At 46.2% G+C, this 48,295-nt stretch carries 49 protein-coding genes; 10 read left to right on the top strand and 39 right to left on the bottom strand.

The window, feature by feature from the left end; all coding sequences use genetic code 11:
• The first annotated feature begins 337 nt into the window (after window positions 1-337).
• Together BMY62_RS12075 and BMY62_RS12070 are read left to right on the top strand one after the other, a co-directional pair.
• Entirely contained in the window at window positions 338-529 is a 192-nt protein-coding gene (locus BMY62_RS12075) for a hypothetical protein (RefSeq protein ID WP_090660276.1), read from the top strand.
• Between the two features lie 390 nt (window positions 530-919).
• Complete coding sequence (locus BMY62_RS12070; protein ID WP_090660273.1) at window positions 920-2,146, top strand: tyrosine-type recombinase/integrase; 1,227 nt, start codon at window positions 920-922, stop codon at window positions 2,144-2,146.
• A gap of 11 nt (window positions 2,147-2,157) precedes the next feature.
• Here the strand turns inward: BMY62_RS12070 and BMY62_RS12065 are convergent, their stop codons facing one another.
• The 26 genes from BMY62_RS12065 to BMY62_RS11940 all read right to left on the bottom strand — a co-directional run bounded on the left by BMY62_RS12065 (window position 2,158) and on the right by BMY62_RS11940 (window position 29,524).
• A complete protein-coding gene (locus BMY62_RS12065) occupies window positions 2,158-2,649 on the bottom strand; it encodes a DUF1353 domain-containing protein (RefSeq protein WP_090660269.1) in 492 nt (163 codons plus the stop codon).
• 9 nt (window positions 2,650-2,658) lie between these two features.
• Entirely contained in the window at window positions 2,659-2,853 is a 195-nt protein-coding gene (locus tag BMY62_RS12060; protein WP_090660266.1) for a hypothetical protein, read from the bottom strand.
• Between the two features lie 31 nt (window positions 2,854-2,884).
• Window positions 2,885-3,295: a hypothetical protein gene (locus tag BMY62_RS12055; RefSeq protein ID WP_090660263.1), complete on the bottom strand. Its 411-nt coding sequence runs from the start codon at window positions 3,293-3,295 to the stop codon at window positions 2,885-2,887.
• The gene (locus BMY62_RS12050) at window positions 3,292-4,893 is read right to left on the bottom strand and encodes a hypothetical protein (RefSeq protein WP_090660260.1); all 1,602 of its coding nucleotides are present in this window, start codon (window positions 4,891-4,893) and stop codon (window positions 3,292-3,294) included. Before BMY62_RS12050 ends, BMY62_RS12055 begins: the two co-directional genes overlap by 4 nt.
• A gap of 2 nt (window positions 4,894-4,895) precedes the next feature.
• Entirely contained in the window at window positions 4,896-5,216 is a 321-nt protein-coding gene (locus BMY62_RS12045) for a hypothetical protein (RefSeq protein ID WP_177170379.1), read from the bottom strand.
• Window positions 5,217-5,226: 10 nt separating this feature from the next.
• On the bottom strand, window positions 5,227-5,799 hold the full coding sequence (locus BMY62_RS12040) for a phage tail protein (RefSeq protein ID WP_090660254.1): 573 nt from the start codon (window positions 5,797-5,799) through the stop codon (window positions 5,227-5,229).
• A gap of 57 nt (window positions 5,800-5,856) precedes the next feature.
• A complete protein-coding gene (locus tag BMY62_RS12035) occupies window positions 5,857-7,395 on the bottom strand; it encodes a hypothetical protein (RefSeq protein ID WP_090660251.1) in 1,539 nt (512 codons plus the stop codon).
• Between the two features lie 6 nt (window positions 7,396-7,401).
• Window positions 7,402-8,892 (bottom strand): baseplate J/gp47 family protein, encoded by a 1,491-nt coding sequence (locus BMY62_RS12030; RefSeq protein ID WP_090660249.1) that lies wholly within the window; start codon window positions 8,890-8,892, stop codon window positions 7,402-7,404.
• Window positions 8,892-9,194 (bottom strand): hypothetical protein, encoded by a 303-nt coding sequence (locus BMY62_RS12025; RefSeq protein ID WP_090660246.1) that lies wholly within the window; start codon window positions 9,192-9,194, stop codon window positions 8,892-8,894. Before BMY62_RS12025 ends, BMY62_RS12030 begins: the two co-directional genes overlap by 1 nt.
• A 49-nt stretch (window positions 9,195-9,243) precedes the next feature.
• The gene (locus BMY62_RS12020; RefSeq protein ID WP_090660243.1) at window positions 9,244-9,723 is read right to left on the bottom strand and encodes a hypothetical protein; all 480 of its coding nucleotides are present in this window, start codon (window positions 9,721-9,723) and stop codon (window positions 9,244-9,246) included.
• A 2-nt stretch (window positions 9,724-9,725) separates the two neighbouring features.
• Window positions 9,726-10,091 (bottom strand): hypothetical protein, encoded by a 366-nt coding sequence (locus tag BMY62_RS12015; protein WP_090660240.1) that lies wholly within the window; start codon window positions 10,089-10,091, stop codon window positions 9,726-9,728.
• A gap of 21 nt (window positions 10,092-10,112) precedes the next feature.
• A complete protein-coding gene (locus tag BMY62_RS12010; protein ID WP_090660237.1) occupies window positions 10,113-10,439 on the bottom strand; it encodes a hypothetical protein in 327 nt (108 codons plus the stop codon).
• A gap of 2 nt (window positions 10,440-10,441) precedes the next feature.
• A complete protein-coding gene (locus BMY62_RS12005) occupies window positions 10,442-12,499 on the bottom strand; it encodes a hypothetical protein (RefSeq protein ID WP_090660235.1) in 2,058 nt (685 codons plus the stop codon).
• A 3-nt stretch (window positions 12,500-12,502) separates the two neighbouring features.
• Window positions 12,503-13,456, bottom strand: coding sequence for a hypothetical protein (locus BMY62_RS12000; protein WP_090660232.1), 954 nt, complete (start codon window positions 13,454-13,456; stop codon window positions 12,503-12,505).
• On the bottom strand, window positions 13,453-13,956 hold the full coding sequence (locus BMY62_RS11995; protein ID WP_090660230.1) for a hypothetical protein: 504 nt from the start codon (window positions 13,954-13,956) through the stop codon (window positions 13,453-13,455). The genes BMY62_RS12000 and BMY62_RS11995 overlap by 4 nt, the downstream gene beginning before the upstream one ends.
• Window position 13,957: 1 nt before the next feature.
• Complete coding sequence (locus BMY62_RS11990; protein ID WP_090660227.1) at window positions 13,958-14,818, bottom strand: hypothetical protein; 861 nt, start codon at window positions 14,816-14,818, stop codon at window positions 13,958-13,960.
• Window positions 14,819-14,869: 51 nt separating this feature from the next.
• Window positions 14,870-15,280: a hypothetical protein gene (locus BMY62_RS11985; RefSeq protein WP_090660224.1), complete on the bottom strand. Its 411-nt coding sequence runs from the start codon at window positions 15,278-15,280 to the stop codon at window positions 14,870-14,872.
• Between the two features lie 11 nt (window positions 15,281-15,291).
• Window positions 15,292-21,723, bottom strand: a complete 6,432-nt coding sequence (locus BMY62_RS11980) for an SNF2-related protein (protein WP_090660221.1) — start codon at window positions 21,721-21,723, stop codon at window positions 15,292-15,294.
• 14 nt (window positions 21,724-21,737) lie between these two features.
• Window positions 21,738-23,537, bottom strand: coding sequence for a DUF2958 domain-containing protein (locus BMY62_RS11975; RefSeq protein WP_090660218.1), 1,800 nt, complete (start codon window positions 23,535-23,537; stop codon window positions 21,738-21,740).
• A gap of 79 nt (window positions 23,538-23,616) precedes the next feature.
• Window positions 23,617-26,166, bottom strand: a complete 2,550-nt coding sequence (locus BMY62_RS11970) for a defense against restriction DarA-related protein (protein WP_090660216.1) — start codon at window positions 26,164-26,166, stop codon at window positions 23,617-23,619.
• A gap of 136 nt (window positions 26,167-26,302) precedes the next feature.
• Window positions 26,303-26,788: a defense against restriction DarA-related protein gene (locus tag BMY62_RS11965; RefSeq protein WP_090660213.1), complete on the bottom strand. Its 486-nt coding sequence runs from the start codon at window positions 26,786-26,788 to the stop codon at window positions 26,303-26,305.
• 10 nt (window positions 26,789-26,798) lie between these two features.
• The gene (locus tag BMY62_RS11960; RefSeq protein ID WP_090660210.1) at window positions 26,799-27,197 is read right to left on the bottom strand and encodes a hypothetical protein; all 399 of its coding nucleotides are present in this window, start codon (window positions 27,195-27,197) and stop codon (window positions 26,799-26,801) included.
• Window positions 27,194-27,742, bottom strand: coding sequence for a hypothetical protein (locus tag BMY62_RS11955; protein ID WP_143058809.1), 549 nt, complete (start codon window positions 27,740-27,742; stop codon window positions 27,194-27,196). Before BMY62_RS11955 ends, BMY62_RS11960 begins: the two co-directional genes overlap by 4 nt.
• Complete coding sequence (locus BMY62_RS11950) at window positions 27,739-28,635, bottom strand: hypothetical protein (RefSeq protein ID WP_143058808.1); 897 nt, start codon at window positions 28,633-28,635, stop codon at window positions 27,739-27,741. Before BMY62_RS11950 ends, BMY62_RS11955 begins: the two co-directional genes overlap by 4 nt.
• A gap of 5 nt (window positions 28,636-28,640) precedes the next feature.
• Window positions 28,641-29,024, bottom strand: coding sequence for a hypothetical protein (locus BMY62_RS11945; RefSeq protein WP_090660202.1), 384 nt, complete (start codon window positions 29,022-29,024; stop codon window positions 28,641-28,643).
• Complete coding sequence (locus tag BMY62_RS11940) at window positions 29,024-29,524, bottom strand: hypothetical protein (protein WP_090660199.1); 501 nt, start codon at window positions 29,522-29,524, stop codon at window positions 29,024-29,026. Before BMY62_RS11940 ends, BMY62_RS11945 begins: the two co-directional genes overlap by 1 nt.
• Window positions 29,525-29,993: 469 nt before the next feature.
• Between BMY62_RS11940 and BMY62_RS11935 the strand changes: the two genes are divergently transcribed.
• Entirely contained in the window at window positions 29,994-30,554 is a 561-nt protein-coding gene (locus BMY62_RS11935; RefSeq protein WP_090660196.1) for a hypothetical protein, read from the top strand.
• Between the two features lie 299 nt (window positions 30,555-30,853).
• Here the strand turns inward: BMY62_RS11935 and BMY62_RS11930 are convergent, their stop codons facing one another.
• The 3 genes from BMY62_RS11930 to BMY62_RS11920 are packed head-to-tail and all read right to left on the bottom strand — an operon-like array spanning window position 30,854 to window position 32,509.
• The gene (locus BMY62_RS11930) at window positions 30,854-31,636 is read right to left on the bottom strand and encodes an antA/AntB antirepressor family protein (RefSeq protein ID WP_090660192.1); all 783 of its coding nucleotides are present in this window, start codon (window positions 31,634-31,636) and stop codon (window positions 30,854-30,856) included.
• On the bottom strand, window positions 31,633-31,950 hold the full coding sequence (locus tag BMY62_RS11925) for a hypothetical protein (RefSeq protein WP_090660189.1): 318 nt from the start codon (window positions 31,948-31,950) through the stop codon (window positions 31,633-31,635). Before BMY62_RS11925 ends, BMY62_RS11930 begins: the two co-directional genes overlap by 4 nt.
• Complete coding sequence (locus tag BMY62_RS11920; RefSeq protein WP_090660185.1) at window positions 31,943-32,509, bottom strand: SH3 beta-barrel fold-containing protein; 567 nt, start codon at window positions 32,507-32,509, stop codon at window positions 31,943-31,945. Before BMY62_RS11920 ends, BMY62_RS11925 begins: the two co-directional genes overlap by 8 nt.
• 149 nt (window positions 32,510-32,658) lie before the next feature.
• Here BMY62_RS11920 and BMY62_RS11915 point away from each other — a divergent pair, with 149 nt between their 5' ends.
• On the top strand, window positions 32,659-32,874 hold the full coding sequence (locus BMY62_RS11915; RefSeq protein WP_090660182.1) for a helix-turn-helix domain-containing protein: 216 nt from the start codon (window positions 32,659-32,661) through the stop codon (window positions 32,872-32,874).
• Window positions 32,875-33,118: 244 nt separating this feature from the next.
• Complete coding sequence (locus tag BMY62_RS11910; RefSeq protein WP_090660179.1) at window positions 33,119-34,756, top strand: diguanylate cyclase domain-containing protein; 1,638 nt, start codon at window positions 33,119-33,121, stop codon at window positions 34,754-34,756.
• Window positions 34,757-35,016: 260 nt separating this feature from the next.
• Here the strand turns inward: BMY62_RS11910 and BMY62_RS11905 are convergent, their stop codons facing one another.
• From BMY62_RS11905 to BMY62_RS11895, 3 genes are all read right to left on the bottom strand, one after another.
• Window positions 35,017-35,709 carry a PEP-CTERM sorting domain-containing protein gene (locus tag BMY62_RS11905; protein WP_090660176.1) on the bottom strand — a complete coding sequence of 231 codons (693 nt, stop codon included), beginning with the start codon at window positions 35,707-35,709 and terminating at the stop codon, window positions 35,017-35,019.
• A 200-nt stretch (window positions 35,710-35,909) separates the two neighbouring features.
• Complete coding sequence (locus BMY62_RS11900; RefSeq protein ID WP_090660174.1) at window positions 35,910-36,620, bottom strand: peptidoglycan-binding protein; 711 nt, start codon at window positions 36,618-36,620, stop codon at window positions 35,910-35,912.
• A 172-nt stretch (window positions 36,621-36,792) separates the two neighbouring features.
• Window positions 36,793-37,806, bottom strand: a complete 1,014-nt coding sequence (locus BMY62_RS11895) for a GmrSD restriction endonuclease domain-containing protein (protein ID WP_090660171.1) — start codon at window positions 37,804-37,806, stop codon at window positions 36,793-36,795.
• 511 nt (window positions 37,807-38,317) lie between these two features.
• Here BMY62_RS11895 and BMY62_RS11890 point away from each other — a divergent pair.
• Window positions 38,318-39,211, top strand: coding sequence for a DUF2971 domain-containing protein (locus tag BMY62_RS11890; RefSeq protein WP_090660168.1), 894 nt, complete (start codon window positions 38,318-38,320; stop codon window positions 39,209-39,211).
• Between the two features lie 73 nt (window positions 39,212-39,284).
• On the opposite strand, the gene BMY62_RS11885 is transcribed toward BMY62_RS11890, so the two are convergent.
• The 7 genes from BMY62_RS11885 to BMY62_RS11855 all read right to left on the bottom strand — a co-directional run bounded on the left by BMY62_RS11885 (window position 39,285) and on the right by BMY62_RS11855 (window position 46,020).
• Window positions 39,285-39,641, bottom strand: coding sequence for a hypothetical protein (locus tag BMY62_RS11885; protein ID WP_090660165.1), 357 nt, complete (start codon window positions 39,639-39,641; stop codon window positions 39,285-39,287).
• A gap of 231 nt (window positions 39,642-39,872) precedes the next feature.
• Complete coding sequence (locus BMY62_RS16545) at window positions 39,873-40,406, bottom strand: hypothetical protein (protein ID WP_090660162.1); 534 nt, start codon at window positions 40,404-40,406, stop codon at window positions 39,873-39,875.
• The gene (locus tag BMY62_RS11875; protein WP_090660159.1) at window positions 40,407-40,661 is read right to left on the bottom strand and encodes a hypothetical protein; all 255 of its coding nucleotides are present in this window, start codon (window positions 40,659-40,661) and stop codon (window positions 40,407-40,409) included.
• Between the two features lie 13 nt (window positions 40,662-40,674).
• On the bottom strand, window positions 40,675-44,721 hold the full coding sequence (locus BMY62_RS11870; protein ID WP_090660156.1) for an HzsA-related protein: 4,047 nt from the start codon (window positions 44,719-44,721) through the stop codon (window positions 40,675-40,677).
• Window positions 44,722-44,732: 11 nt separating this feature from the next.
• Window positions 44,733-45,014 carry a hypothetical protein gene (locus tag BMY62_RS11865; protein ID WP_218142978.1) on the bottom strand — a complete coding sequence of 94 codons (282 nt, stop codon included), beginning with the start codon at window positions 45,012-45,014 and terminating at the stop codon, window positions 44,733-44,735.
• Window positions 45,015-45,017: 3 nt separating this feature from the next.
• A complete protein-coding gene (locus BMY62_RS11860; RefSeq protein WP_256207590.1) occupies window positions 45,018-45,197 on the bottom strand; it encodes a hypothetical protein in 180 nt (59 codons plus the stop codon).
• Window positions 45,190-46,020 (bottom strand): hypothetical protein, encoded by an 831-nt coding sequence (locus BMY62_RS11855; RefSeq protein ID WP_090660150.1) that lies wholly within the window; start codon window positions 46,018-46,020, stop codon window positions 45,190-45,192. The genes BMY62_RS11860 and BMY62_RS11855 overlap by 8 nt, the downstream gene beginning before the upstream one ends.
• Window positions 46,021-46,165: 145 nt before the next feature.
• Here BMY62_RS11855 and BMY62_RS11850 point away from each other — a divergent pair, with 145 nt between their 5' ends.
• The 4 genes from BMY62_RS11850 (at window position 46,166) to BMY62_RS11835 (ending at window position 48,178) form a co-directional block, all read left to right on the top strand.
• Entirely contained in the window at window positions 46,166-46,564 is a 399-nt protein-coding gene (locus tag BMY62_RS11850) for a hypothetical protein (RefSeq protein ID WP_143058807.1), read from the top strand.
• Window positions 46,565-46,607: 43 nt separating this feature from the next.
• Window positions 46,608-47,225: a hypothetical protein gene (locus BMY62_RS11845; protein ID WP_090660145.1), complete on the top strand. Its 618-nt coding sequence runs from the start codon at window positions 46,608-46,610 to the stop codon at window positions 47,223-47,225.
• Between the two features lie 375 nt (window positions 47,226-47,600).
• Window positions 47,601-47,882, top strand: a complete 282-nt coding sequence (locus BMY62_RS11840) for a type II toxin-antitoxin system RelE/ParE family toxin (protein WP_090660141.1) — start codon at window positions 47,601-47,603, stop codon at window positions 47,880-47,882.
• Between the two features lie 11 nt (window positions 47,883-47,893).
• Entirely contained in the window at window positions 47,894-48,178 is a 285-nt protein-coding gene (locus BMY62_RS11835) for a HigA family addiction module antitoxin (RefSeq protein WP_090660138.1), read from the top strand.
• The last annotated feature ends 117 nt before the right edge of the window (window positions 48,179-48,295 follow it).

The raw sequence follows: 48,295 nt of genomic DNA, 5'->3' as shown, positions 1-48,295 counted from the left end.
CGTGTAATGTTCATCTCGGACTCCTCTCTTCTTTGACTAGTTGATAGTTACTCTAGTCTGGCACATTGATGCCGATTAAGGGTGGAGGAGTCCATCCCATTGGGTTAGCTAAAACAGGCTAAAAAATATTAGCCTGGAGGAGTAAGCTCGCTCTAAACTCTAGTTAATTCATATATCTGTCAATACCTTACAAATATTAGAATTAATTCTAAAAAATGTGTAAAAAATTTCGACATTAGAAGTTTCATTGTAGAACTTATGTATATATTTTTAAGGAGTAAGTAGTCGAGTTAGTCCAGCGTATTGGAGCACGGAAGGTTATTGCGTTGATTCTGGATTGGAAGAGTATGACCGCCTGACCGAACTGGCCAGAATTATTAAAGGCAGGATGATTATTTCAGTTAACGATATCCCGGAAATGCGCAGAGCTTTTAATGGGTTGACTATGGATGTGGTGTCGATCAACCATACGGTAGGCGGTCTGCACGGCCGCGACAAACGCAACGAATTAGTGATAAGAAACTTCTAAATTGCCAGTACCAAATAATAAAGCGGAAAATAGTACCAAACAGCGCGGCGCATTACATTTAAATGTGACTACTAGCGGATCATACAAAGAAAGATTGATTATTGCGATTTGTTTTTTGAAAGTGCCCCAAGGCTGCCCCACAGAAAACAAAAAAGAGCTAGCGTTTAAGCTAACCCTTTGATTTTTTTGGTAGGCCGTGTGAGACTCGAACTCACGACCAACGGATTAAAAGTCCGTGTTTTTGTGTATTTATGTGGTTTTACGCTATTTTATACAGTTTCATAAACATTTACAAAATAGCGCGTTACGGGTAAATTAACATTCATAAGAATTGATAAGAATTCGTACAAATGCGTATGAATTGTAACCCCGGCGTAACCCCGAGAAAATATGCAAAAAAAATTCAACTTCACCAAGGCTGAAATTGACTCACTTCCTTTGCCTGAAAGCGGCAAGCGCGATACCTACCATGATGCAAAAACAAATGGCTTAAGTTTGCGAGTATCTTCAACAGGAGTTAAAACGTTCTGCGTTTTCAAACGTATCAAATGCGGCAATCCAGAGCGGGTAACGCTTGGCAGATATCCGGAAATGACAATAGACCAGGCAAGGCGAAAGGCCATGGAAACAAACATAGCCTTGTCTGACGGAAAAAACCCTGCCGAAATCAAGCGTAAACTGAAATCTGAACTATTATTCAAGGACCTGTTTGCTGAGTACATAGAGCGCCACTCGAAGCTAAAGAAAAAAACCTGGGATGAAGATCTGGAAAAGTACAGGAATCATCTTGAAAATACGATCGGCAAGAAAAGGCTGTCTGAAATTGACAGACGCACCATAGCAACAATACATAGCAGTATAACGAAACAAGGATGCTCAAAAAGCAAACAAGGCAGCCCGATCGCCGCAAACCGCACATTAGCATTAATATCTAGCGTGTTTGGATGGGCTATATCATCTGGATTGACAGACACAAATCCAGCATTAGGCATAAGGCGAAACAGAGAAAAGAGCCGCGATCGATTTATTCAGAGCGACGAACTGCCTAGATTCTTCCAGGCACTAGCTGACGAGCCGAATGAAACGGTAAGGGATTATGTGCTGATTTCTTTGCTTACTGGCGCCAGACGATCAAATGTTTGCTCTATGCGGTGGAAAGATATCAGCTTTGACCGTGCGGAGTGGCGTATTGAAGAAACCAAAAACAATACCCCTCAAACGGTAACATTGTCACTGGAGGCCATTGAAGTCCTGAAGAACAGAATTGGCAAAAACGAAAGTGAATTCGTTTTCCCAGGCAGGGGCAAACTAGGTCATCTGGTTGAGCCAAGAAAAGGGTGGGAACGAATCTTGGAAAGGGCTGGAATTGAGAATCTCAGACTTCACGATCTGCGCCGCACACTTGGCAGTTGGCAAGCAAAAACCGGAGCATCGCTGCCGATTATCGGCAAATCACTAAACCATAAAAACCAAAGCACGACTGCTATTTATGCAAGGCTTGATCTCGATCCGGTTAGAGAATCTGTCAGCACTGCCACAAGCGCAATGTTGACGGCTGCAGGACTTTCAAAGCCGGGGAAGGTTATCCAGATTGATAAGAAGAAGGCAAAAGGGTGATGAAACCCTCATCAATGATGATTCCTAATTTTTCTTGCCCAATACACCCAACCAAACACCCTGACTCCCGCATAGAGCAGGTACGCCACCCACCTATCCGTCATTTCTGCCCGGTAGGTGAAATTCTTATTCAGACCGTGATGTTTGATAGCCTCCCTTGCATCTTTTGGCAGCGCATCGAAATATGCCAGCTTGTCCGATAGCATCGCATCCAGATAAAGCTGGTCGCACTCCTTTCGAGTAAAATTTCTACCCTGGGTCACGCCACGCAATTCATACAGCTCATCATGTAACGCGGCGGCTGGCCGGTGCGGTCCATTCGGATTGATTAATTTCCGCAAGAACCATGGGACTGACGAAAGATTATTCAAAGAGAACGGATGCATGCTAACTACGCACCCGAACCTTTCAGATTGGAAATCCAGATAACCATCACTGATCCAGTGACCTGATCCGTCTGGAATCATCCAATACGCGGGAGCGCGTAAAAATCTTCCTTTCATGGTATTTAATTAATAGTAGCCGTCGTGAGGTGCCGGTACGCCCAATTGATCGTACTGGGGCTCTAGTTTCAAAGTGCGCGCGAGATAATCATCTTCAGCCGCCTCCCACTCGGCATCAAGCCTATCCTTTTTTGATTTTGTGATGGCTTCACCACAACCATAAACAAACAACGTGAACGCTACTACGGAAAAGATTATGAACATACAATGACCTCTTGCTTGTTATTAAAACTGTTTAACTAGGCGCTGTACCAGACAGGATTTCAGCAAGACGCGCTTGAACATCAAGCACAACGCCATTTTCCTCGACTTTGGTAAGAATATATCCAATTGCATCCTGCACTTGCTGTATCGACATGTTGACCACAACTGTTCTCGGATCCTCGAGAATTGTCCAGAAATCGTCAATAATCGGGTCGGTAGCACGCAATTCCCTTGCCTTTAACCGTTCATCGGATTTGAATAGCAGGAAAAAGCCTGGAACGTCTATAGAACGCGGGCCCTCTTCTTTGACAACATGATAAGCTCCGCTTGTATCTGTGACTCTTATACCGCCTGCATGCCAAACATTGCCAATCAAAATCGGCTCGCTTACGGATTCGGCAACGACCTCATCCGTTGCGATATCAGTCAACCTGAACATCATTTAAACCCTCCAAGAACAACACTGTTTTTCGTTAATGTGCCAGCATTCCCCTTGATATTGGTTTCAGTCATATCAAAAGCCACTGGCGACGTTCCGCTGATAGCGTTTATACGCTGTGCGCCAGCCCCCTGCCCCACCACAAACACAGCGCCCTTGGCGGCAGATGTCTCGGCGACACCTTGGATTGCTGTGTCTTCGTATTTAACTGAGATTAGGTTTGTCGCCGATGGCGAGACATTTTCATATGCCGCCGCAAATGAAAAGTCATCGCATGGGATTATTGCCATTTTCTCGCCACTGCTTGTTGGCAACGAACCAAATTCTGTTGGCTGCGTTTTTACAAGAAGAGTGTCAGTCTCAACAACCGTATACATACATTTCTTTGGCTGAAGCGCCTCCCTGTAAGCAAAGACAATGCAGTCTCTATGCAAGAATGCATCAGAGTAGATGCCTTCCACTGTATATGCAATCGTAACTTTTCTTTCACTAACCAATACGCCAGCCACATCTAGCATGGCAACGTAAATCGCAGATTGATTTCCTTCGGCTAGAAAAAGATAGAAATTGCTTTGATCTGCTAATATTTTGAATGACATCTGGTAAATGCCGTGCGTGTAAGTGCGTATATGAGTATTTTGCAATGCCCCGGCATTGTTAAACACATAGGTTTTAAGATCGCTTGTGACATATCTATATGCGACTGCAAAATAACCGTTTAATGACGATGTTTCAACAGAATGAAGTCCGCCATCTGTTGTTTCTATGTTAGTCATCGCCAAAACTTGAGCACCAATCTGGTTGTATATTCCAATATACAGCCCCTTTGTAGATACAAATTTTGACAAACACACAACCGCCACATTGCCGTCAGACAACTTCTGCAACTGTGTGCTAACTACGCCCGCTGCGCCAGCCCAAATTTGTTTTGCCTCTGGAGCCAAAACAACGTCACCGACGTTATCATAAACAGCCAATTGTTGATCACCGTCAGATGATAAATAGCAGATCATGAACCCGCCATTTTCTAAATCAGTTACATCGTAACGGTCATTAGATGTTATGGTGCCAATCTGCGTGTCGCTTTTTATGATATCCAGAGTATATGGATCCATGATCATAAATCGCAGCTCAATAAGAGATATGCTCCAAGTAATCAACAAATTACCGTTAGAAAGCTTTCTTATTTTTGGGTTTCGCAAAACTGCTCCGGATGTGGACTTGTCAACTTCATTGAAGTCGATAAGATTGCCACCGGAGTCATATTTATAGATAACAAGACCAGATCCAGATGTCCCCGTTGAATATGAGGTTAAAGTCAGTATATCCCCAGTATCATCTAACTTAATTACCGGCGATCTATCATAAGTATTACTGTGCGTAGCTTTAACTGTCGTTTCCGGGATAATCGTTCCGGTTTTGTTAGCAACCGCCGCATTGTCTGCATTCCTTACCAGATAAGATTTTCCGTCTGGAGTTATTTGAACCAAATCGCTTTTATTGACATTTTCTCCGGCCAACCCAACACCTTTAATGCTATTAGCAGATCCGCCTCCGTAACCCGCAGATGTTGAGCCAAACTCTCCTGACAAGAATCTCATTATTATTCATCCTCTTCAAAAACAGTTACTCTTGCGGCCACATTGCTTGTAGAAGCCTTCAAAACAATACGCTCACCAGCTCCGACTATTTCGCCGGTAAGCTTATATATGCCGTTACCTGGGATCTGCAGATTCGACGGCTCAATACTGTCACTCTCGGACGGCGTAGCGCTTTCTGATATATAAATACGCACATCAACTGGGTCATCATCAAGATTCACCATATTTATGCTTGCCGTGGCAACTTTTCCGACCGGTATTGCGCCAGTATCTTCGAGCACATTAGATGTCAGCATTCCGCTCCATTTCTTTCCTGATGCCATTTATCACCCTTTAAATATTCGCAAAATAAAATCTTCTGGCTTTTCTGTTATTCAGTCTCAACTGCAGCTCGCTCTCGGTAATGTACTGAGGATGTGGATCTGCTTTGGCCTCATGATCAGCTATAGCATTGGCAACATATTGATGCGTGGCCATAACTATACTAGGATCAACAAGGAGATTTATCTCTGCCGCATTTGATGTCTCTACTATAATTTTATATAGCGTCTCTCTGGTTGATCCTTCGGCCAGGATAGGCTTGTACTCTGGCGGGTGGTTTCCGATATATATCGTTTCGCCACTGCTATCATAGACGGCAATTTCCCGTACATGGAATCCGCCTACCTCCGGGGGGACAACAAGTTCGATGACGTACCATGCAGAATTAACAGGGTCCTGAGTAATCGAATTGATGCCGGCTCGATAGACCTCATTAACTAGCCGTGAACTAGGCACTGGCAATGGAACTGAGCCATTACCATCACCCAATGCAACTTCGGATAGATTAATGGGCGTATTATTGACCGCAGCAACAACCATTGCCGAGGCACCAATATCGGTAAGTAAAGTGTAGTAGTTGCTCATATTGATTGAATAGTAAATTGCCCTGCAAACATAAAAAGCGTTTTTTTCCTATAATGATTACCCAACAACAGTGCGTAACGGAGGTGGCAGATTTAATTCAAATTCAGCATGGGTAATTGACCTTTCACCTGCTGGATAATCCAGCGCAGGAGATGGCGGATTTATCGATGCTAGTTGCGCAACCCTTGCCGATATTGTTGACAACTCAAAGCGAGAATTCGCCACCTGTGGTGTAGATGTTTCAGGAGTATAATCAGCCACCACCGTACCAGAGTCTGGCCAATAATCAGCACCGACGTCCACATACAACTTGGCAAGATGCCTGTCATCAACGCCATCCGGATCTTCAAGTACAAGGCGATGCTCAAGACGGGCATAAACACATCTGATATCGTCTCCATCGATCAGATCGAACCGCTGGCATGATCCATGTACAGCGTATGGCGTGCCTGACACATAACCACCATTCTTAACACCTGACATAAAGAAAGAAACCGATCCATCAGCCTCAGTTCTCTGCGCCACCCCGCTTCCTGCTGGCGGCCAGAACGCCTGCGTCTTGCCTGAATTCTCCAGCCGCCATTCGCCGGTAGATTCACGTAACACCCAAAACTCGATGTTCTTAATGTTTACACCGGTATTCGAAGCAGCGTGACTAATCCCAGGCCACACAACAAACCAGCAAGTAGCTGACTCCCACGGGATCAGTGCCTTGAAAGACGGATCATCTGGCTCCCACCAGTTTGGCGTCATATCTCCGCGAGCCTGACTTCCCATGCCGACAACACCCTTCTTTGTCCAGTCCTGAGTAGGTGATCCAAGCAATGATATCCCGGCATCATTAACACCCATGCTGGAATACAGGCCACTGAGACCGCTTCCAAGCAGTTTTGGATAAATGGTAAATAAATTAATTTCGGTAACAGCGATACCTATATAAAGCTCGCTTCTGAATTCGGATGGACGCGAGGCGATCGGATAAACAGTGCTGTAAGCGCCAGAAAAGCAGGCGGCCCCAATGTAATTTTTCTGTCGCCAACTCGTAAGCTTTGCGAAGTACAAAACCAGTCTCGCCGGAACAATAGAACGCAAAATCGGCTCCATCTTGTCGATATCATCCCAGGTTGTTTCCGGAGATTCGATTGATATTCTGACTCGGCTGGTTGAGTATTTCGTATCGTTCGCGTACTTGAGGGGAGACAGCTTCTTTGGATACACCGCCGTTTTTAATTGAGCCATCTGCTCAATATTATGCTGGTTTGGCAGTAGCAGCTGCATATAGGTCTCAAGAAAATAGAAACCGCGACCGTTTTTATTTCGTGACTTCCACGCTTTGTAGAGGTATCTCGTAGCCGTTTCTTCTCGCTCGATATCAAGCAACGAAAGTCCGTCAGCGTTGACCATTCTGCGCACAAGATCGAGCGATCCAAGGTGCGCAACACCGAGCACGTTCTCATCGAATGCCTGTTCTGCCAACATCAATTCAAACAAATCAATGAACAGGTTACGCAGGTCATTTTCAACTTCATCGACCGCAAAACTGTTAGCAAGCGGCTTTAACTGTGGAAGCTCGGCGTTTGGAAAATCAAAACCCATTCCGCTTTACCCTTCCCATGAAGGTGGAAGTACGTTTTCAGTATTAATATTGACCGTCAGACTCGACTCGGACACATACCGCCATAATTCAGGTCGGAAATTACCGACTGGCTGCGCGATTGTGATTTTCACATCAGCATTCGCATCCGATAATGCCTGTATTTTTGATTTCAGCAACGCGTATACAGACTTGTACAAAGGCTTATTAGCGCGTCTTGAGCCAGGTTGAGACTCACCGTATTCAGCCAATATTGCTTCGATTATTTTTGATCGAACATCGCTTGCTATATATGCTGCTGATATTGTTGCCTCCACTGTCATGCCGATCTCTGAACGCACGGGCGTCATGAATTTAACGCGGTAACTGTTATCCGCGTGCAGGATAACGTCACGAATACCTTTTTGGGCGGCTGTAAGGTCAACCTCATCGATAAATGCTGGCGCAACCGGCGTATTCGGATCGGGCTCGGTCAATACCGTTTCATTACCCTCAGCAGACAGGCAAGCCACAAACAGCGTGTTTATGTTATCAACACTGGCAGATCTTGCCGATTCTTCAATCGTCTCGTTCCAGATAGACAGAAATTGCGTGTCGTGATACTTGCGCCTGACTACGAAATCGAATTCCCCCAGGAAAACAGCATTATGATTGTAAACCGTAGGGTACCGAACCATGTCCCGCAATGTCGTTATATCTGGCGGGTTTTTGCCCTTTTCAAGCAGCGAATTAAGTGACAGTTCAACGTTATTCTCAAGCGGTGATATGAGATATTCAAACGAAAACGGCGCGCTCGCATCCAGTGTTATTTCACCGGCTGCACGCGATATGGTCAGCGTTATTTCGTGACCGTCAGGCGGCTGGAAACCGATAATATCCTCTTGGCCGAATCGAACATAAATACGCTGCCTGTCATCAGACTCAACGTGGAAAACACGGTCATCAGGGCTAACGTTTACATATCGTTCCCGATATTCGTATTCTCCGTCAGAATCGCTTACGGACATCCCGCTAAGATACGTCTCATCGATCGATTGAGGCACCTCTATGGCATAGAACGGAACGCTGCCTGATACTGTATGAATAATGGTTTCTTTCTTGACCTGGGTGGCCTCAATTGTCCCCGTGCTGTTTGCAGGAACAACAACCGTTGTTTCGACAATATAAGGCAAACCATTTGAATCTATAACGATTCTGCCAGTATCTACTGCGAATGCAGAATCATTGTTGTTTGTAATAAGTATTTGAACCCTTGCTGGCGTTGCCTTTGCAATCACGCCACGCATAGCGGCATCGGCCATCACCGTAGCATCGCGCACTTTTTCAAATGGCTCGGCCATCGCCGTCTCAACTTGCTGAGAGAACATCGCCAGCATAGCGGCCATGGCGTCCAGGCTTTGCAGTATTCTCGGGTCGCCCGCCTGATAAAGTGCGGCAACAGATGGATGAGACGCTATCGAATCTCTAATTTTCTGCTGAAAATCGGCTTTAGTGAGCATTAAGTTTCAATCCTTGGAACTTCGATCGCCTGCCCCGCTACTTCTATCAACAAGTCGAGTCTGTCAGGCGGCGTCTGCACGCTGTAAATGTTTGTTGAATTCGCTGGAAGTGCTTGAAGAACCGGCACATCAGTTCGCAATTTCTGCAATTGCGCATCAGCAGTGCCACCAGAAAGCGGGCTTTGCAGTATATCTTTGAGGGATTGGCCGTAACTTGAGCCAAGATATCCATTCTCAGGCGTTTTAAGCCAGTGAGACACCATATCCTGTACTTCTGAGCCGTCAATTATGTTGTTTGCCATGTATTGAATCGTAATGACTCAACACATGGCAATTTAGCGGATTTTCCGATTAAGGCGCGTCGGTTGCTTCGTAAAAGCCGTTGGGTGCCGTCATTATGATGTCGGATCCATCTGGCGTTTTACTGAAAGCGTTAATGGTCAACGGAATAATTTCTGCATCAGTACCGCCAGCCGTATCAGGGTCATAGCAGAAAACCAGATTGCTCCAGTTATCTCCAGCAGTGATATTTGCAAATGTCTGATCAGGAACATAGCAAACCATCTTGTCATTCACATGATCAGGCGCCAGCGCAACGATATCGGCATCAGTCAGAACCTTGCGGGCATAATTGGCATTGGTCACTTCGTTGGTCGTGCCAGCCAGCACATCAGACAACGTTTCCTTGTCCTTCAGGACGGCATCGCTCTCGATACCGGTTTGCGCGAGCGCAAGAATGACAATCGCGGCATCAGCCGGGTCGTTGTTGTCGACACGCTCATAGTATGCGGCAACCTTGCCCTTTGCTACATTAAAAACAAACTGAGCCATGATTACTCACCCCCTTTCATCAATTCACAAAGATAGAACGAATCCCGTCTGTATCCAGCAGGATTCTGCGGGTCAGGCGATGTTTGACCTGCAAAATTATCAGCAACATACGCTTTCGCGGCTTGCTCGCCAGCCATTCTCTTGCCATCGAAACAGCAGTAATAGCCTGGCGAACTGATAATATTAAAATTCACGTCGCCCCCTTGCGCGTGTATCGTGACAACGCCCTTACCGATAGACAACAGCCCGTATCCGGTAAATTCATCGATAAATTGCTGGGTAATTTTTTGCGTTCTGCTTGGCTTAGACAAAAGACGTATGCCAACTATCTCCGTCGTTCCAGGCTCATACAAACGTTTTAATTGCATTTCTTCTACTCCGGATAGAAATTAATCGTAGAACCTGATTATTCCATTCTCAACAACCGTCCCTCGGTGCGGTTGTCCGTTTTTGTCTGTCCAGTTTACCCGCACCCGGTAACTGCCGGCTTCAGGTACTTTGCCGGGGTGAATGTACAGCATAAGCCGATCTTTCCCTTCTATCTGAACTTCAGCCGCGCTTTTCGTGAACTGCACCACTACGTCACCATTGGCCGCTTTCTTTGTCATCGTCAGCGTAATTTCTTGAATATCACCAGCATCGTAATCCAGTGAATTATCTATCGTAATCGCGGCCTTATGTGCCGCGCCGATGTATGCTCTGCCTCTGGTGCTCATTTTTAAAGCCTTATCACGATAGGTCCGTCAAATGTGCGGACTCTGATTTTAAAATTAAGTGGAATAAATACATAACCACCCTCAACAACAAGCGCAAGCGCCCTGTTCGCCTCTGTCGCGCTGTGTATTGAGGCAATCTTACGACTACTGATCGACAAAGCTTGCTCAATCTCGGCGGCGCTATCGATAGCCAAATTTGATGCAGCGTCAATCTGTTTGGCCAGATCACACTCAACAACCTGGACAACTTCCACCCTGCCCGCAGCACCCAACAGCGAAGCCGAATTGATCTCTGTCGCAGCAACCAGACCGTATTCGCTGGATGGGATTATCAACACGGCGGCATTCTGTTCTGTAACAGCGTTAATCATTCCAATTTTCTGCGCGGCCAATTGGCTGGCTGAATCTAACTCCATCGCAACAGGTATCACTATCGTCTCTATGACAGTCGCAAATCCAGCGGCATTGCGCTCTACTGCCTGAATGATTTCTGATCGCTTGTATGCAGACAGTAACAAAGCGGAGTCATATTCGATGCAGGCATTAATTGTCCCTACCTTATTCGCGTGCAAAAGACCGGATTTGCTATATTCAACCGACTGAGCTATGTTCAGAGAGGATGACGCGCCAAGGGACGGAGCAACGCTGCTTTCAATGGCAGCATTTATTCCAGCCATTTTTATGCCGAATAACAGATTTGCGCCATTATGTTCTGGTGACGGTGAAATGAAGCCGGAAAATGCGCTAGATAGCATAGGCGCGGAACCAGGTTCCATCACGCTTGGTATCGAACCATATTTGGCGCCAAGTATAGTTGACGCATCATTAAATTCTTTTGTACTGGCAATCGGTATTTCGTTTGCCGATGCCAAAATCAAAGCAATACTCAATTCCGAAGCGCTTTCAATAAATGACTGCTTGCGACCGGTAATTATTAAAGCTGCCGACGCCTCTGTCGACACATCTATATTTCTTATTTGGGATCCCGACAGAACAGAAGACAACCCAATCTCTTGGGACGCATCCACGAAACCGGTCTTGATCGCAGATACGGTCCCGGCCAAATCTATCTCGGATGACGGCTGCATGCTAATGCCGGACATAGCTTCGATGACATTGGCATCATTCAATTCGCCGGATGGCGTTACAGACAACTCAGAAGCGACAGACAAAAATGTTGACGCATTCAATTCAATGGATGAATTTACTGAATTTCGAGAATACTTGACCAGTATAGGCGCAATATTGATCTCGTTGCTTGTCGTTATAACACCCTGTTTGACACCAAATATGCTTGTCGCGCTACCGACCTCGCCAACCTGCTCAATCGGTATCTGATCTGGTGCAGAAAGCATCATTGACACATCAATTTCAGTCGCCCGAACGATAGATGATGATTTGTAACCGGATAACTGTAAAGCAGCATCATCCTCTGACATGACGCTTACCACACCATATAACAAGCTGCTGACCGCGACTGCCAGGCTGCCCTCTGTAGCAACTGTTATTTGCGCAACTTTGTCGCCTTCGATACCCGATGCCTCATCGATCTCTGCTGATGGCGATACTTCTCCAGAAAAAAGTGATGCCAGTATGCCAGATGCATCTGTTTCTACCGTAGTATCAATTGTTTGTGATTTAGCCCCTGTAATAATGCCTGCCGCGTCGCTTTCTGCCGTGGCCTGCACCGCGCCTAGCTTGCCACCATTGATAATGGGCGATTTATCGGTTTCCTGCGTTACACTGATATCAAGTAGTGACAGTGGCGTCAATGCAATAGCTGTATCACTCTCGGTCGCCTGGTTAATTGGTAATTGACTGGAATCGAAAAGCAGGTTTGACCGGTTAAATTCCTGTGCAACAACCAGCGCGGATGACATGGCCGAACCAAGCAAAACCGCGTTATCAATCTCTATGCCCGGATTAATGCTTTGTCTATAAGATGCCGACAGGATGGCAGCCGCATTGTGCTCTATGGCCGGGCTGATCGCTATCGGGGCAGGCCCGTAATCCCAGAAACTGCGAACCGGACCGCCAAGACCAAGCCTTGTTATCTGCATGTATTACACCAATACGGCAACCGCCGTTCCATCGACCGCCGCTGCCACCTCGGTAATCGTAGCGGTGTTGGTGGCAGCATTGTACGACTGAATTAATGCGCGCTGATCTTTCAATGCGGCTGGCGCACTGAATACAAGCGCAGCATTCTTGTAAATTACGTTGCTGGCGCCATTCGGAGCGCCCCCGCCAACAGTCGCAAGTACCGCCGTTGTGGTCGTGCCACCTGCAGCGAAAGTAACCGGCACGGCGCGAAGCGCATGTTCCTTGAGATTGGTTGCAGCACTGGCATTGCCGTCTATCGCCTCGGCATCAGCCGGAACGCGGCCATTTACGAGATTGGTCACGGTTCTTGTATCAATAGAATCAAGCACCGTTTTAATCGCGCTGTCTTCATCCATGAACTGCTGAACAAGCGTTGCCGATGCATCATCAATGCGAACCCTGCCCTCCGCGTCTATTTCATGCAGTTCGGAATTTACCGGGAACTTGTTTTTTATGGTTGTCAGATCAGCAACAATTGACGCGCCGACAGGAGCGCCCAATCTTGTGTAATTGTCGCCTGATTGCGGGTGTGTCGTAAAAACGGTTATTGATGCGGTTATTGCCGACGCATTCAGGAACTGGAATGTTATGCGGTCATAGTTGCTTTCAGCCTGGGAAGGGATGTACTGCCAGCAACCGTCGCCCTCATGTGAGACGGTACCAGTACCGGCTGCAAAAGCGCCGTTATCGCCCTTTACGTTCACGGTAGTCGTGCCGGTCGTAACCGGGTCGCCGTTTATGTCAATGAGTTGAGTTTCTATACCCTGGTTGGCAACGTTTTTTTTCATTCCAAAAATCACCCGTTTAATATTTGATACCCACGCAGCCAGAAAGCCCGGACCTCCTGGCGGAGCGGATTGGCCGCCACTTGTTCCGAGTACGCCAGAGCCGAGTACATTACTGCCGAGACTCATACATTAGGCCAGCCGGTTTTATAGTTGTAACTGACAATGGCGCTGAAATCCTGCATGGCCTCAATCGCATCCTTGTGCATGCCGGCAACACCAGCAATCTGCGCCTCCAGCCCCGTTAATGCCGCTGAATTTGCAATCACCCGGTTGACTATGCTTTGCAATGGAACACCTCTAGCCGTCGCCTCAACGTTTAATGTAGGCGCGTCTGCGGGGTCAAGCGTCAGGTTGTACGATTCCGCTTCCGCTTTTTTGGCCGGCCAACTTGCCATTTCTCCAGGCGAAACGCCATCAACTGCTTTGTTGCGCAACGTGGCCGCATACGCATCAACCTTGCGCTTGAACTCGGCAATAGTCAGCGACAGCGGATAACCGTCAATAATCGACTGTACGGCAACATCGTCATCCGATACCCACTCGCCGTTGATTTGCTTTAGTGAATGCCCTGCCATGCTTATTTCCCTGTGCAGACCGTTACCTTTTTCTGTGTAATTGATAGTCATGTTAATTCAGCCAGAAAGATGGTGATGAATTGTGCTCTGTGAACGTGTTGCCGCTCAGGTCCCCACTAGGCAAGGCACCATACGACGTATCAAGAAAGATTGACAGAATCCTCACACCGGATGAGTCCAGCCCCATGAACAGACCTGCAGGCGCATATTGCGGACCGGCAAGGTCGGCAGATCCGGTATTGGCGATCACAGCCATGTAATAAAATCCGCTTGGCAACCAGAACGGTGCCGCAGGCGTGGCCGTCTTTATACCGGTTGTATCCAGCGCTATTTCTGCAACATCGGTGAATTCCTTGAGCAAATATCCGGGCTTTCCATTCGGCGCGATTGTATAAATGCCGACTCTGGCAACACAGGTCGCAACGGACGTAAAACACCGAACAGATACCTCGGATACCATTTTTGAGCATCCCCACCAAAATGGAACGCAAATAAGGTCGTTATTCCACAGTGTATGTGATGAACTGGCCTCGGCACCTTGCCCCATGGAACACATGCCCTGCACACCGCTTGCCGGGTAGAAATTACCGTAGTGAGGTGCGATCATGGTTTGTGAAGCCGCAACGATGGAAATTGTTGCTGAAGTTGACAGGTCAAGGGCTGCTGGCGACGTTCTGTCTAATGTCCCGCCGTTAAGGGTTTCATGGACTTGATCACGCACCAGCGTTGTGGCTGCCGACAAATGCCCGACGCCTATTTCACGGTCATTGCCGTCCTCAGCGAGATACCAGAACGGATTATTCTGCCCGATGGCAGTATTTAGTGATATGTGCGCGGCATCAACAGCGCCCGACAGAGTGAGATTGCCCGTACCGCCTGCACTGATTGTTTCTTTTGCAAAATTTGCCAGCATTTAATTACGATCCAGTTTGTTTTCTGTATCGTAGTCAATGCCAGAGCCTTTTTATGTCGGGTTTTCCATATCCGGGTCAAATAACTCCCAAAATTCGCCGCTATCGCCGTCAAGCATGAATTTGTTTGTACCTATGACGTTCTGGCCGAGATTCATCGTTCTGAATTCATCGGCCATAATAAGCGTTTCTTCATCCGTTCCGCCCCGGTAAGAATCCGACACGATGGGGTCGGACTGGTCGCCCATGCTATACCCGTTCGCGTTCATCAGTTCTTTGAGAGCCCACCAGTACGGACCGTAATCCCGGTAACGAGACCGGTCATTACGCAATCTGTCTGCCACAACACCAAGGCCGAATGCCAGCAGGTTATTAATGCCTCGATTCGTAATTAGATTCGCTTTTTTCTCTTCAACCAGGGCTGAAATTTTGTTTTTGTCGAAACGGTATTCTGTAAAATTCATAATCACCTTCCTTATGCAACAATTCTGACGCTGTGAGACTCAAACGATCCGCCGTATTCTCTCTCCAGCGCTTCGTAAACACTGCGCTTGATAATCCATGAATCCCCAGGCGCCGCTGGCAAGTTAGCAGCCACTTCCTTATCCCATGGCTTAATACCTTTCTTGCTACTCACCCAGGCCGCTTTTTCGCCCATGCCTTCAGAGAACTTTCTGATATTGACCAGTTTTGTGAAACTGTATTCTGACTGTATCGCAATCCATTCATTATCGCCGGATGGGCCAGAATCAGAACCGGCTTCGGTTTCATCTATAGGCAACGCATCTATTGCCTTGTTTACAATGTACCTTAGAATAGGTCCAGCCAGATCACTTGGCGGCGTGTCTCCAAAATCGAACCATGGCGCGGCCTGCCTGAAATAATTATCAGCCTGCCCTCTGATTTCCTGCTCTGTAGATCCTGTAAGGGCTGCTTTCAGATCATCTTCTGACAACCGCCTTTGTATCTCGTCTGTCGCCCACACCCTGCCGTCAAGATCATCAATTGTAAGCTGCATTTTATTTGCAATGGCGTAATTAACCAGAGCGCCACGCTTGTTAAGTCCACTTGGTCTCACCTGCACATCAAGATTGCCCGGCACAGTAAAATAACTTCGACTTGCCGACCTGACAACCGAATTTTGTGATTCCTTTATTTTCTGCATGACTGGCGTATCAGCATCATCAATCACGAACGGGAAATACGGTTGCGGCAATATGTAATCGTATGTCGAATATTCAACCAGCACCTCGGTTTTACGACGCTGCGCAACTTCAGGAACAACCTTGTTGAATTTATTGTTAATATTATCTGCGCTGTTGATCTTGTCCTCAATAGCCGCCGCATCGGTTATACACTTATCATACTCGGGCATGCCAGGATAGATTAACTCGCCCTTTTTCAAGAAAACATCAACATTCGCTGAGGCGATATTTTCTCTTTCAGATGAGTATGCAATAGCGTACAAGCCCTGACCACTGAAATACAGCAAGCCGAGATTACCATCGCTAAACCGGCCAAAAGTGCCATGCACCACAGGCTTGCCGTCAATTACTGAGCCCTTGCCATCGGCAATCAGGCGAGCGACTTCTGCCGGTATTCCACCTTTTTCAGCGGCCTGTCGCGTGAAATTGGCCTTTGATTCTTCAATCATGGACTTGGCCATTTCTACTTCTTCTGACCATTCGCGCGCTATATCACTATCTTCATTGACTTCAATTTTGAACGATGGAGATTTTTCGCCGCGAAGCATTTTTTCAAAGTCACTCTCACGGTTAGATACAGAACTCAAATATGCGATCATTTCTTCAAGAGAGTAGACTTTTTCAGGATATCCGCCCCTGAATGTGGAAGATTGCTCTATCTGATTTGTCAGGCCATTTATACGCGCCTCAACTTCAGACAGTATCTGCTCATTTCTAGCCACTGCGGACGCAGTGGCTTTAGGATTGTTAATGCGGGCATTAATTGATGACGCCTGTATTTTCAGTCTTCTCAGCCCCAAAATGCGACCGACTACCATGTTCACAGGGCTAGGATTTTCATCAATGAACGATTTCTGCTTGCGGATCGTGTCAATGTTGATCATCTGTTTATCACGATTCGTTGCTGCGCGCGCCTCGGCTTCTTTGGCTGCTATCGTTTCCTGCATCCTGCGCATTGCATCGGAATCGCCAACGGTATCAATCAACGCTTCCATCTGCTCTTTCGACAGTCCGCCTGTGACGGCAACACTCTCGCCACCGTCAATGTTCATAACGTTACCTATCCAGTCGGCTTTTTTATTGACCATAGACCGCTTGTTAGTGTCAAACGTGCCATCCGCATCATAATGATAGATATTAACGCGCTGCGTCTTGTTACCCTGGCGAACGCCACGACCGTTACGCTGTTCAAGACTGTCAGGGGTCCATCCGATTGTTAGGTGATGGATGGCTTGCGTGCCTTTCTGCAGGTTAATGCCGACTTCGGCCTTTTCATTGGCAATAATGGTGCGGTACTTATTGTCACCTCCTTGCGCATTAAAGCCGTCCTGGACCTCGAGAATTTCATCGGGTGAATTATTGGTTTTCCCGGTAATGATTGCTATTGCACCGGTCGGAACACCGGCACGCTTGGTCAGCAGCCGTTTAATCTTGTTGTGCAACGGCAATATGTCACAGAAAATGATCTGTTTGACGATCGATGAAACGTTTCCATCAGCATCAATACCTCTTGGTGTTGCCTGCTCATTCTGGAAATTCTCAAGCATGGCAGCTAGTTTTGGTGGAACTGTAACGTCGAGATCCAGCCCCGCTTTTTCGGCCATTTTTTCAAATGCTGTTTGCGTGTCTGAATCGATCGTATCAACGACTATGCGCGTGCCTTCAGTGATTCTGGCGCGAACGTGAATTTTAAGCAGTTCAATGCCGTCCCCACCGGCATCCTTGACTATCTTCTTGCCGATAATTGCATCATCGGTAGTCATAGGACCAGGCCGCTGGCGCTCTTCAGTGTATTTTTTCTTGTTGAACTGGTCTATAACAGTTTTTGCCTGACTATCCTGCGCCGGCGCAAAACTATAAAAGGTTGCGCGCTGATCCAATTCAGGGTCGGCGATCAACATGGTCATCTTATTGATCAGGTTGAACGGATGCCCTATCAGGTCCATCGGTTCACCGAAGTGGCTTGCTACAGTCTCGAACGCATCAGGATCGCCCCTGTTCGGCTCTTTCTCGGTTATGTAGTCAATCGCATACCTGAATGCAGCTTTATACACTTTTAATCTGCTGACGATGTCAGGCGTCAGCGTAACCTGAGACTGCTTTTCTTCACGGTCCGGAACAACGATTTGCCCGCCGACGTCCTCAGCGGTTTTGATCGTAGCCACTTCACCTATGGATTTTCTCAATATGCTTACGTTAGTCAGCCCGACAAAAACATCTGTCGTTCTTGACACTCCGTCCATGGTTACATCATCCTGATTCTCTTTCTGAACAAAGATATCCATGAAATTGTCAGAGCCCCGTATGCCCAGGCACATGTCATTTACGCGGTCATGTCCAACGGCCAATGACAACATTGAATAAATCTCAAGCGGGCTGTTAGTAATAGGTGTGGCGGTCAGCATCATAACGCCGTCGCCCAATGGCGATTTGCCTCGTATGTACCAGGCTTTTGCCTGCGCATCCAGACCGCGTTTGGATGCGGGCGACAGTGACAGGAATTTAGCGCCCTTGAAGTCGAATACCTGGCTTGAATTCTTGAAAACATGCCCTTCATCGATCACGATACTATCAACGCTCATATCCTCAAGGTATGGCGCACTACCAGTCTTGCTGGACAGGATAGCCATCAATCCTGATTGTTTGCTCTTGTTGCGCTCATCTTCTTTTTTATCTTCACTTTCCGCGAAACTTGCATCGACTCTGCGCAGATAGCGCTCGTAATCTTCAATTGTTTCATCGCGTAACCGGATACGCTCAAACGCTTCAAGCGTCATGAAAATCTTGTTGTGCCGATTCTCCATAATCGCGGTCAAATCCTCATCAAAATTCGATGATTTAACAACCGCATCGCCGTTTTTGTTCTCTCTCAAGCCGACAAACAGAGTGCCGTCCATGCTTTCATACGCGCGCGAAGCTTCTTTTCTCCAGTTCGATAGAACTGAATTTGGAACAACGAATAGGGTTTTCTGTTTTACGCCTATGCTTTGCACGTATTGCACAGCAGCAAGAGCCTGGAAAGTTTTGCCGAGCCCGACGCCGTGACCATTGATGCCGCCAAAATCACGACTCATGCGCCTTACAAAAGCATTCTGGTACCCATGCAACTTAATTTCATCACCCATTCCAGGGATGGGCACTTCAGATTCGTCATCAACAGACCTGAAGCGCAATTTTGTCGGATCTGACGCGGTTTTCTCCATGCGGTCCATGATTACCCGGTTCCCACGCACCCACCCGTTAAACTGCTCATTCGCAGTATTAATCATCTTGCGCAGTTCTCGCAGTGCTTCGGCGTCGTTCATATCCAGCTTGACGCCGCCGAGCGTCATCGTGCCGTTTTTCAGATAATCACCGATACGGTTGAGTAGCTTTTCATTGTCACTCAACTTGCTGCTAGGAACGTCAATATCAACACGTTTTTGGCCTGTTTTTTCATCGAAAACTACCGCAGCTGACGAGTGAACAAACCGGCGCAGAAATTCTGCTTTTTCTTCATGCGTCACATAAGGGCTGAACAAATTAAAAGTCAGTTTTGTGACGTCTACCTTGTCGACACGGCTTTCCGCGTCCATCTTCTGACGTAACAGTTTCGCGCGGACCTTATCATCGGTAGCCTGAGCAATTTCGGCATCCACGCGCCTTATAAAGTCGGCATAGTTACCGACATAGTAATCATCCGCCTTGGTAACTGAACGACCATCAGCCGAGACACACCATGCCGGATCTTCAATCGGGTTAAAGTCATCGCCATATAACCCCTTGGCGTCATCAAGCGACACCCAAATTGATTTTGTCTTGTAGCGAAGTCCCTCAAAACCGGAATCAGCCGTAATTTCTACCGGTGTCACAGACTGTTGCACATCACCGCGCCATATAGCCGAGAAGCCGGTTTTCTTCTTGTAGTGCGTGCCGATCAGGTTCAAGCCGTCCTTAATCTTTCCACCCAACTGAGACGGCCTGCTTTTTGCGACACTAGATGTAACTTGCATGGCGTCTGACAATGCGGGGTACTCGTCAAGGTAGTTGACGCCTACCTCGTCACCAAGCCGCTCTTCAAGGACCTGCGCTACCGACAGCCCCACAATACCAGCGTTCCAGTATTTACCACGATCCCCAACATCCGCCAGCCTTCCAAGTTCTGCCATTGCGCCGCGTAACCATCCTGGAATATCGAGCGATTGTGACGTTTCCTGCATGTGCGATATGAATTCAACAGCAGATTTGTACGTGACTTTTTCTGAGAATGCGGCATAAGGCGAAGCCAGCTTGTGAGCCATATCAAGCATCACCGTACTATTCTCGCTGCGTTGCAGCGGCACCCATTGGCCGTCTTTCATTTGCAGAGTCTGGCCTGACTGGGTGATAGTGTCACCATCACGGTAAATGATCATCTGTGTTTCTGTGGTGTCCAGCATTCCCCAGTCAATCCGGGAATCAGGGAAGCGCTTCAGCATGCGCCCGATTTCTGCAACACTGGCCGGATTTAAAACCCGGTCAACGTCACGGAACTTGTTCGGGTCCTTTGGAACGAATTCGCCAAGGATGAACCTCTTGCCGTCAGTATCGAAGTAACGGCCATCGATGAACGTCTGCCACTGTACGTTTGCATCGATCAATGTTTGTGGCGATTGCTCTCGCAGTTCAGAGATTTTGTCCAGTGTTTCTCGGTTAAATTTACGATACACGACAACATCGGTCATCGTATCCGCACTGGCGGTACCAAAAACAGAATTTGGCAGCCGGTATGCGCCCAGGAATTCGGCCATGTAACTTGATTTAAGCCGCAATTCCTCTTCTTTACCACCTTTGCCTGAGACAACCCTTGGCGGAGTAATAAAAGCCGCCAATCCGCCCGGTTTTAGCTTCTCCAGTGATCGTAAAATAAAGTAATTCTGCAGCGGCTCTTTCTGGTACCGGTTGTCGTGCAACTGGTTCCCGCCACGGTCAGCAACGCCGCCAAACGGGACATTGGTTATGATCGCGTCGTACTCTTCATCCGGCGTGTTTGCGGCCACTTTTTCAAACGGCGACACCATGGCCTTGTATCCGGGTCCGCCGTTTACAAGCTGGTTAATACGACCGCTTGTTTCGTTCAGTTCAATGGCGTCAATGGCGGCATTCTGAGGCGCAACAGCACCGAATATGCCTACTCCAGCGCTTGGATCAAGGACCTTGCCGCCACTGAATCCCAGTTCGCGCATCAGATCCCACATGCCCTCGGCCACAGGCTTAGGTGTGTAATACTCATACGCGCTACCTTTTTTGCCGTCAGCACCGATTAATGCGCCACCGGTACCGGAATACTTGGCAAGGGCTATTTTCTGTTCTTCAGTAAGCCTTTCGCCGTCGATTTCGCCAGAATCTATCTTATTCAATATCTCGATAGCTATCTGGTTATCTTTTTTGCGCTGCGCCGGTTTTCTGTTCGGGTCGAAGTCGTAAAAATGCGATGTTTTCGTGCGCGGCGCCTGCAGATCGCCGTCATCAGAGACCGGCTCGGGGCTCTTGTCCTGCGGCTTCGGTGTTGACACTCCAAGGCGCATCAGCAGGGCATTTACCTGACTTGCGGCCTTTATCTTCTGCATCGGACCGGTTGCCGCTTTAAGTTCTGCATTGGCTTTGGAAAGCTGCGCAGTCAAGCGGATACGCTCAATTGGCGATAGGTTTGCATCATCAAATATTACCGACAAAACGCTCATTATTTATTATTCCTTTATTGCAATAATTCTCTTGATTTTCTGGCAACGTATTCCCCATAGGCATTAGCTGCCTGTATGACAAGTTCGTCACTTTCTCCAAGGCGATTCGCGGCCTGTTCGATTTGTTCTGCGAATTCTTCTGAGTCCATGTCTGCGGTGCCGTTGATTACGGATTGAAGAAACGCTCTAGCAGAATCGGTATCTTTGTTGCCGTCGCCATTAAGGTCATTAACAACAGTCCGCTGAATGTCTTTGTACATGTCGCCGGATTCTTGGTCATCGGTACTGCCCGAGTTTTTAATATCACCAACCGTTTTAGGCGTCCAATAGAAATCCAATTCCACGCCGCTATCAATCAATTCCTGAATGCTGATATAACCAAGTTCGCCACCATCACCATACAAATCAGCCAGACCAAATGCCTGCAACTGCTCATCCTCCATATCCTTTTCGGTGATGTACCAGTCAGCCGATCCCTTGAAGTAATGTAAATGAACCACCGCCTCATCGCCCAAGCCGTCCTGACCGTAGGTTTGGGGCATATTTTTAATGATATTGGCGATTTCGATCAGTTTGTCTTTGATGAACTGCCCCTCTTCACCGCGAATTCCGGAAGCAAAGGCAGCCAATTGGGATTTGCCTATAAATTGTTTGAGTATCGGCATTACTGCGTTTACGTCGGCCAGGGTACTTTTTGCTTCTGGTTGCGGTTCTGGCTGCGGGTCTGCCTCCTTGCCTTTCTCGCCAGAATTCAGCGCCTTGTTAAGCATTGATAATGCTTCAGAGTATGGCTTGCCGTTGAGATCGCTAATTTTTTGATCCAAATATTGCTTTCTAACATCAGGCTCAAGCTCCATATATCTTTCACGCAGCCTTTCAGGTATGGCATTCTCAACCATGGTATCCAGAACTTCTTTGGGTTGCTGAATGATTATCCACGCATCCAGGCTGTCATTATTTTTTGCATTTGACTCGGCAAATTCATCCGTGGGGTCGATGGCCGCGTAGAATCTGCCATGTATAAATTCATCCTGGAAGGTCTTTGTACCCATAATAGGGCGCGGCGCGTTCATTAATACCCATCCATCAGGGACGCTCTCAGATATAACCCCAGTTTGGATAAAGTTTGTTTTGATATTAGATACAGCAGACTCAAATCCAGAGCCGGATGGCGTGGTTTTTGTTTCTTCTGGACCATCATCGCCATCAACATTTTTCGCTGCAACCCCCAACAATTCACGAATCTCCTTAATTCTTTTAACAAGTCCAAGCTTCTCCATCCCGGACTTGGCCGCTTCCATGGCCATCCGCAGCGATCCAAGTTCTCGCACATGCCTTAGCTTCTCAGCACCGCTTATCGCGTCAAATATCAGCATAGTGTCAGTAACAGAGTCGAACTCTGCAGGCTGGTTATCAATGTACGGGTATTTCTTTTTCATTTCCGGCGTGCGTAGCAGGTTGCGAGATCCGGAACTACGCGCACGCTTGGTAAAGTAATCATTGATTACGCGCGCATCGTGGGCAAAATCGGCAAGCCGCTGCCTTTGCTCTTGGGTGGCATCTGGAATGCCTGCTTTGCGATTTACGGCCACATCAATTAATCTACGCAAGATTTGCTGCGCACTTTCTTTGTTCATTGTCATTCTGCCGCCAGCAAAGCCCATTAAATCTTGCGGGACTTGGGCTGTAGTAGCATCTGACCTTATGAAATCACGGAAGTATTTGAGCAAATCTGCCGTGGCTGACACGGCATTTTTATCAAGGTCCAGGTAAACACCGCCAGCGGCGTCATAAACTATGCTGTTTTGTTCCATTTCAAACTCCTTTTCTTTGGCTTCCTGTTCAAGAAAGGCGTTTTCTGCCTCGTATTCAATCAGGTCATCGAATGGCGGCTTAACCGTTTGCTTGCTGGTCCAGTTCAGCCCATTTCTCAGCGGCCTTGCCGATCAATTCGTCATATTCACTGCCCATACCAGCATCGATCAGCGCTTTGGCTGAGGCATCGATCTCGTCAAGCAAATCCATCAGGTTTGCGGCATCTTTCGCACCGTCTATGACTGATTGCAGGAAGGCTTTGGCGGCGGTTATTTCTTCTGATTCATTGCCGCTATTTCCATCATCAACCGAAACAGCGTCATCAATCTCTCCAGCTATCTGTTCAGGGGTTCTTGACAGGTCATCAACTATGGTTGCAATCTGGGCGATGCCGCCTTCTCTGCTATTTGAATTAACAGAAACGGTAAAACCAACAATGTTGGCGCCAGCCCCGACTTGCTTGTAACTAAACGATGCCTGATAAACAACACCACCCAACGTTTTACTTAAAGACGTGGCGCCATTCTCTCCATCCCAGTCTACATAGCGAAGCGCATTGCGTACCGCAACAATCCGTTCTTGGAAAAACGAATCCAGCACATCCTGATACTGAATCTGCAAAGACTCATCGGCCATGATTGTGGCGTAGCCTTCGGGTGATGTAGGGTTTAACGATCCAGCACCGCTATTTCCTGATTCATCAATCAGATCAAGCAACTTGTCTAGCCTGGTGGCGTGGTTTATTTCGTGGCCTGCGTCATTAACCGCCTTCCAGCCGTTTATATACTTATGCTCTACTTCTGTTATTTTGTAACCCTTGTACCCGCCAGCATTATTTATTGACTCGAATAGCAATTCTCCGCGATTTGCCATCGTGTCATTTTTTCTAAAATATTTAACAGCCGAATTCCAATCAGGGGTCCAGTCATTTTTAAATAACTCAACCATATTTGTAAGGATTTTCGGCTGATAATCCAGGAAGCTATCGTCATCAATGCCACCCGGTATTGCATCGGCCTCAAGAAGTAATAAATACCTATGCGCCCTACCTATACCGCGCCATTTTTCTTGAGCAGAATTCAGGTCCGCTTCATACTGCTTTTGCAGTGTATTGCCTTTGCCGAAAACAACCCGTTCAATCTCTTCAGCAATCTGTTCTGCAGTCTTGCCAAGATCGGTTTTAACCCTTCCAAAGTCCCCCCAAACACCGGAATCCTCGTCCAGAAATTCAACTGTGAACAGATCGCTACTGCTTCCAGATACACGATAATTGCCCATGGTCATGGCTGAACCATCCTCAAATCCATTCCAGCCTCGCTTGGAAAGTGCCTCTCTGACCGCAATATGCATATCCTCAAGGCTTCTGTCCCGGTCTTCAACTTCGATTTTGAGTGCGTCGCGTTCGTTTTCAGCCTTTTTGAGCTCCGCCTCCAGCGACGCGATTTCATCTTTCAGGCTTTGAATGTTTTGCATGCACTCCGCACGTCTCGCGTTCGCGCGCGCGAATCCTGCGCTGTTTTTCTCGGCCAGCTTCATGATTCGCCGCGCAACCTCTCGAACGTTCAGATCCTGCCCGCGCTCAGGTGCCACAACGATAGTTATATCTTTTTTATTCAGCATCCACTTCCAGGAGATAACCTCATCCGTTGCCGCCATTTTCTTGGGCGTAACATCCGGATTGTGAAGGTAGATAGTTATTGTCTGGCCGTCAGACAGTTCGTAAACAACCGCCACATTTGCGACATTGTTACGTTTGAACGGCTCGGAAATCTGCATCGATACCGGCTTCAGGTCCTTGCCTGTGCGCTCCATGATTCCCTGCAGTATTTCCATCTTGCGCTCGAGTTTCGCGTATGGTGTAACCAACGCATCGAATGCCAGAACGCCTTCAGAGTCCTCGATAATTTCCTGTATTGTTACCGGGTCCATAATCAGCTTTTCGCTTGAATCGGATCTGCGTATTTCATACAAAACATGGTCAAGCGTGCGGCCATTCAGTGGCATGGCATCGTTATTCCAGTAGACTCTTTGTGTCATGGCTTCCAGTCCTTCATGTGGTAAGTCGGTTTTGTTGATAGGGCGGCTTTTATCACCGTTTTTAAGCCACCATTTAAGTTGTGGCACTGTCATCCGGACAATGCTGCCTAAGCCGTTCCAGCCGCGCTCATAACTGCCCATATAGGCGTTTACAGCGGATTCCTGATCATAAAAAGCGATAAGGATCTTATGCTCATCAAAACGGCCATTGATGTGTTGGTTGACCGCGTACACGTACTCGGCATCCGGGAAAACGCCCACAAAACAGTCAACGCCGTCACCGTCAGCGCCCTTGGTACCGCTCAGGTATCCATAATGAGCCGCAAGCCGAGAAGTCCAGCGTTTGCCGGTTTTCTCGTCTATGCCTGTGCGGTACGTGTTGCGGGGTTGTTCGATAGCAATCGGTATGCCGTGAAGACTGAAACGCCCTTTCTTGTAATTACCGGCCTTGCATTGGGCGTCAGTGGGTGTCGGGGTAGAGTTATTGCCGAAAGCGCCGCTATTTGCCATTTCTTCAAGATAGTCAAAATGCGGCTTGTACGGCTTATAACGCTTGGATGCTTCCTCTAATTCGGCATGTGATATAGGCATAAGGTCAACATTCTAAATTTGCAAATTCAGTGTTGAATCTTATGCTCTCGGGAATGGCTAAATGGCGTGGTTTTCCTATTCGTTGAGACTCATATTTGTATCGATATGAGCCTCAAAACCGGTTTGTTACTAATAGTTAAGCTGCAAGCTTCGATCTTAATTCAGCGATTTCCCCATTAACAATGTCGATCGCCTCTTTCAACGCATCGCGCTTTTCGGTCAACGTTTGTTCCATTTTCGGCGCTGCTGTGCGAATTCCAGCGGGCGGCTTGACCTTTGTTCTGGCAAGCAGTTTCTGGAATTTCGCCCGGCCAGAATCCAGCGCCTTGACGATCTCATTGACCGCCGCCTCATGGTCATCCTGATTTTTGATAGGAAGCGGCTTTTTGTTCAGTAACACCTGAAAGATATCGCCGGTCTGCTTTACCCTGAGCACTACAGTCTGCGAATCCGCGAAAGTCAGCATAATCTCACGATAACTCACACCAGCCGCACGTTTTACGCTGGTTGTAACGTCACTCTGCACGACATTCGCTCCCTTGCGCGCGAACTGCCTTTCGATAATCTTACTGGCCTTGTCGCCGGTCGCCATGTCCTGAAAACTGAATAGCATCTTTTTCATCTGCACCCCCTTATTCTGGTAATAGATTGTTGTAAATAAATGACAGCAGCTTGTTTACATCTATCATTCCATTGACTATTAATTGTTCTTTCGGAGGTATAACTGGCGGAGCAACATACTTCACCCAAACCTCCGAATCAAACCATGAATTCGGTGAATTAACGTAGATATCGTTGGTTGATGTTATGTGAATGTTGTCACTAACGTTCACAACCATATCCGTTCCTACATTGAATTCAAGTTCTGTATTAGTCGTCATTACAGCGTCACTCAGGGATGTCAGATCAATGTAGTGGTCATGGTTAATGCACTTGTCGACAACCAGAACAAAACCCTTGGTGACACTTGTGCAAGTCGGGTAATTAGTCGGATCACCCGGCAAATCAAATTCGTCAATACTGCCGGTCATATTATTAATAGTCCTGTAGCTGATTTAAGAACAATCTGCGAGTTGAGTGACCAGATAAGTATCCGGTTATTACTTTTTATTTCTGTTCTGTTGCCAGTCTGCGTATTGAAGTTGCCACCGGACATGATGAAGGTGTTTGATCCAGCCTGGCACTGCAGATCATCGCCAGCTTTCTGCCGAATATCATTTCCGGCAAGATGATTGATCAAAATATCGGCAATCGCTTCTATGTTTTTATGATGCCACCGGCGCCAATCAATCGAATTTCCTGCCTGCGGGTTACGGTACCCGGTAATAACCGGATATCTCGAATCCCCGCCGATAAACTCAATCCAGACAGTATCTCCCGGCAGAATCTCTATCTCGGTAGTAAATTCCCCTTCACGAGATTTGTCGCCAATGGAATACTTGATTTCCGCTTCCGGCAAAACATCGCCGCCATCAGTTAAGCCTGGTATTTCAATACGACATGTACGGCGCTCCTGGTTATATGAATTGACTATTCCCGGATAGATACCGGGCATGTATCCGTATTCATTCATCATTCCTGTAAATCCCCAAGCCAGAGTTTTGTGTACTGATCGCTTCCACTGCCATCCGTGCCACTGAAAAAGGCGTGTGCTGCCGTGATAACGCACAGCGGATCAGCCCCCACTATATTGACCAGATCACCGGCCACAATCCCGGCAGCAAGGTTTATTTTCGATGTTTTACGCTGCACCAGGCACGTTGACATGTTGCGCAACCGCTGAATATTCTTGAAAGGCGCATACCGAACGCTCCTGGCATCCTGACGATCGCCAAATACAAAACTTGCATCGTCTTTCAGCGAATAAAACCAGGGTATTTCATGCCGCTCGATAAAGCCGCTATCAATGTCATCGGAAGCATTGTCCGGCAGGTCCATTTCTGCTTCCTGACTGAACAAATCGGCAAGCCTGAAAAAAGCCAGTCTGCCATCTTTCCAGCGCACAATGCCACCCTCTTCTTGCAGCACCCTGTTGATATGAAAACTCGGAGTATCACCTGCCAGGCAATAAAAACGCGGCACAGGGAAGTCACCATCAACCGACTTGATTGACGCGCCTGCAGCGCGATACAGCGACGACAGGGATACGTTTTCCTTGATAATCGCCCTGCCACGGACAAACGAAACGGTATGGCATGCATTCAATAACGCGGTTATCTGAATTGCATCCATTTCACGCCTGCCTTGCGACACCCGGTTAAGCACTTTGGTCGATTTGATAATGCGCAGTTCATCGCCCTGACCGCCCAGGGTGATTATTTCACCTTCAGCCAGACGGTCGGCCATGTCTTCATCTATCCGGATCTCGGCTTCAAGCGTTACCGGTATCGGCGACATGTCAGAACGAACGACGGCTGACTTTATGAGGTCGCCTCGAATCTGATTGCCGTTATTAAGATATAAAATCACCAGTCTTACACCGTAACAACATGCTGCAAAAACGCTTTTTTTGGTAGATCCATTTCATACTGCGTTATTTCCTGCCCGATCTCGCTTGACGACCTGCCGAACGTGCTCGGACCAAGACCTACGGTTGACTCAAGGTGCAGCGCAGTTTCACGCTCCATGTAGAGCACGAATAATGGCCGTATTAACGCCCATTCAGAATCATTTAACTCGGTATCAGCCGTGATTTTTGGAACTGGCGACGCATCGACATGCGCTTTAAGTTCAGCGTAACCGGCATAGAACACCGTGGCAGCGACCGCTTGAGCAAGAGCAATAGGTGTATCCAGCATGTTGGATATCATTCGCTCTTGCAGCAGGTAATGATCAACGCGATCCGAGATCGATTTCATTAGGTGTAGTCAGAGCTATTGCCAGGTATGATTTCACCAAAGTAGTGGAAAAAAAGAGTCCCGGTAAACATCAACGGTTGCGCTCTGTTCTCCCAGTCACGATCTGGATTATCAACTTGCATGAAGCAGTCCACGATGCGTTTAGCTTTCAAAAACCGTTGCGGCGTGCCCTCATATATTGTTGCGTTGAAGTATCCACCTGATGTCAGCAGATTGATCAGCATATTATCAATGTGACCTTGAACGGTCTCAAACATAGAGATAGCGCCCTGACCGGCTACTTTTGCTTGTTGCGCCTGCCAGCGTGTAGTTCCTAGCGGCATTGGGATCTCTATTTCACCGCCATGCGACAATTCAGGCCACGGCACTTGTTTACATAGCAGGTAATTCTGCTCAAATCCTTCGATTTCAAACGCAAAGTCGCTCGAAATAACCTTGGCGCCATGCGCCTTGGTTACATCGTAATATCCTTTCAAATACTGCGCATTGTTTATGGCCATGATCTGTTTTCCCTATCAGAATTTCACAAATATCGATAGGCAAACTTTATTTCACCGGACTTTCTGCAAACGCGTGGTTTTCCGGTTTTGGATAGCAAAAACCGCCCGGAGGCGGTTTGGATCTACATTTGCAATTTCAGGTCGCTAATTTGTTAGCTTGATGGTGTTTGGCTCACCAAGGCGGACAAAACTGGTAACTGGATTTTTGTTACGAATATTTCTTAGTGTTGCTAAGAAATTGACGGTCTGCAATTGCTCTGTATATAGACAGTATCATGTTACTGTGAAGTGTAGACTTTTCCTCTTAAAGGTAGCAAAAAATTAACTAGTGTTATAGACTTATTATACTTTCTTTCTAGAATGTATGGTTGAAATACAGAACCCTTATAATTGTTTGTTATGTTGGATTGAATAAAGAACCCTTTGGTTGCGATAGGTTGTATATGCGACATTGTTAAAGGAGTGACTAATGAAAAAATTAGCGGTTATTTTTCTTCTGGCGATATCTGTAAGCTCAGCGGAAGCATTTGCAGAAATAGATAACTGTCCAGAATATCCTGCAAATGTGACTACTGATTGGGATGGAAAAGTTGGCGCTTTTATAAAACAGTTAAAAGGCAATGGGGTCGGCGCAAATATAGAAAGCAGCAAACGTAGTTTGCTGAGCAAAGGAAATGAAGAAAACTATCGAAATCAATTATATTTGGCGACACTTTGTCGAGAAGCAAAAACAGACCCCAAATTTAAAGAGTTGTACCGAGAGTTTTTAGCTTCCGTGAGAGAAGAAGGAAAACCAGAACAGTCAAAAATATCTTTCGAGCGACCAACAGCAGATTCTCAGACACAGATTTGGCCGACCCATGCTCCATACTCAGAGATAAAAGAAAATAATGAGTGTGACTATAATAACCCAGGCACATTTGTATGTACATCGGCTGTAAGTAGATGGTGTAGGAAGCAAGGGTTTGCAGGTGGCTTCGCCCAAGAGTTCAACAGCAATATAAGTTTCTATGTGATTTGTGTTAAGTAATTTACATGAACCGACATGCTAGTGTTAACGAACTGCACCTTATATATAAAATCATTACGTGCCTTATCCGAGTAAGCTTGGTCGTAACGATGCCTCCGTCCAAGTAACACGAGGGGCTACAAATACAAACTGTTAATCATTCGCTGAAATATAAAAACATTTTATTTTTTAGACAACGAGTTAATTCCTATCAGCCGCCTTGCTAGCACCCGGCGGCAGAGCGGAACACAAAAAATATGGCGCTGATTGGTATCATGACCCAACCAGCGCTTCAAATCTCCAAACACCCGCTCAAAAAATCACCCGTTCACCGCCACTTCAGTAATCTCCGGTGGAAGCAGCTTTGCCAATTTCTCAAGACCTTCAGGTGTTACTCTGGCCTGTGGCGTAACTTTCTCTGTTCCGTCCGACCTCAAAACGGTGGTCGATTTATGCTCCATCAACCCCCTGTTGAGTTTGTCCTGATACGCACAGTAATACGCACATCCGATGCGCTTGTATATCCAGTGATGACGCTGTAGCCACGAAAACAGACTCTTAGGCTTGACCTGCAGAGTCTTGGCCGCATCAGTGATACACAATGAACCCTCAGCCTTTGAAATCCGGCTCAATGCTTCGGAATCCGCCGTCAATTCCTTGTTCTTTTCTTCCAGCGCCAGAACTTTCTCCGTGTAGCTTAACAATAGACCGCGCATCGCCGAAGGATCATTTAATACTTCATGCACATCAACCGGCTTCGGTTCTCGCGCAATACGCTCGCACTCAATGAAATATTGCCGGGCTTGTTTGCCTTTTTCGTTGCGTTCGACCATTGATAGTTCTTTGGCCATGTCCAATGTAATATGATATTCGGTGATTTTCACATTTTTACGCTCCCCAATTTTGGGGAACGTTAAAACATAATCTCTATCTTCAATAAAATCATATTGATTGATTCTGTCTTTGATCCACGTTGAAAAATCTTTCCCAACTTCCAAAAATTCATGCAACTCCCGCGCCTTCACAGTCTGAATACTCTCACCGTTAATTTCTGACCGCGATACTGGTATCAATGATTCTTGATTCAGTTGATTAGCATTCATTTTTTAATTCCTTTATCCAGTTCAAGAAATGTAGGCTCAATCTTGCCGTTCCGGCAGAGCGCCAAATCAGCGTTTTTCCGCTTATGTTCTTGCGGGAACGGAATGACTTTGCATTTCGCCATGGACTCACCGAGCAATCTGCGTATTTCTTGCATCACGGCTTCAGGGCCAATACCCACTTTTACATGCCTGACAACATTTTTTTCTGCTTCGGTAGCGGTGGCAAGAAAATGATGAAATTCGTTAATGGCTCTCTGAATGCGCATTTCATGGGTCAGGTATATTGTCTTTGCGCTTGGTTTTCTCTTAGCCATGAGGCACCTCCCCGAAACTGAATGCCTGACCGTTCACACATAAACGCTGGATTGCATCGACCGGTATGGAGCGATAACCGCCCTTTTCCATATCGAAGACGGTTAACAAGTTGTGATGCTTCGCGTTGTACGCTTTATCACCGCCGCGCAGATGTTTTTTGACACCTAGCCGACAAATCATTTTTCTCAGTTCGCCATTACTGCGTTTGATAAACTCGACTGAAAATATGGTGCCGTCAGATACGAGGTTTTTTAGGTTCTTCAGGTTAAGGCGAGTTGGAGCAGCAGATTGTGATGCTGAAACTTCAGTTTCAATCTTCTTGATTGCGTCTAGGCCGGCCTGAATGCCGTTGTTCTCGTAATAATATCCGGATGGATTCGCTGTATTGCCTATCGCTTCTACAACGGCGTTTTTCTCTTCCCGAGTCAACGCACTTTCGTTGACCAAAATCACAGCATTGGAACAAGCAATCGCGTTTTGAGATTCAGAGTTACTGGATGACTCAGCCAGCAACACTGACAGCTTATTGGATAGTTCTGTATACTTTGTAGCAGCCATTTTCAACTCCTGAGTAGTTGGTTTTGGTTAGAGCCTGATTGGTGTTCCCGCACCTTTCAGGCTTGTTTTTTCCGTTACGGAGTAATAATATTACGCTTAGACGCAAATTAAGTCAAACTTTATTTACGCTATAGCGTATAATTATTACTATGACGCCAAAACAATGTAAAATGGCTCGCTCTGGATTAGGTTGGACAGTAAGTGAGTTAGCTCAACGAGCAGGTACAAGACCAGCAACAATTAGCAACTTCGAAAGAGGTGGCACTGCTCTAACAACGACTGCAGAATTATTAAAAAAAGCCATTTTATCTACTGGCCGAGTTACATTTAATGGAGAAAACTGCGTTTGCGTGGAGGAGGAGTAATTTTTAAATGACGAAGTCAGACTGTTTCAATAAAATCTCTGCGTATTCTGACAATTTTTGATATTGAAACGCCCACTTACGACCCTGCAGGGACATTCGTCGTGATCAGTCGCCTTTTGAGTATTAATTATTCATGCCAGCTAGTGCTCCTTCACGAATCCAATGATTTAACCGGGACAAATGTTAACGATATATTGAGGAGTCACACCTATTCTATATATCGACCAGTTGTTGACTTACAGCAATGGACAAAATAAGATTTTTTAAACAGTATATCCTGTCGGGTTCTGTGTTTATTACAGGCATCATCGTCTCAGTCGTCATCCATACTTTAGTACTTGAGAACAAAAGCAATCAAAGCGATATTGCGTTTAAGGCCCTAGCCAGCAACTGTGCCAGCGCCATAGTCGAGGGTTTCTCTCATACTTTGTTCGCTATTGAATCCGTAGGTGCCCTGTATGGCTCTTCGCAGAACATTTCCTTTAGTCAATTCGACGCGTTCGTTACACCGCTACTTGAGCGTTTCCCAACCATTACTGCACTGAGCTGGGTCCCTTTGGTCAAGCACAACGAGCGCGAAGATTTCGAACGGACCGCCCGACAGCTGTTTCCCGGATTCCGCATTACTGAAAGTGACGAGCAAAACGAAATAGTAAACTCAACCACGCGACAGATATACTTCCCCGTATATTTCATTCGCCCCTATGAGGGCAACGAAGCTGCGCAAGGCTTTGATCTTTACTCGAACCCTGTTCGGCGTGCTGCTATTGATCATGCGAGCGACAGTACGAAAACTACCAGCACTGCACGACTTCGTCTGGTCCAAGAGAACGGTGATCAACATAGCGTATTAATTATCCATCCCGTATTTCATCATAGTATTTCTGCCAAAGACCAACGTAAGCTCATGGGCGTTGCGTCTGCCGTGTATCGTATCGGAGACGGCGTGGAAAAAGCCTTGTCGCATGTACACTCTGATGGCCTGAATATCTGGTTGTTTGACCGTTCTTCCGAACCTGACAAGCAATTTCTATACTTACACACACCGGAAGATCAGGAAACAAAAAAGGAAGAAATGGAAACCATGCTAGCTGATAACACTAGAAAATACGTACATGAATTCAAACTAGGCGAACGTAACTTTGAATTAATATTAACCCCAGCATCTGACTATTTCACGCTCGATGAAGGCTATGATATTTGGTTGCCTTTGATCCTTGGACTGGGATTCACTAGTTTGCTTGCCGCCTATTTGTCACTCATACGCCGTCGGTCCCAGGAGCTAGCAGCCGGTCAACAAGTCCTTGAACAGCAAATAAACGAGCGGGTTAATGCAGAAAAAAAACTACGGGAAGCAAATCAAAGCTTGGAAGAGCTTAGCCGCAAAGACCACGTAATGGGGCTAGCGAATCGGCGTTATTTCGACGAGCACCTTCAAAATGAATGGTTGCGCGCCACTCGAGATGGCACTTCTCTATCGCTGCTTATTGGAGACGTTGATTTTTTCAAAGCCTATAATGATACATATGGCCATGTCGCTGGAGACAAGTGTCTTCAAATAATAGCAAAGATTCTATCCGATGTAGTTGATCGACCAGGTGACCTTGCGGCACGTTACGGCGGGGAAGAAATAGCCGTCATATTACCGTCCACATCAGAGGCCGGGGCCTACAAAATTGCCGAGAGCATACGTCTCGCAATAGCTGAAATGGCGTTGCCCCATGAGCAATCCCCGATAGCCAAGGTGGTATCGATGAGCATAGGTTGTGGAACGGCTTTACCGAAACAAGGAAGCTCGATGGAGAACTTTATTCGGGCAGTAGACGATGCTTTATATTGCGCCAAACAGAAAGGTAGAAACCAAACAGTAGTCGCTGAGTAGGCAAAAATGAGGTTACAGGTCCAAATATTTTTGCTTTAACTTCGGTGCGATACCAGACACTCCGCCGATATAGAACTCGAAGGTTCGCTTTTGGCCGAAGGAGACTCTAAGCAGTCGGCGGGTGAGAGAATCCATTTTCAACAGAAATAATGCCTCAAATCACCAGCAGACAAAGCGTAGCGTGTTTTTGTGAAATAATCGAGCGATAGCGAGTGCACAAAAAGGCGCGTAGCTTTGACTGTCTGAGTGAATTTGAATTGTTAGGCTTCTTTTATATGATACATTTTGTATCTCAACAAACCAGCAAAACCAATACCAAATAACATCATCGTTGTTGGCTCAGGCACTGAAACAATAGATAAATCCTGATCAACATACGTGCGGAAATACATATCTCTTCCTCCAGCACTGCACCACCCACAGTCTTGCCCAGTATTTTGATCCCATGTTGCAAAGTACCCCCCGCCAGTATAAAAATCACCTAATGAAGAGTGTGGCCCCCAAAACACAACGGATACATCACCAGTTGACCAAGGATCGTCTGTAGAGGAGAGAACTAATGCAAGCTGGTCACCTGCATTTACGACAATATTGCTGGCCAAAAAATCAAAGTGCCAATCAGTTGGGGAGGATGTAATTAAACTTGGACCACTTAGTGTTGAGGAACCTAATATATTAGAATCATCTGGAAAACCGTTAGTATCTAAAGACTGGATAGATACAGTTATATCTGGGTCACTTCCTAAGCCTTGAGCTAGTATATCGATCCCAGTAAATAAGCCAGACATCCCTACCGTGAATGTTTGTGCCAACCTATTTACGTAAGTAATATTATTAGTGCCCCCACCATTGACAGTTTGCGACTGATCAATTACCGGTATAGCATTACTTGGTATTGGTAATAGTAATATCACTCCGAAAACTGCGCTTATTAAAGCCTCTATTTTTTTCATTTTACAATTCCTTGTTTAATGTTCTTTGTTTATTTTAATTGCCTTGTTCTTAAATCTAGCAGTAATTTATCCTCCGTACCTAATCGAAAGCCTAACAGTAAGTAACAAAGAAAACACCAGCCCCAAACGGCGCATTTGCAGTTGAGCGCAGCAAACGAAAAAATGCGTCCGAATTCACGGCCTTGTTAGGCCACGTTTGACTAGGGAGTTACCTCGTTTGGCGAGAAAAAGCCTATTCTCGTCAGCGCCTGAATGCTTCCCATTGGAATTTCAGTATAGCCTGTCATTGGGTCCATCATCAAAAAATCGATCACACCGCGCCGGATTCGAACGCCGTAAATCACGCGCGTATGCATTACAGCCCCTGTCGAATTGTCTACTATGATAACTGGCTTACGATCCCTCAAGAGTTTCAAAACATTTTCAGCGCGTACTTTCTTTCCTACATGCACTTCTCTGAACCGAAGGTCTGTTCCAACCGGACTCATTAAAGCAGCGGTAGAAATATCGCCAGCCGGTTTAAGGTGAGCCGCATACTTCTTCTTGAGGTCCGCGACTGTTAGCCGGGGGCGTCCAGGCCAAGCCCCTTGTAAAACTGATTCAAGACTTGCCGCCCAGCAAAGGTTTAAGATTCCCTGTTTTACCCACGGCGGTTTCGGAAGCTCCCAACGATATGCACCCCTCTCCATAAGAACAGAGTATGTGACAGGTCCGACTTTGCCGTCGTCGATGAGGTTCATCAATCTCTGAAACCACTTGACGGCTTCCTCAGTTTTTCCTCCAAACTGACCGTCCGGGTTGAGACGTGGTGTATGACCATAATCATTGAGAGCACGTTGGACGCGTTCAACATCTGGGCCTGAAGAGCCTCGTCCAAGCAATCGATGTGTCTTCCACCACAGATTAGACATAATTCCTCCAGTCGTTTGTTAGGTGCAATAACTCTTTCTCAGGTTCCATCCCGACACCGGCATTCCTCGGCCTAATTAGAATTTAGACGTTCGCAATATATTACGTCAAAAATGAAATCCGATATCATAAGTTGCATGCTATCTCCTAAATTTTGGCTTAAAGACATAAAATCTAATTAAGACACCGGTTTTGTATACCTTCCCTCTGCACATCTGACAAATCCAGATGATATTTGTCCACGATATAAAGAAAACTGTCTACGTATGTACAGTGATACTCAGTATTATCTGGCATCCAGTCAATAGGAGATCTGTCGCCCTTGCTTCTATTGGCGGACGCTGATACGGGCAACAAGTTTTCAATATCATTATAGAATTGGTGCTTAAGTGTTAACGACCAGTTTGCAGCACCATGCTCGTGCGCAAAACCAATTGGTACTATATGGTCAATATCCAGATCGGATGAATCAGCAAATTCTGTTGCAGTATACGGATCTAGCCACAGGCCGGCGCTTATATCACATGAATCGTTTGTGCCAGAATTTTGATTAAATATTTTTAAAACCTCATCCCTGGTGTCACGACAATCTCTATCCTCATCAATCCATCTACCCCAGAGATCTCTATCGTACTCAACTGAAGCTTGGTGGTTCTCTGCTTTATGGCGTGAATAGAATAAATTGAAACATTTAGAAGTACTGTCGAGCTCTAATCCCGCTTGATAATTTGCAGTGCCAACATTTATATCGAAAACAGTCAGAATTCGCGTTATAAATGAAAACTTGCCGCTATATTCAGTACACTCTTCTGCAGATAATTCCAGCGCAGTGATACAAAACTTATCACCGCTTAAGGCTACCTCTAGGTCATATGCACCATTAATAGTATTTACGCATTGTAAATTTGCAGTTTTATCTATGTAATTGCTTGGAATCTCATTAAATTCACCGCGCAATATTTGCGAGTTCTGACTTGCAGCAGGATAATTTCTTGGCGTTGTATCCGGTTTTGGCTCCGGAACAACAGGTACTGTAGGAGTCGATGGAGAAGAAGGCTCTGTATCATGGCAATGGTATCCGGTACCGCCCACATTATCGTTGTGACAGCCTTCTGAATTAGTACGCCCACCGTGTGAGTAAACAGAGGTTGAAAATAGAAAAAGTAATATTAATACCGAGAGCTTCATATTTAGACTTCGTTTCCTGTCTTATTTATTATCTAAACCAAAAACCCTCTTTGCCTCAAAGGTTTTAATGATATGAAATCAGTATATTACATTGAATATTGATAAAATCGATAGAAATATTTGTGTGATAGTGCGCAATTACGGCCGTATCGCCTGATATTGATCCGGCATGGTGGCTTTTACAACCGCGGATGTTACTTTGGCGTATAACGATACACTGTAGATTCATCTTATGTTGCTAACTATGATGTATTGGCCACGTTCCCGCTACGGTAGAAAATATCAGAAAAAAATAGAATAATTTCATACCCCAGAACAGTGAGGAATTCGGTGTTCGGTTAAAATGCCCTATAGATAATGATCAGATATTTTCTTCTTCACTTTGTGCGGCATTAACCGGTAAATGATATTCAGCAAATAAAGATTTGTCGCAAAATCCATAATACGACAGGTAAATTAAGTGAATGATTAAAATCATAATTTCTTCCAGCCATAATATAAGCTAGTATTTATGGAATATCCAGATAAGCTATATAAATTTTTATCTCCAGAAAGAATCGATATTTTAAATAATAAACTAATACGGTTCACCCAACCATCCGCGCTAAATGATCCATTTGAATTACAACCAGTATTTGGCGAAATCTTTTCTGACAAAGAGATGGATGATATGCTTAAAATAGATTTTAAACTTGTTGAAGAAGAACTAAATAAGAAGCTTTCACACCTTCAACGAAGGGAACGAAAAAAATTAGTAAAAAAACTTGTCTCTCAGGCCCAAAAAAATCCACAGACTCTTCAAGAAGAAATAAAAAACATAATTCCAATTATAAAAAACGAAATGACCAATTTTACTCCTAGAGCTAAAGAAATGTTTTCTGACGCTCTTCAGAAAATTGGAATATTAAGTTTATCAGAGAAAGCAAACCACCCACTTTTATGGGCGCACTACGCCAATTCACACAAAGGATTTGCGATAGAATTCAACACAAATCACGAATTTTTTAATAGACGACGATCAGATAATGACGAGTTATTTCATTTAAGAAAAGTCAAATATATCGACAAATTACAGGGCGATCGTACACTCCTGCAAATAAATGGTGATGATATCTTTGCAACCAAAGAGATTTCTTGGGAATATGAATCTGAATGGAGAATACTGGCACCATTAAAAGATGCAGATGTCACAGTAGATGGTATAGACAAAATATTTCTATTCTCACTTCCCTTATCTTCTATTTCATCAATTATCATAGGCGCATTAACTTCGGACAACCTTTATAATGAAATAAAAAAGATTCTTCTATCAGTGGATTTTAGTCATATCGAACTGAAAAAAGCTAGGCTAGATCATTCTACTAGAATGATTCATATAGTGAAGGATGGACTAATACAGTCTTAATAAGACAGTCTCTTTAATACACGTTATTTCACGCCCTACTCGCGCTTTATATTTTAGTAAGCCAGGGATTTTTCTAAATATCCCACGTCAAACTAATATTGATCCCAATTGGAAAACCAATGCTAATTGTTAATGATTTAGCTCCTAGTTTTTTTCCAAGCATACTTGCATGAAATTGATATTTCTTTATAGTTTTTTGTAAGTTTGTAATTATGCCGGGAACCTTGCTTCCAGCAGCACTTAGAAAGTTTGTCATTTTAACCAACACGCATAAACCAGCTTCAGCATCATTTTTTTTAATAAATATCGCAATTTGTTCAAATTCATATTCAAGATAAGAGTCAAGCGATTTAAAAATTAATTCTGCTTCTTCTTGGGATATTACACCAGCACTTTCCCATTTATTGGCAAGCTCTGCAATGCTTTCCATAGTCGTCCCTCCCATAATTTCTAATGAAGAAAGCTATATGTTGCCACATATCTTCCACATTTTTGCCGTTATCCGCAACAGGGTGGTTTTGTGATTATTTGGTATTACAATCATTCAAAAAAATGATATATAAACTGAAGATCAAGCGGCTTGAATTATTATCCGTGTTTGGTCAGCAGCAGCCGATCTAGGAATGCACAGAATAGTCACGATAATCACGGCACACCATGATCATTCGACAACCTCAACAACACCTTCCAACTCCTGCTTGACGGCCTTAAAATAGGCTTTCAACGTTTCCCGTTCCCGGTATAACTCCCACAGTTTATCGCTCAGTTCTGACTCTGAGACTCGTATGTCTTGAACGTCTTGATAAACTCCTTGGGTGACTCGTACTCCAGGTTTACTGGCGGGTTTAACACCGACGCCGGTACTTTCGGCTTGTCCACGCATGGCGTTTTCATTACAGGCGGTGCTTTTGGTACGGAACTGCACCCTGCGAGCATCAGCAAGATCACTATTAAGCTGATTAAGTGTTTCGTCTTTTTCATTGATTGCCCTCAATAGGTTGATTTCGTTCTGCTCATTCTGCTTTGCGACACGATCCATGGCTTCACCAAGTTCTTTGGCTAGAACTTCACGTTGCTCCGCATACATTTCAAGCCACTCCGCTTTTTCCAGTTTTTTGCCGTGATTGATACCACCAATCCATGTACCGCCGATTGAAACCAGAAAAGCGATTATTCCAATTAACCATATCTGCATTTATTGCTCCTTCTCTTTGGCGTCTTTCCTGTCCTTTGAATAGTAGCGATACAGATAACCGAGCAACGCTAACGGCAACCCGTCTTTGGATGCGATAACGGTAGCAACCTGAGTGGCAGTAAAATCGCTATCCAGCGCTTTCATGGCAAACAGAAAAGACTCATGCGACGCCATAAACAAGTACCCCATGATGATAATCATGAAGATTCTCCTGAACAGCATCTTGTTTTCAAACTGATCCTCAGCCCATCCCATTTTTAAATCCCTCCTATGGGTTTTCTACTGTTACCCTGAAACCACCAATCCGGTGCATGTCCTCTTCATCCAGGATGAATACAACAATTTTATATACGCCAGGAGTCGAATATTGGTGCGTTGTCTGACTATTCGCTACGCCGTCACCCCAGTGAACGAGTATTGACTCGATTGTGTCGTCACCCGGATCGGTTGAATCGATTGTTATCGTGTAATCAACGCCTGCCGTGGCCGTTGCAGCACCGGTAATCGTGCCTTTCCTTGGCACATCGCGCGTTATCAGCGTGAAGGTATCCGTAGCTTCATCAACGCCCGCAACGTCGACCACAGTAACGGCCACATCCATTCTTGATGTTTTGTTGCCATCAGCCATGAACCTGCTGATAGTGAATGATGAAGATCCAGCCGGAATCGTGCCGTTTGTGGTCTCAACCCCTCCCCAGTCAACCGAATATGTCCAGCCGTCGCTATTCGTGTCTTCACCGTCAGTCAGGGTGACAACGCGCTGGAATGTATTACCCTCGTAGACGAACGCGCGACCACCGGCATCAATGCTTAACGGGTCGGGATCTCCGCCACCACCTGCAGGGTCAATCGTGATCGTGAATGTGTCATTATCCGTATCGCCCACATCATCCGTGATTGTCACGGTCACAGCACATGAACCGGCTGTACTGAATAGCCTGCTAATGCCGAATGATGATTGACCAGCCGCGACCGACACGCCGTTTTCCGGCGTTCCGCACCAGTCAATATCAACCGTCCAGCCGTCAGAGCCAGCATCTTCACCGTCCGTAAACGTGATTGTTCTGCTGAAAGTATCGCCCTCGGTGATGGTTTCGTTGCCACCTACGCTGATTGACACCGGGTCCGGATCTGGAGGCGGCGATGTATCACCCAGGCCCATCAGATAGCCAGCTGTAAATTCAACGGTACGAGAATTGGTGGCTATGTCGCTCACCGTTGCCCTGATTACCTGGTTCGGGTCTGATATGGGCGTGCCGAGCGTGATTGATGTAATGCCGTTCATACTTGCCGGTCCGGCAAGGTTGGCGCCGCATGAGGCACCCGACATAAGGCACACATTAAGCGAACTCGGATCTATGCCTGAACCCAAATCAACCGTACCGATAATAATGTGCGTTATTTCATCGCTGACGTTCTTTGTTACGTCCACATGGATGGTTGGCGGCATTTTGTCTGCGGTTATTCCTGGTCCTGCCTGCGCCCCGGTATCAATCCAGCGCGCTATCCACCGCAATTCTTCATCGGTAATGCCTGTTGCCGGATGCGCAGCGCCATAATCAAGGTCGCCTGAATATTCCCCATCCGTGTTGTTGTCCGTCCTCTCGCCCTTGGCCTTCCAGTACAACGGGCTACGGCGCGAATTGAACGCCGCAATGTATTTTGAAATGTAAGGACGGTTAAGGCGCGTATCGCCACCATACGAATGCTTGTAAATCTGCCATGGATAAGTATCTGGATCATCTTCATCATCCAAGCCCGTCTGATTTCTGTCATAAACAAGTCGCCAGTACGTCGATTTTATCGTGTCACTAATATTATCGGCAGGGTCTACCGGGTTATGATCCAGTACTAAGCCTTTCTCGCGCCCGGATGAGAAAGTGCCCGATATGGAATGACATGATGCGCACCTGTTCAACAGGATCGGCTTGATATGATCGTCATAATTGACGACAACTCCGTATCCGCTGACATTGTTATACACCGGGTCTCCGTTACCGTCAGTGCCAGCCAGTAGTGGCACCGTGCCACGGCCTAGCTGGAAAGGCGTATAACCTGGTGTTGCAGCATGGGATGAAGCGAAAGTATTGCGCGGCGGATGCTGTGGCGAATGTCCTACGTGACAGCCTCCACAGGTTTTAATCTCCCCAGGTTTAACGTGTTGCCATGTCTGGTCGACTGCAAGGTTTCTACCCTCGCAATCAATCGCCATCATGGTGTAAGGCACGTTCGCCGGGATCTCCACAAGAAAGCTTGTGTCCTCATGAATACCGTCAGTTTCCATGATCGGATCACCTAGCCCATCCTTGTTACGTGTGTACAGATCGCCAATAATCGCTACGCGCTCGCCGGTCGTGCCGAATACCTGATAAAACGTATTAGCAGAATCATTGTGGTGCATCTGGACAAACCGAACACCGCAGAAATCATCATCGGTAATGCCTTCAATCGTTTGCGTTCCCTGGAGGTTAAATGCATGCAAATCTACGTCCACCAGACTAGGAACACCGCCAGCCGGCTCAATCTCTCTATCCGTGATTGAAGCTGCACCAACAAAGCCAAACGGCGCTCCCTTCGGCAAATCAGGGCTCTTGATTGGATCTAAAACGGCGGGCTCAGACACACCGTAAATGTTTGTGTACGGCACCACGGCGCGCGCACCGAACTCGTGATTATCCTTGGTATCTACAAGCATTACCAGGTCATCAGGGTTTGTTACCGGTATTGATGTGGCTATGTAGATCCCTAGATTGCAACCCGGTATGTCGGATGTGTAGCCATTACCATACGCCTGCAACGCCTCACCTAACGATGTGATATGGTTGATTGTTAGATCATAACCATTATTATTGACAGAAAACTGTGGAGGCGTAGCGCCGATAGCTGTAAACGGCGTATCACTATTACCAACCACGCTGCATGCGCCTTTACCCCAGACAAGACCTAACTCACCATCCCCGGCAGGTATTGCAAACGGCCATCCAACCTTGCCTGAGTACGGCAGCCCGGATGTGTAATTGGGATGAGTAACCGGGGTATTTGGGAAGCCGTACATTACCGTCGACGTATCGTCATGGGTAGTCGCCCACGGCGCGACATCATACCCAAATTTAGGCAGATACTGATCTGCTTCGTTTAAAACAACGTGTGGGTCTTCACCTTCCTCACCGAAATTGCCAGGCAATGGATAGCAAGGAATTACCCCTAACCCATTATTCCCGCCCCTATAATAGTCAGCAAAACAAATATCCTCATTTGGTCGTTGAGCAAAGAAATGTAGTGCATTGAAGTCTTTGCCGGCACTGGTTACAGCTGCCTGCGGCGTATGCTGGCCGATTAACGGGAAATTTCTCGAGCCATCCGGGAACTGGGTCCATATTTTGAATAAATTAATAACGGTATTAGAGCCGCCCGGTGTGCCTTGCGTCTTGCTAAACGGGATGCCCATGCCAGTTTGCCAACTGGAGTAAGCAACGCGGCCATCTTTCAGAACGATAGGATGTTGCTCTTGAGTCCTTGCATGAGCCGACGCCAGTTCCATGTCTTTGCCGCTCGCGCTCATCGTCCAGATTGCCATAACCGGCTCTGATGCCTGGGTGTGCTGGATTACATTAGATGTTATGTTCGGCAGGCTAGTGCCAGACCGGGTAGACACAAACCCTATTCGACCATCAGGACCAGGTATAGGGAATGGCGACACATCCCAAATGCCCGGCGTGTAGGTTGTTAAAGTTGATGTTGCCCCGCCAACGACATGCTTTTTGATATGAGCGCCCTGAGACCATATAGACGCATTCGGAATCGGTTTAAATCCAAAGCCGCCTTCAGATCCCTCTTCGTCAACCCCTAATTTCGCATCAGGGTGGTAGATCTGATCGTTGAATTTTTCGCGCCGATAATACACAGTCCCATGGTGGACCGCGTAATAGATCGCTGTCCCGTCAAACGACACATGCGGATCAAGTGCGGTACACGTATTCGTCCCTTCGACACCACTGCCGGCGTTGAACGTTGATGAGCAGTCTTCAATTACAGTCTCGACTCCAGCAGCGTCACGATAGATCAAATCGCACGGAGTAATAAATGTAAGGTCGATCGTATTTGACAGCGGGAAATTAACCTCGTTGAACCGGTCCAAAACGTCGACCTTAAACGTTCTCTCCGCGTACACGACGCTATCGTCAGACAGCGTGACATTGCGCCCGTCCGTCCATTCAGGCGTGGCGGGGCAACGTGAAAACGCAATCGGCACCGCCGAGAACGCCTCGGATGCCACCAACAACATGAAAAACGCAATAAATAGTCTTGCTAACATGGTATCTACGCCTACGTGATAATCTGCTTAATCTTCATTACAATGCCTTCCCAAACAGCCAGGATCACTGCCCCGGTTATAACCGTCACAGCGACAATCATTCCGCGCTCAGTATATTTACGCATTCGCCCGCCAAATCTCAGGTCTTCCCGGAATTCATTTACGCTTTTCTGGTCGTCAACATCAACCTCAATAAGCTTGAATACTTCCCTCACGGCCTTGTCAGCAGCCGCATTTGACGCCATCTTGCAATGGTCCGGTATATCGTCGGTTTTCTTGTTACAATCACTCATAAATCACCCTTTTGGTAAAGATTTGGCCAGCACCCCAATCGATCTGATTACACCGTTGAGCCGCGAAATAATCTCTGCCTGCACCTTGGCTTCTGATTCTCTGGATTTTTTCCAATCCTCGAACGACTTGCTTTTAAAAAAATCCTCGGCCAGGCTTGCCGGCATTGATAGTGCTTCAGTCATTGGTGTATTTGCGTACAGGCTCAGACTGAACGCTATGCTCAATAGGTTTTCGCGCCAGGTCATGCGCGATTCTGGAGATGCATTGACGTACCGGAAATCGGGCGGGCGACATACTTTCTGCCACCCCCTCCCCTTCTTTTGGAACAGGCAATGCGACAATGCCTTCGTTACTAAAATTTGTTATGAATAAGTGATGCAGATCATTCCGGCCTTCCATGTACATGAACATCAACTGTTCAAACTCGCTTTCCGGGTATGCTGAAATGATCTTTATTTTTTCAAGGATGAATGCATCGAAATCGTTTTGCTTTTGCACCGGGTCTGGCATCGATTCTCCCTCACGCACAAGCTGGCACGCCATGCCGCCCAAAATCCAATGCAGCCGCCCGTCAATTCCATCTATCTGGCCGACCAGCCGCTCAATCGACTCCGCCATGGCGCCGGTCAGGTGCCTGATATGCCATTTGTCTTGGTGTAGTTCACCCAGTGATATGCTTTCGTCTTGTAACGCGGCATCCTTCGATGCGTCCAGGTAATCCGTTAAATGTGCTCCGCCCTCTAACTGGAAATCCGGACCGGTATCGGATGTAACCGACAGGTAATGGCACACTGCCATGATGCGCTCTTGCACGGTCCAGTTCTGCGGGTTGTCCATGCCCTCAATCGTTGACTGGACACCGGCTTTAGTCGAATTCAGGAATGTTGTACACAAAGCCTCTTCAAGATGCGGCGGCGATGATGCAATGGCGATCGACTCGCCTATGGTGAGCTCGCGCATTTGTAACGTCATGCGACGCAGGCGCAAAGGTTTGATATTCAGCATTTTTCTCGGTGAATTAATTCAATAGAGAAATTTTGACCTCTCCAGAACTTGAATTCTGTCTGTTTTTCCGACTGCGGCGCATGCTGCAATACATGCGGGCGTGAATTATTTTATGATTGCCATAACATAGGGTAACTATTCGCGTATGGAAACGACTGAAGAGAAACCGAAAAAACGCAAGAAAAGAGCGAGCCCGAACCGGATTAAGCACAACAGGATGGCCGCGCTCATTGCGAAAACAGAAGGCTTTGGCTTGCTGAAAAACAAAAGCCAAAGATCAGAACTCGCCAGTGAGGTAATGGCCAGGTACGGTGAAGATATTTTCCACAAACGCTATTACGGCATCATTGAAACCGCAGAGTGCATTTACTGGTTCGGGATATTGCCCCGAAAAGTGAACGAACTGATTGATACCTATGATTCTGCGAAAGATATAGCGAAACTGCTAGGACACACTGAATTACGCATTCAAAGGGCGATGGATCACGTTGTTTCGGACAATATTAATAATATTCTTGATGATGCCGATAAATGGACAGGTTAAGCATTCAGATCATTTTGGAATAATTTATGGAATATTTTGCAGGATGACCACGAGAAAACCAAAAGAATGCAGCAAGTGCGGAGGCACCGAGTTTTACAAATGCGGCGGCTGCAAACAATGCAAAAAAGAACGAAATCGTGAATGGGTGGCAAAAAACAGGGATAAATACCTTGATTACATGCGCGAAGCGAATAAAAAACATGCGGCATCCAAAAAGCGATACCACGAAGCCAACAAAGCGGACCGTCTAGCAAAAGACAGGGTACGATATGCCATTAAAAAACATATCTACAACGGAAATAAAAAAAATAAAATTTATGACGGCAAAACGTACCGAGAACACTATAACGAACTGATGAGGAAGTGGAAACGCAGAAATAAACACAAAACATGCGCCAACGAAGCATACAGGCGAGCAATGCTTATTCAAGCAACGCCACCCTGGGCGAACAAAATTCTTATAGAAAAGGTTTATTCAGTATCAAGAGCCAGGACTGAAGAAACAGGAATAAATCATAATGTTGATCACATCGTGCCGCTTATCTCAGATATTGTATGCGGTCTTCATGTACACGAAAACCTGCGGGTAATTACCGCTAAACAAAATATCAATAAAGGTAACAAATTCAATACCACGACGGTAATCACAACAAATCAATAGTCTTATACCCCACCCAATCATCGCGATCAATGAGCCCTAAAAAAAATTCCGGCACATCATTTTTGACCAAATAAGGAAGGAAGGTCGATGAAAGGATGTACGAGACATGATGCGCCGGAAAGTGTTTCCTGCATAACTCTTTCATTCCAACCATCCGACTACGCAGTCACGGTGCGCTGGTTGGTGCGGTAGTTTCGTTTCACATTTAAGGGCTTAGAAAAGCTAATTATACACATCCCCACCAATAATGCAAATGATAATAGTTCGTATTATTGTAAAATCTTATCTTTTGCTATAACTGGTAAGATCAGTGATTAATTCAACAGGGCAGCAATAACGATTGACGTTATTAACGCGTTACGTTAATATACGTACATGATTAAGAGTTACCGCAACATAGAAACCGAGCAAGCGCACAAGGGTATTTTTTCAAAAAAATTTCCAACGGAAATCGCCAAACGGGCAAAAATGAGGCTTGACAGGATCAATGCTGCTAACGAGATTGATGATTTGAGAGTACCGCCATCTCACAACCTTGAAACACTCTCAGGTGACCGTAAAGGTCAATACAGCATTCGCATAAACCACCAATGGCGTGTTTGCTTCAAATTCGAGAATGGTAACGCTTACGATGTTGAAATAATAGATTACCACTAGGAGAAAACACCATGACAACCATAATCGAACCAATCCACCCAGGAGAGCATTTGGCAGAGTTTCTTGAAGAATATGGTATTACTCAATACCGTCTTGCAAAAGAGATTCACGTGCCAGCACGAAGAATTAATGAGATCGTTAAATGTATTCGCAGCATTACTGCTGACACTGCCATACGCCTTGGCAGATACTTCGGTAATAGTCCACAATTCTGGCTCAACTTGCAATCAAATTATGATATCGATATTGCCAGCAAAACTATAACCGATACTATTAATCCAATTTCGCCATGTTAATTTTTCGATTTGTTAATATTCAACTAGAGTTTAGAGCGAGCTTACTCCTCCAGGCTAATATTTTTTAGCCTGTTTTAGCTAGTCGCCCTATGTTTTTTCCTTTTGTTACGCAGTCTT

Source organism: Nitrosomonas marina, assembly GCF_900111605.1.
Lineage (GTDB): Bacteria > Pseudomonadota > Gammaproteobacteria > Burkholderiales > Nitrosomonadaceae > Nitrosomonas > Nitrosomonas marina_A.
Note: the sequence above shows the minus strand (reverse complement) of the source record. Positions and strands in the feature narration are given on the sequence as shown.

What these genes read in the sequence shown, in the direction of transcription:
- BMY62_RS11885 (WP_090660165.1), bottom strand. Translation starts at nt 39,641, where the DNA reads ATGGAAAGCATTGCAGAGCTTGCCAATAAATGGGAAAGTGCTGGTGTA.
- BMY62_RS12000 (WP_090660232.1), bottom strand. Translation starts at nt 13,456, where the DNA reads ATGAGTCTCGGCAGTAATGTACTCGGCTCTGGCGTACTCGGAACAAGT.
- BMY62_RS12060 (WP_090660266.1), bottom strand. Translation starts at nt 2,853, where the DNA reads ATGTTCATAATCTTTTCCGTAGTAGCGTTCACGTTGTTTGTTTATGGT.
- BMY62_RS11960 (WP_090660210.1), bottom strand. Translation starts at nt 27,197, where the DNA reads ATGACCGGCAGTATTGACGAATTTGATTTGCCGGGTGATCCGACTAAT.
- BMY62_RS12025 (WP_090660246.1), bottom strand. Translation starts at nt 9,194, where the DNA reads ATGGCAAACAACATAATTGACGGCTCAGAAGTACAGGATATGGTGTCT.
- BMY62_RS11985 (WP_090660224.1), bottom strand. Translation starts at nt 15,280, where the DNA reads ATGAATTTTACAGAATACCGTTTCGACAAAAACAAAATTTCAGCCCTG.
- BMY62_RS12020 (WP_090660243.1), bottom strand. Translation starts at nt 9,723, where the DNA reads ATGGCTCAGTTTGTTTTTAATGTAGCAAAGGGCAAGGTTGCCGCATAC.
- BMY62_RS11940 (WP_090660199.1), bottom strand. Translation starts at nt 29,524, where the DNA reads ATGGCCATAAACAATGCGCAGTATTTGAAAGGATATTACGATGTAACC.
- BMY62_RS11955 (WP_143058809.1), bottom strand. Translation starts at nt 27,742, where the DNA reads ATGATGAATGAATACGGATACATGCCCGGTATCTATCCGGGAATAGTC.
- BMY62_RS11990 (WP_090660227.1), bottom strand. Translation starts at nt 14,818, where the DNA reads ATGCTGGCAAATTTTGCAAAAGAAACAATCAGTGCAGGCGGTACGGGC.
- BMY62_RS11895 (WP_090660171.1), bottom strand. Translation starts at nt 37,806, where the DNA reads ATGAAGCTCTCGGTATTAATATTACTTTTTCTATTTTCAACCTCTGTT.
- BMY62_RS11845 (WP_090660145.1), top strand. Translation starts at nt 46,608, where the DNA reads ATGACCACGAGAAAACCAAAAGAATGCAGCAAGTGCGGAGGCACCGAG.
- BMY62_RS11875 (WP_090660159.1), bottom strand. Translation starts at nt 40,661, where the DNA reads ATGGGATGGGCTGAGGATCAGTTTGAAAACAAGATGCTGTTCAGGAGA.
- BMY62_RS11930 (WP_090660192.1), bottom strand. Translation starts at nt 31,636, where the DNA reads ATGAATGCTAATCAACTGAATCAAGAATCATTGATACCAGTATCGCGG.
- BMY62_RS11920 (WP_090660185.1), bottom strand. Translation starts at nt 32,509, where the DNA reads ATGGCTGCTACAAAGTATACAGAACTATCCAATAAGCTGTCAGTGTTG.
- BMY62_RS11970 (WP_090660216.1), bottom strand. Translation starts at nt 26,166, where the DNA reads ATGCCTATATCACATGCCGAATTAGAGGAAGCATCCAAGCGTTATAAG.
- BMY62_RS11965 (WP_090660213.1), bottom strand. Translation starts at nt 26,788, where the DNA reads ATGAAAAAGATGCTATTCAGTTTTCAGGACATGGCGACCGGCGACAAG.
- BMY62_RS11900 (WP_090660174.1), bottom strand. Translation starts at nt 36,620, where the DNA reads ATGTCTAATCTGTGGTGGAAGACACATCGATTGCTTGGACGAGGCTCT.
- BMY62_RS11865 (WP_218142978.1), bottom strand. Translation starts at nt 45,014, where the DNA reads ATGAGTGATTGTAACAAGAAAACCGACGATATACCGGACCATTGCAAG.
- BMY62_RS11995 (WP_090660230.1), bottom strand. Translation starts at nt 13,956, where the DNA reads ATGACTATCAATTACACAGAAAAAGGTAACGGTCTGCACAGGGAAATA.
- BMY62_RS12070 (WP_090660273.1), top strand. Translation starts at nt 920, where the DNA reads ATGCAAAAAAAATTCAACTTCACCAAGGCTGAAATTGACTCACTTCCT.
- BMY62_RS11915 (WP_090660182.1), top strand. Translation starts at nt 32,659, where the DNA reads ATGACGCCAAAACAATGTAAAATGGCTCGCTCTGGATTAGGTTGGACA.
- BMY62_RS12045 (WP_177170379.1), bottom strand. Translation starts at nt 5,216, where the DNA reads ATGGCATCAGGAAAGAAATGGAGCGGAATGCTGACATCTAATGTGCTC.
- BMY62_RS11855 (WP_090660150.1), bottom strand. Translation starts at nt 46,020, where the DNA reads ATGCTGAATATCAAACCTTTGCGCCTGCGTCGCATGACGTTACAAATG.
- BMY62_RS11910 (WP_090660179.1), top strand. Translation starts at nt 33,119, where the DNA reads ATGGACAAAATAAGATTTTTTAAACAGTATATCCTGTCGGGTTCTGTG.
- BMY62_RS11840 (WP_090660141.1), top strand. Translation starts at nt 47,601, where the DNA reads ATGATTAAGAGTTACCGCAACATAGAAACCGAGCAAGCGCACAAGGGT.
- BMY62_RS11935 (WP_090660196.1), top strand. Translation starts at nt 29,994, where the DNA reads ATGAAAAAATTAGCGGTTATTTTTCTTCTGGCGATATCTGTAAGCTCA.
- BMY62_RS12005 (WP_090660235.1), bottom strand. Translation starts at nt 12,499, where the DNA reads ATGCAGATAACAAGGCTTGGTCTTGGCGGTCCGGTTCGCAGTTTCTGG.
- BMY62_RS11980 (WP_090660221.1), bottom strand. Translation starts at nt 21,723, where the DNA reads ATGAGCGTTTTGTCGGTAATATTTGATGATGCAAACCTATCGCCAATT.
- BMY62_RS11870 (WP_090660156.1), bottom strand. Translation starts at nt 44,721, where the DNA reads ATGTTAGCAAGACTATTTATTGCGTTTTTCATGTTGTTGGTGGCATCC.
- BMY62_RS12010 (WP_090660237.1), bottom strand. Translation starts at nt 10,439, where the DNA reads ATGAGCACCAGAGGCAGAGCATACATCGGCGCGGCACATAAGGCCGCG.
- BMY62_RS11975 (WP_090660218.1), bottom strand. Translation starts at nt 23,537, where the DNA reads ATGGAACAAAACAGCATAGTTTATGACGCCGCTGGCGGTGTTTACCTG.
- BMY62_RS11905 (WP_090660176.1), bottom strand. Translation starts at nt 35,709, where the DNA reads ATGAAAAAAATAGAGGCTTTAATAAGCGCAGTTTTCGGAGTGATATTA.
- BMY62_RS12035 (WP_090660251.1), bottom strand. Translation starts at nt 7,395, where the DNA reads ATGGGTTTTGATTTTCCAAACGCCGAGCTTCCACAGTTAAAGCCGCTT.
- BMY62_RS12015 (WP_090660240.1), bottom strand. Translation starts at nt 10,091, where the DNA reads ATGCAATTAAAACGTTTGTATGAGCCTGGAACGACGGAGATAGTTGGC.
- BMY62_RS11890 (WP_090660168.1), top strand. Translation starts at nt 38,318, where the DNA reads ATGGAATATCCAGATAAGCTATATAAATTTTTATCTCCAGAAAGAATC.
- BMY62_RS11835 (WP_090660138.1), top strand. Translation starts at nt 47,894, where the DNA reads ATGACAACCATAATCGAACCAATCCACCCAGGAGAGCATTTGGCAGAG.
- BMY62_RS12065 (WP_090660269.1), bottom strand. Translation starts at nt 2,649, where the DNA reads ATGAAAGGAAGATTTTTACGCGCTCCCGCGTATTGGATGATTCCAGAC.
- BMY62_RS12040 (WP_090660254.1), bottom strand. Translation starts at nt 5,799, where the DNA reads ATGAGCAACTACTACACTTTACTTACCGATATTGGTGCCTCGGCAATG.
- BMY62_RS11945 (WP_090660202.1), bottom strand. Translation starts at nt 29,024, where the DNA reads ATGAAATCGATCTCGGATCGCGTTGATCATTACCTGCTGCAAGAGCGA.
- BMY62_RS12055 (WP_090660263.1), bottom strand. Translation starts at nt 3,295, where the DNA reads ATGATGTTCAGGTTGACTGATATCGCAACGGATGAGGTCGTTGCCGAA.
- BMY62_RS11850 (WP_143058807.1), top strand. Translation starts at nt 46,166, where the DNA reads ATGGAAACGACTGAAGAGAAACCGAAAAAACGCAAGAAAAGAGCGAGC.
- BMY62_RS16545 (WP_090660162.1), bottom strand. Translation starts at nt 40,406, where the DNA reads ATGCAGATATGGTTAATTGGAATAATCGCTTTTCTGGTTTCAATCGGC.
- BMY62_RS11925 (WP_090660189.1), bottom strand. Translation starts at nt 31,950, where the DNA reads ATGGCTAAGAGAAAACCAAGCGCAAAGACAATATACCTGACCCATGAA.
- BMY62_RS12030 (WP_090660249.1), bottom strand. Translation starts at nt 8,892, where the DNA reads ATGCTCACTAAAGCCGATTTTCAGCAGAAAATTAGAGATTCGATAGCG.
- BMY62_RS11860 (WP_256207590.1), bottom strand. Translation starts at nt 45,197, where the DNA reads ATGACTGAAGCACTATCAATGCCGGCAAGCCTGGCCGAGGATTTTTTT.
- BMY62_RS12050 (WP_090660260.1), bottom strand. Translation starts at nt 4,893, where the DNA reads ATGAGATTCTTGTCAGGAGAGTTTGGCTCAACATCTGCGGGTTACGGA.